Raw genomic sequence first — 56,768 nt, 5'->3', positions numbered from 1 at the left:
TAATGTCAGAAAATAGCCAAGAACGCGATATTTTCGAGCAAATTTTAGACAAAAATTTAGCCATTTTGCAAGATTGCCAAGCGCAAAATGGCTTGCAAAGTTGTAGCCAGTGCGAAAAAATCCTAGACTGCCAAACGCGCGATAAGTATGTCAAGGCCGTGTTTGAGAGCATGTCCAAAGGTAGCACTGGCGATTTTGAATTTTAAATTTTAATTTCACACTAAAAATTTAAAGGAATTTGATGAACGCCTTTATAAACGGCATTTTAATGGGCTTTGGCGTGAGTGTGCCAATCGGTCCGATTAATGTTTTGATTATGTCTTATGCGCTGCAAAGCTATACAAAAGCCCTTTGCTTGGGGCTTGGCGCGATGAGTGCGGATATGGTTTATCTAGCACTTAGCGCATTTGGGATTTCGCAACTTGCCAAAATTCCGCTTGTATTTGCGATTATTTCGGTGTTTGGGGCGTGTTTTTTGACATATATTGCCTATGGAATTTACAAAAGTGCGCGCAACACACCTGAAATCAAAAGCGTCGAGCTTGGCTCTCACGCCAAAATTTACTCAAAAGGCTTTTTTTTAAATTTGCTAAATCCTTATGTGATTATGTTTTGGCTCAGTGTCTCTGCTAGCGTAAGTAGCGAAAATTTCGCTCTCTCGCTGCTGGGGCTTTTTATAGCGATTTTATCGTGGATTACGCTTTTTCCGCTTGTGATCTATAAAAACAGAGCGCGCCTGCCAGATAGCGTGGCTAGGGCGTTTGCTTACATTTCTACGGCGATTTTGGTGTTTTATGCTGCAAAACTTCTTTGGGGAGTGGTGAAAAATTTAATCGCTTAAATTTAAGCGATTAAATTTTGAAGCGATTATCTATCTGTCTTTAAAATATCGACCAAAACGCCGTCAAATTCGTCTTGTTTATACATTTTTATCTCTTTGACGACGCTAGCGTTATCGTCTGTAATGACGCGGTTATTTACCAAAGTATCCTCGATGAGTTTGAAAACAAAGGCGTGGTTGCTGATATCTGCCATTTGGCTTTTAAAGCCCATAGATAGGCACACAGGGCCCTCTATGCGCACGCCACGCAAATCTTTGGCGACATACAAATTTGCGATTGTGCGAACCATTTTTTTCGCCATTTGCGCGTGTTCAGATGAGTTTATGACATCATTTAATCCGAAATTTTCCATTAAAAGCGGAATTTTCACCCTAGCTAGGATTCCTAATTTTTCGTCACTGCAACTTTTGCGCAAAAACGAAATTCTCACCTTGCACGGGATTTTTGTGTTTTTCTTGCGCACGGCTACTGGCGTGAAATACTGCGCGCTTTTGCTCTGCGACTTAGCAGCAGCTGTTTTCGAGCCCTCGTAAATTTCTTGCAAGGTTTTATTTTTAGACGCTAGGTTAAATTTCGGCTTGCTTTTGACCGATTTTTTTGTAGCGCTTTGCAAATCCTGCTCCATACTAGCCTCGCCAGTGATTCCAGCACTCGTGGCTGGTTTGGCTCCCTCGCGCAAAATAGATAAGAAATTTGCCTTGATTTTTTCGATTTGCTCTGGGCTTAGGCTCATTTTGTCATTGAGGCTCTCTACGCCAAATTGTCTTGGGAGGAAATTTATGATTTTTTTATCTCGCCCTACTATGCGCACGCGCCCTTTTACCGAGTCTTTGAGCGTATATTCGCTACCTTCGATTAACTCTTTTATCAACTCTTTTGGGGTTAATTTTTTGTTTTCACTCATTTTCAAACACCACTTTATTAAATTTATTTATAAAATCCAAAGGATTCACACTCACACCATTTATAGCGATCCCAAAGTGCAAATGTGGCCCACTCACGCGCCCACTAGCACCGCTTAGCCCTAGCTTATCGCCACCGCCTATTTTATCACCTACTTTTACCAAAATTTTACTTAAATGATAATACTGCGAATACACGCCAGCACCATGGTCTATCACCACAGAACCACCAGCATAATATCTGTCCTTTGCTATCACAACCACGCCATCGCCTACGCTATGCACATCTGTGCCCATAGCAGCGCGGTAATCCGTGCCTGAGTGGTAGCTTTTCAACTCGCCATTAAAGGTGCGCGCATTGCCAAATGCGGATGTAATTTTAGCATTTGAAGGTAATAAAAAAGGTTTTTGTAATAAAATTTTTGGCGTAGTTTTAGCGTAAATTTTGTTTGCTTCGGCTAGTTCGCGCTCTATGCGAGCTTTGGCCTCTTTTGGCGGTTTTACCTTAGAGGGAGCGACGGAAAATGCCTCGCTTTTGTAATCGCCTTTGATTAAATTTATAATCTCGGTTGTGGTTTTGCCATCTTGGGTGATTTTGAGTTTGATATCGTTTTTGGCTCTGTAATTTGCAGCGATGATCGCAATTTTTTCATCACTACCCAGCGAATTTACGAGGGGAATTTTTTTACCATTTGCTAAAATTTCACTCGTGTTTTTGTTAAATTTCAAAACAATTGCTTCACCATTTACTATCGATAAAGCAAAAATTTTAACTGCGCATAATGCTAAAATCGCCAAAATTTTCATTATTTTCCCAAAAATTTGTTATTTTTCATCAATTTTTTGTTAAAAATTAGCTAAAAAAAATGAAATTGCTGTTATAATAACTAAATTTCTATTTTAAAAGGATTAAACATATGAAAAAATTTTTATTAATTGCTTCATTTGTAGTTTCTAGTTTTTTGCACGCTGATGTCGTAGCAAATCAAGAAGTCATCGCAGCGACTAATGTTATGAGATCATTTGGCGCATCTAGCGGTTTCCATGTAGATCAAAAATATCTACAAGGCGCAAAAGCAGTAGCGATCCTAACAGATGTCAAACGCCTAGCAGCTGGCGCTTCTATCCAATACGGCGATGGAATTTTTAGCGTAAAAAATGCTGATGGCACATGGAGTGCTCCGATTTTCATCAAATACAAAGGCTTTGGCGTAGGTATCCAAGCAGGATACGAGACAAGCGATGTTGTGCTACTTTTCCACACAACTAAATCTTACCAAGATGTATTCACAGGTGCTGATACACTAGAAGTAAGCGCTGGTGCAGCATTTGGCGGACACGGTGCGAAAGCTGGTCGCGCTACTGATTTACCTGATATTTCAGCATGGATTGCAACCCCAGGCGAGCAAACAGGCTTGTATGCTGGCGTAACAATCGATAGCGGTCGCATCACAATCGATGATCAACTAACAAACGATTATTATGAGAGAATTTACGCTTACGAGGATATTTTAAACGACTCTCCACGCAATACAGAACACACTAAAAACCTAAAAAATGTTCTTTATAAATACCTAACAATGGGCAATGTCCGCTCAGCTAAAAATGTAGGCGCAAATTATGAGTTTGCAAAAATTGAGAAAAAATACGCTGATGGCAAACCAATCGTTTCTGACCGCCCTTACAAAAAAGGCGCAAAAGCAAGCAAAACTCAAACAAAAAAATAATTTCTCAAATTTAGGCTCTCGCTAAGGGAGCCTAAAATTTATCCATTAAATTTATCTATGAAATTGCACACTAAACAACAAATCGTTTAAATTTAATCAAATTTTCGAAAATTCTGCCAAATTTAACCTATTTTTTATATATATATGAATAAAATACGAGTTCGTGTCTCGTTAGCTCAGTTGGTAGAGCATCTGACTCTTAATCAGAGGGCCGCAGGTTCGAAGCCTGCACGGGACACCACCAAATTTTCCTTTGAGCTTTATTTCGTTTCCGATAAAATACAAAAATTTCAATTTTATAGTTGTAATCGTTTTTTGGGTCAGTATTTTGGTAAATACAAAATTTGAAAAATAATGAAAATTCCATAAATTTTGGATTTTGCACATAAAATAAATATCGCAAAAGCAAAAATCAAACAAAAATTTAAAAAGGCAGGCAATGAATAGAATTTTTATCACAGGCGATACACACGGCGGCTGGCGCGGGTTTAGCGGCGAAATGGCGCGATTTAAGAAATTTGAGAAATTCGAAAGTGCGCTTTGCAAAGATGATTTTTTAATCATCGCTGGGGATTTTGGCTTTGTTTGGAATATGTTTCAAAGCGACGCGCGCGAGGAGCAATGGCTAAAATACTTCAATGAGCGTAAATTTACCACACTTTTCATCGACGGCAACCATGAAAATTTCGACCGATTAAACGCCTATGAAATCAGCGAATTTGCTGGCGGCAAGGTGCATAAAATTTCGCAAAGCGTGTATCATTTAATGAGGGGGCAAGTCTATGAGATCGCAGGGCGCAAAATTTTCACCATGGGTGGCGCGCTTAGTATCGACCGAGATATGCGAGAACTTGGGGTTTCGTGGTGGGATGGCGAAATGATAAATGACGCCGATATCTGCGAAGCGAACGCAAACCTCGCAAAACACGGCTTTAATGTCGATATCATCATCACGCACACCTGCCCCAGATTTGTCATACCGCGCGTGATAAAACTATCAATGGCGGCGAAAATTGATGATATAAATTCGAAAATTTTGCAGGATTTTTACGACAAAATAGAGTTCAAAAAGTGGTATTTTGGGCATTTTCACGAGGATTTTAAAATCGATGATAAATTTCGGGTGATTTATCAAGAAATCGAAGAAATTCGGCTTTAAATTTAAAAAAAACTTAAATTAATAAAATTTTGTAATTTTTTTATGTTCTAGCACCTTTTTGCGATAAATTATATCTTTTTTTTTTTTAAGAATTTTTATTATTTCGCTTAAATTTTTAAGTAACTTTTTATTTAATAAATTTTAAAATCCATTTACATTTTTTTAAAGGAGAGGAAAATGAAAGTTAAGTTTTTATTACTTAGTTCAGTAGTTGTTGCTAGCTCAGTATTCGCAGCTGACGATTTGGCAAAACTTGCAAAAGATAGTGGCTTACAAGCACTACCTAAAACTGCTGCTGAAATCGCAAAACTTGCAGAGAGTGCAGCACCAGATGCAAAAGATTTCCCAACAACCGACAAAAGAGTTGAACTTGGTAAAAAATTATATTTTGACCCAAGAATTTCAAGAAGCGGCATCATCAGCTGTAATACCTGCCACAACCTAGCAATCGGCGGAACTGACGGCGTTCCAGCTTCAACAGGTCACAAATGGACTCCAAACCCACACCATATCAATGCGCCTACAACACTAAACTCAGTGTTCAACTCAGCGCAATTCTGGGATGGTCGTGCAGCTCACCTAGCTGAGCAAGCAGCAGGTCCAGCAACAGCTGCTCCTGAAATGGCTGCAACTCCTGAGAGCGTAGAAAAACTACTTAACTCAATCCCTGGCTATGTTAAAGAATTCCAAGATGCTTATGGCAAAGATACAAAAATCACTTTCGATCTATTCGCTACAACAGTAGGAATTTTCGAAAGAACACTTGTAACTCCATCAAGATATGATGAGTTCTTAAACGGCGACTCAAAAGCCCTAACTGACGCCGAAAAAGAGGGTCTAAAAACATTTATCGATAAAGGTTGTGTATCTTGCCACAATGGAATCAACCTAGGCGGCACAATGCAACCGTTCGAAGTAGCAGGCAAATACGAATTCGCTAATGTTGGCGATTTCAAAGGCGATGCTAACGGTATGGTTAAAGCACCAGTTCTAAGAAATATTGTTGATACAGCTCCATATTTCCACAATGGCGCAATCTGGTCACTAAAAGACGCTGTTAAAGCTATGGGTAGCGTTCAACTTGGTATCGAAATCAGCGATGATGAAGCAAACAAAATCGTTACTTTCTTCAACGCTCTAAGCGGAAAACTACCTGATGCAGCTCTAAAATACCCGGTATTGCCAGCTAGAACAGATGCTACTCCAAAACCAGAGTTAGATTACTAAGGTTTTATAAATTCTCGTCGGACACACAAAGCTTGCCAAATTTGGCAAGCTTTTTTTATGCCCGAATTTTCCCACTAAATTTCATAGCAAAATTCATGGCGAAATTTCACTCGCTCTCGTAAATCATTTCGGTGCCATTAAATTCAGCAAATGCGCGCGGGAATAGATACTCGCCACGAAAAAGTGGGGCATTGACGCTTTGGTATTTTGGGGTAAAATTTGGATAAATTTTAAAAATTTCACGCTCAATTAGCGTCGTGCAGTATAAATTCGGCTCGTTTTTTTCAGCCAAAACAAACTCCTCGCCCACGCGCAAATTTAGCGAATTTATCAAATTTCGCTTCTCTTGTGCGCTTAAAAAATTTATCCTTGCTACGCCAAATTTACGCGCACGAGATACAAACTCATCTAGCGAGCTTATCACGACGCTGTTTTGAGCGTATCGCTCATCGCTGATTGCGTGCAGGATTTGTGTCGGCGCAGTATCTATCACTACCCCCACATGCGAATACTTCCACTCGCTCATTTGCGCGATTAGCGCGCTATCAAACTCATCGCCTAGGCGAAAAACCAGATCGCCGGGCGCTAAATTTGGCAAATTTGTTAAATTTTGCAAATTTAGGGTTTGAAATTTTAAGCTTTTATCTTGGAAAAATTGCGGTAAATTTTGGCGGATTTGCGGGATTTGCACCGCTAAAAAAAGCGCAAATCCCAAAAAAATAAAAAGCGAAATTTTAAATTTCATAAACTATCGCCATACTACCTTCCAATCGCCTTGATGATTTTTGCGTACCCTGGCGTCAAGTTCTTCGGTAGTGCCGTCGCCAAAGGTGATTTTGACCTTCATTCTGCCAGCGTCTTTGCCGATATTTTTATCGGTGATTTCGATTGTTTTGCACCCTCCGCGCCTCATAGCGTCTCTTGTGGTGGTGCCTGACATCGAGTCTAGCTTGCTCTCTACCTTGCGCTTTGTGGCCTCATCTTTCATTTGGCTTTCGCTTAGATACACTAGGCTCGCGCCTTTTTCGATATCTCCTTTGCACCCTACCGAATCGACATAGCTTTTTACCACTTCCTCAGGACCTTCGCCACAACCCACAAAAACTAACATTATAATCGCTGAAAATAACCTTTTCATCGCTACTCCTTAAAATTTAGAAAATATTCACCTTCCACTCGCCTTTGTGATTTTTGCGCACTTTCATCATATCATCTATCGTTTTGCCGTCTTTAAAAACTATCCGCACTTTCACCGTGCCAACATCCTCGCCGAGATTTTTATCTACGATTTCAATCGATTTTAGACCGTTATGTTTTTTGGCTACTTGCATAGCCTCACCTACCAACATACCCACTTTGCCCTCTAATGCAGGCTTGACACTTTCATCTTGCATATCTTCTTTGCTAAGATAAATAAGGCTTGCGGCTGTTTTTGTATCGCCAGCATACCCTGCTTCCAAAAAGCCCTTTACCGTATCATCGACACTACCGCCACCGCAACCGATTAGAAAAAACATAGCAAAAAACGCTAAAATTAGCTTTTTCATACTCTCTCCTTAAAAACTGATTTCTTTGATATCGGCGATTTTTTTGAACGCATTGTAGATTTGACCTACATTTGCGATACGATTTGCTCGCACAGCCTTGTCATCTACATTTATCATTACTTTTTCAAAAAACATATCGATTTTATCTTTCAAGCCAAAAAGCGCATTTAGGTAAGCCTCAGGATTGTTTTGGCTCACGCTAATCGCCTTGAACGCCGAATTTAGCTCGCCCTCAGCTTCGTTTTGGAAAAGCGCTTCATCGACAGCACCGATTTTTTCATCTTTTATGATATTTGATAGGCGTTTGAAGGTGTCGAAATTATCCTTAAATTTCTCATCTTTTGAAATTTTATCCAGCGCCATAATCGCGCTACCAAGAGCCTTTATATCATCTTCGCCGCTGTTTAGGCACGCTTTTATAATAGATGGATTGACATCGTAAATAGCATAAAGTCTATCTTTGATAAAATCCAACAATTTATCGCTATCAAGCCCAGAATATTGCACCGCTACATTTTTAACCAACGCCCCCAAATCCAAATTTAGCCCCAAATTTTGCACGATTTTGATAATTCCAGCGGCCGCGCGGCGCAGTGCGTAAGGGTCTTTGTTTCCGCTTGGAATTTTATTTATGCTAAATAGACCTGCTAGGCTTTCAAATTTCGTAGCAACCCCCACGAGCGACGAAAACACGCCAGTAGGAAGCTCGCTGTCCTCGGAATTTGGCAGGTATTGCTCATAAATCGCACGAGAGATTAGCTCGTTTTTGCCCGCATGCGCAGCGTAGTAGCTTCCCATAATGCCTTGAAGCTCGCTAAATTCGCCCACCATAGTGCTAAGTAAATCCGCCTTGCTAAGCATTATCGCCTCTTCTAGCGCGCTAGTATAATCCCCGCCAAACTCGGCTCTTAGCTCTTTATCCCAAAATTTAGCAATCTCTTTTGCGACAGAGATTTCACGGACTTGCTTATCATAAATCGAGCCAAGCCCGCTTAGATACGAAACGCTTTTTAGTTTTTCTGGATTTAGCCCTGATTTTAGATCGCTTTGCCAAAAAAACATCGCATCGCTCAGTCTTGCGCGCAAAACTTTCTCATTTCCACGCACGATTAGGCTGTTATCATCGGTGATTGCATTGCTTGCGACGACGAAATGATTGCTTAGTTTGCCATTTTTGAAAACTGGGAAATAGCGTTGATTTTCCTTCATTGAAGTGATAATTACCTCTTTTGGCACAGCTAAAAACTCAGCCTCGAAACTGCCAAGTAGCGCGGTTGGGTGCTCGGTAATGGCGACAACCTCGCTTAGCAAATCCTCGTCGATTTCGATTGTAACGCCATTTGCGCTCTCGATTTCTTTAAATTCGGCTAGAATTTTTTCTTTGCGTTTTTGCGCGCTTAAAATCACGCCGTGTTTTTCCAAAAGCGCAAAGTATTCCTCTGCACTAGTAAATTTCACCTTTTCATAACCAAAACTTCTGTGCGGGAAAAACGCTAGCTCACTTTTTACGCCGTAAATTTCAAACTCCACGCTATCATTTCCTAGCAAGCAAGCCACACTTCGAAGCGGGCGGATAAACTCAAATTTGCCCTCGCCCCAGCGCATAGCTCTACCGAAATTTAAACTACCCAAAAACTCCTCAATCATCGCACCTAGCACGCTTTTGCTAGGCTCGCCTTTTTGCACGCTCTCAAAATACAGCACCTCTTTGCCATCTATTTCTTTGAATTTCAATTCACTCTCGCTAATTCCACATTTGCTAGCAAAGCTTAGCGCAGCCTTGCTCCATGCGCCGTCTTTTAGGGCGACTGATTTTGGCGCACCAGTTTGCACGATTAAGCTGTCGCTTTGTGTGCTAGCAAAATTTTCGTGGCAGATGACAAATCTGCGAGGGGTAAATTCGAAGCTAAATTCGCTTTGCAATCGGTATTTTTCCAAAACCGCACTCCATTTTGGCGCAATGTTTTTGTATTCCTTCAAAAACGGGATTGCTGGGAGTTCTTCGACTCCAATTTCAATAAGTAATTTCATTTTTTTCTTCCTTTTCTTGATTTCGTTTATTATTTTTTTCTATCATTTGTTTGTTAAACCCGATGACCAAAAACGCCATAAACAGCACAAATGCGGTCATCATAAGCAGATGTATCATTGAACTATAAACTCCTTTTGCTCATCATAAATCGTAAAATACGCATTGTTAAATTTTGCGTTTTTTTGATTTTTGATTTTGCCTTTTTTGGAATAAATTTTATATTTTCGCCCATTTACCACGATTTGCCCGTCCGTCACATCGCCCCAAATTTGCGCTACGACATCGCCAGGGGAGATTGTGTGATAGTTAATCTCTTTTAGCGTGTATTTTTCGATACTGCCGATATTTCCGTGGTTTTTGAGGATTTTTGCCTCGCTAAGCTCGAATTTTTTCCTATAAATTTTAGCTTTTTGCACGACAAGATCTAGCCTATCGCCCACGCTAACGCCACTTAGCCCATACACAAACACGCCCTTGCTACCTTGCGAAATCGCGCTTCCGTGCTTGTCAGTGTAGGTTACGACTGCGTTTTTTAGGATAAATGGGGCAGAATTTACATCGCCGTAAATTTCAGAAATTTGCGCCTCTTTTAACTCTAAATTTGGGTTTTGCACGGCTAAGCTTTTGGGTTTGTTTGGCGAAATTTTTTCACTGCTTAAAACAAAGCTAAGCGCGATATGATCGGAGCTTTGTGCCACGCTTTCGGCCTTAAACGAGCCTTTTTTATAGCCAAATTTTGCCTTGCCAAAAAAATCATCGCTAAGTAAAATATGATCTAGCAAAGCCCCGCTATCGTGGGATTTGCACGCGATTAGTTTATTTGCGAAGCAGACATTATCACTCCACAAATCGACAAATTTGCCCTCGCCCAAAATTTCGTTTAAAAGCGAATTTTTGCCAATGCCGGTGTTAAAATCACCCAAAATCACGCTATTTTTTTTGTTTTTTATGATTTTTGCTAAAAAATCAAAACTCTTTTTTCTATCCCCGATAGGATTGCGTGCAGAGAGCATGTGCAGGGCATAGACGCTAAATCTCGCCCCCTCAAACTCAAAATCCGCTCTTAATATATCACGAGTTTTGACACTACTCATGCGGTAATACTCGCTCGAAATTATCGGGATTTTTGATAGCACCGCCACGCCAGCTGGGGCTGATTTGGGGTTTGAAAATCTGTAAAATTTATAATTTGTTTTGTTGGCTAGACTTTTTAACACGCTTTCATTTTCAATCTCTTGAAGTGCGATTATATCGGCGTTTATCTCTAAAATTTCGCTCGCAATTTTATTTAATTTTTCTTTATATTTTGTCTTGTTCCATTTGCCAGATTCTAGGCGGAAATCCTCGTATTCGTTGCCGTTGTTTTCGCCGTCAAAGAGATTTTCGACATTGTAAGTGGCGATTTTCAGCTCCGCGCCAAAGAGTGCGAGTGCGACAAAAAGTAGGGCTAAAATTCGCAAATCTCGCTCCTAAAATCAAATTCGCCCAAATTTTGGCGAATCGCCTCATAAGTAATAATGCCCACGCTCGTGGCCAAATTTAGACTTCGCCCAAGCGCAGTCATGGGAATTGTTATACAATTTTCACGATTTATTCTCATTATATCAAGTGGCAAACCATGACCTTCTGCGCCAAAAAATATAAAATCATTTTTTTGAAATTTTGCCTCGTAATAGAGCTTGTTTGTCTTGGTCGTAGCGAAGAAAAATCGCTCTTTGTGCGCTTCGTTTGCCGCGTAAAATTCGTCCCAGCTCTCCCAAACTCTCAAATCCAAATTCGCCCAGTAATCAAGGCCGGCTCTACGCAAATGCTTGTCATCGATAACAAAACCAAGCGGTTTGATTAGGTGCAATCTACTGCCACAATTCACGCACATGCGCCCAATCGAGCCTGTGTTTGTGTGGATTTCGGGATTTACTAAAACGATATTAAACATCAAGCCTTCCTCATTAATTCAAATCGATAATTTTACTAAAAACTCTATAAATTTACGCTTTTTTGCGGGAATTTTCTTTGAATTTAGCGCGAAATTTAACCAAATTTTGCCTTCAAAATTTCTCTTATCTCATCTCTTTGACAGCGCCAGATTTCATTTGCGATTTCTTTGCCCTTAAATCCGTCATTTATAACAGCTTCGCTTCCTACTTTTGAAGCGAATTTGCGCTCATATAATTAATCATTATGGCGGCAAGGATATCACTCTACAATACTTTTTTATCTTTCCATCATAAATATTTCCCACAAATCTTGCGGAATAAGTTCTCCTAGCGTTTTTTCATCTGGCACATCAACATGTCCCCAACGCCCACGCCATACTTCCCAAGTTAGAATAAAGATTGTATAGGGAAATTTATATGTTTTGGGATTTTTGGAAAGGGTGATTTTATTTATATAGTTATTTCTATCTATTTCATCTATCTCTTTAATTATTTCTGGTGAGCATTGTTTTTTAACCTCTTCCGGAAAGCGGTCTTTATCTGTATATACTCGAATGCCGTATTTTGCAATCGCTTCTTTGCAAGATAATGGCGGTTCATAATTAAAATAATTTCCATGAGCCAAATAATAGCTTACAATTTTATTGATTTGTTCTTCATTTAAAAAATAAGCGGTTAGATTGCCTTCCAGCAAAATAGGTTTTTGTGGATTTTTAACATCATATAAATCGCAATCATTAATTCCGTAACCTTTAAGACAAGATAAAAAGTATTTGTCATCACCGTGATTAAAATATCTTGAATCAATTCCCATACCTTCAATAATTGGTATATTTTCTCGGTCTAATAAAACCGCTTTTTTTGGATTGGTAATATCATAAATTTTGCAATAATCAACCATATTTCCATCTTCCATAACGCAAATTTGGAAATATTGTTTGTTGTTTTTACTAAAATATTTGTAATTTTGACTGAAATAATAGCGATAGTTATCTTTATATTTGTAATCGTATGCAATCGACTGACGAATATCTTGCTTCTGACAGTCTTCCATATCGCTTTCGTTGCCAAAAGCGTAATGACAAAATAAATTTTCTAACTCTTTATTTAGTGCGGGTAGATTAGTTTGCACAAATTCGACATCATAGTCTTTTTCATGCTTATAACTTACTACTTTGGCTTCTAATGGGTTATTTGTAGAAGCATTTTCTGCCATTGCCAATATAGGGGCAGATAAACATAAAACAACGCTTAATAAGTATTTTGATTTCATATCTAAAACCTTTCCAAATTAAATGTATAGTGCGTAAGGTAATCCTTGCCCACCAAATTTTTTGCATTTATTAAATTTTATCATTTTTTATCCTTTGCTTAACCATTTTGGTAGCAAGTATGCCCACCCTACTGCGATTGTTTGCAATGACGACAAATTTACAAATTAAAACTTGCCAAATATTTTTTGATTTCATCTTTTTGACGGCGTTTGATTTCATTTGCGATTTCTTTACCTTTAAATCCGTCATTTATAACGGCTTCGCTTCCTACTTTTGAAATAAATTTTTGCTCATACACTCCAAGTTTTTTAGCGCGATTTATGCGAGTTTGGTTATACGCACCCAGCCACGAATTTATCGGCATTTGCAGTGAAATTTGCATTAGTTTTTCATCGTTAATTTTTTTATAAAACGGCTCGATTAAAATGCGCTTAAAATGCGAATTTAGCTTTAAATTTTCTAAAATTTGCTTTTTGTCTAAGTTTAGCAAATTTAAAACAGCGTATAAAAAAAACGCCTCGTCGCTTACAAATTTCCGCCCATTATCGATAAAATTTGCGATTTTTGCGCACCGCTCCCGCGAAATTTGCACACCAAAAATTTTCTCAAACAGCCCCAAATCGTGTAAAATTTTTAGCCCCAAACCCTGAAATTTAGCCCTAAAAAGCTTGATTAGCTCAGCGCAAATCCGCTCCACACTCAAATCAGAAGTATCGATTTGGCGCATTAATTCCAAACTTTTTGGCTCGATATCGAAGCCAAACCGCGCCGCAAACTGCACCCCACGATACACTCTTAGGCTATCTTCGACAAAGCTTTTTTCATCGACAACGCGCAAAATTCGAGCCCTTAAATCATTTAACCCGCCGTAAAAATCCAGCACCTCGCCACTAAAAATATTTATCATCATCGAATTTATCGTAAAATCCCTGCGCCTAGCACCGATTTTTTCGTCATTTGCAAGGGATACTTCAAAGGCTTTGTGCCCCACTCCGACCTTGTTTTCGGTGCGAGGCAGAGCAATGTCGAAATTGTGAAATTTATAGACGAAAAACTGCTTTCCAGTCCCAAGTGCGCCAAGCTTGCCCATAATTTCGCTAAATTTTTGCGGATTTATATCATAAACTTCGATGTCGATGTCGCCGCTTTCGCGCCCCAAGAAAAAATCGCGCACGAAACCGCCGACAAAATACGCTCTTTTTGTGTGTTTTTTAAGAAGATCAAAAATAGCGATAAAATCGCTATTTTGATAGATTTTCAAGTCTGTTTTCGATACTCGCAAGTAAAAATTCCATAAATTTCAAATTCAGCTCGACCCTAGCCTCGATATCTGCGCTATCGAAGGAATTTAGCCCCTCAAAAAGCACCAATATCCGCTCCCTAACCGCGCTTAAAAACGCCACCTCATCGCTATTCGCGCTAGCCTTGCTTTTAGGAGTATTAAAATTCATCTCGCTAAAATTCAAGCTATCATCATCGCCTAAATTTTGCGCAATCTCGTCGCTGTTTAAATCGGCGCTCAATTCATCATTTGAGTGCTCGATAAACTCAGCAAAACTCACCGCGCTAGCAGAATTTTGCGAATTTCCCTCGTCCGCAGAATTTCGCGCGCTAGTATTTTTCAGGCTAGCTAAATTTTCTGCGCCACTATCGCCTGCTAAAACGCCCAAATTTTGCGAATTTTGCACCTGTTTTTGCGCTTTGATTTCGCTTTTTACAGCGTTAATGATATCGTTAAATTCGTTCTCATAATCCATTTATTAGCCACCTTTTAAGCTCACGATTTTTATGCCCGCCAGGACTTAGGAAAATCTCGCTCATTTGCATATTTACACCGCTTTTTATCCTGTGATTTAATCTCACTCTGGCAAATGCCACCCTCGCGTCGCTGTCGTTTGGATCTACGCGCAAGAGCGTGCGAGCAAGTGCCAAAGCGCCGTAAAAATCATCCTCACGCTCCATTTTTAGGATTTCTTCTATCGCTTCGCCCATTTTACGCCCAGATTAAAATTTATGCGTATAATCGCTGATAATAGAGCCAATTTCGCTTGTCGAGCAGATCTCTTTGGCGTCAAATTTCGCTATATCTTTGGTGCGGTATCCATCTCGCAAGACCGATTTCACCGCGTTTTCGATACACTGCGCCGCTTCGGCCTCATTAAATGCGTATCGTAGCATCATCGCAGCGCTCATTATAGTTGCGATCGGATTTGCGATTCCTTGACCTGCGATATCAGGCGCAGAGCCGTGAATCGGCTCGTAGATTCCTACCTTGCCACCGATACTTGCACTTGGCAAAAGTCCAATCGAGCCACAAATCATACTCGCCTCATCGCTTAAAATATCGCCGAATAAATTCTCGGTTAGCAATACATCGAACTGCTTAGGATCGCGCACGAGTTGCATTGCAGCGTTATCGACATACATTTGCTCGATTGAGACTTCTGGGTATGATTTTGCCACCTCTGCAACTACTTCGCGCCAAAGTTGGCTAGTTTCTAGCACATTTGCCTTATCGACTAGGGTGATTTTTTTGCCCCGTTTCATCGCTGCTTCAAAGGCGATTTTCGATACTCGCTCGATCTCTTCGTAGCTATAAACCATAGTGTTAAATGCGCTTTTTTCGTGTTTTTCGCGTGGTTGTCCGAAGTAAATTCCGCCCGTTAGCTCGCGCACGACCAAGATATCCACGCCTTTGACGGTTTCTGGTTTAAGAGTGGAAGCGTTGATTAATTCATCAAAAATGATTGCCGGGCGCAGGTTTGCAAACGCACCAAGCTCTTTTCTAAGTTTTAAAAGTCCGCTTTCAGGGCGCAAATGTCGCGCTAAATTGTCCCATTTAGCCCCGCCAATCGCTCCAAAAAGCACAGCGTCGCTTGCTTTGGCGGCATTTAGTGTCTCATCAGGGAGTGGAACGCCGAAAATATCGACAGCGCAACCGCCCATTAAATGGTAGTCGAAATTTAACTCAAAGCCAAATTTATGGCTCACACTATCTAAAACCTTAACCGCTTCTTCCACGATTTCAGGGCCGATTCCATCGCCTTTTATGACGCAAACATTATAAGTTTTCATAAATTTCCTTAATTATTTCATTTGAGATTTCGCATAATTTATCGCGCCACCTGCATTTAGCAGTTTTTGCATAAATGGTGGAATTGCGCCGAATTTATACTGCGTATTTTGGGTCAAATTTTGGATTATTCCCTTATCCAAATCGATTTTTAGCTCATCGCCTTCGTCAATTTCATCAGTTTGGTCGCACTCTAAAATCAAAAGCCCCATATTGAAGCTGTTGCGATAAAAAATCCTAGCGAAATTTTTCGCGATTACGCACGAAATACCTGCCGCTTTTAGCGCCATTGGAGCGTGCTCTCTACTGCTGCCACAACCAAAATTTTTACCAGCTACGATGATATCGCCTTGCGAAATTTTGTTATAAAAATCCTTGTCAGCGTCCTCCATAATGTGCTTTGCAAGCACATCTGCATCAGATGTATTCAAATATCTAGCCGCGATGATGATGTCCGTGTCGATATTGTCTGCAAACTTCCATACTTTTGCCATAATTTTCACCTTTTCAGTTTTAAAATAAACTTTTAATTTTAGCAAAACTTAGATTAAATTTAAATCAATTTAGCCAAAAAACAGCGTATGAATTTTGCAAAATTTTAAAAATTCAGCCAAATTTTAAATTTTAAAATTTTGCCCTAAATTTGGGAATTTTTTATAAATTTAAGTTTTGCTTTATAAAATTTGGGTATAATTAAAGGTTATTTTTGCAGACAAGGAGATTTGATGGCAGTATCAGCAAAAGAACTTAACTCTACGCTTGAACAATTTTTTGAAGAAAACCAAAAAAGCTATATAACCTTTGAAAGATTGATTAAATTTTTCGATATAGCTCCAAAGACAGCTGTCGTAAAAAAAATCGAAACTCTTATCAAAAAATACGATGTGGAGCTTATTTCGGCTGCTGAAATTTCAAAAATCCGAAATATCGAGGACGCAAAATTAAAAGAAGCTACCCAAAAAAGGCTACTTGACGAGGGCTGGGACGATGATTTTGATATCTCAAATGATGTCGAGCTTTTGGAATGGTCGCGCTCTGATAGCCCAGTGCGTATGTATCTGCGCGAAATGGGGCAAATCCCGCTTCTGACCAAAGACGGCGAAATAGAAATCAGCAAAAAAATCGAGCTTGGTGAGGATATCATCATCGATGCGTTTTGCTCTGTGCCATACCTAATCGACTTTATTTTGGATTACAAAGAGCCTTTAATCAACCGCGAACGCCGCGTAAAAGAGCTTTTTAAAAGCTTTGATGATAGCGACGAAGAGGGAGCCGAGGACGAGGAAATCGACGATGATTTTAGCGATGATGAGAGCGAGGACGAGGAAAAAGAGGTCAAAAAAGCCCCTAAGAAAAACGACAAACGCACTCTAAAAGTCATCGAAAGCTTCAAAGCCCTAGACAAAGCCAAAAAAGAGTGGATGAGATTTGCCGAAAAAAACGCCGAACAAATCAAAGATAGCAACGACACACTATCTAAGCTAAATTTGGCATTTAAAAAGAAAATTTTAAAAGAAAAGCTTATGGATTTGGGTCCAACTAGCAAATTAATTACCGAAATCGTAAAATCAATGGAAACAGCCCTTAAAAGCGACGCAGGGTTTGACAAGGAGCTAAAACGCCTAGAATACAAGCTTCCAATGTTTAGCCAAGAACTTCGTGAAAACCACGAAAAAATCCTAAAAGACATCACAAAACTAAGCAAAGAAGATATCATCGCCCGTGTGCCAGAAGCGACCATGGTATCGACTTATGTGGATATCAAAAAGCTATTTTTGACAAAAGAGGCAAGCAAAAAAAGCTTCAACTTAGAACCAGAAAGATTAAAAGAAATTTTAGAGCAAATCAAGCGTGGCAAACGCATAAGCGACAACGCAAAAGCGCGCATGGCAAAGTCAAATTTGCGCCTTGTCGTCAGTATCGCCAAACGCTACACAAACCGCGGTTTGCCGTTTTTGGATCTAATCCAAGAGGGAAATATCGGACTTATGAAGGCTGTGGATAAATTCGAATATCGCAGAGGATACAAATTTTCTACATACGCCACATGGTGGATACGCCAAGCCATATCGCGCGCAATCGCCGATCAAGCCCGCACAATCCGTATCCCAATCCACATGATTGAAACGATTAATCGCATAAACAAAATCACACGCAAATATATCCAAGAAGGCGGCAAAGAACCAGATATCAATGTCATCGCCGAGGAAGTGGGACTTAGCGTGGATAAGGTCAAGCAAGTCATCAAAATCACAAAAGAGCCAATCAGCCTAGAAGCGCCAATCGGCAACGAAGACGACGGCAAATTCGGCGATTTTGTCGAGGATAAAAACTCAATCTCACCAATCGAGCAAATTCTAAAATCAGATTTAAAAGAGCAAATCGACGATATTTTAGAGCAGTTAAACGATCGCGAGCGCACGGTGATTCGCATGAGATTTGGGTTGTTAGACGATGAGAGCGACCGCACCTTAGAGGAAATCGGCAAAGAGCTAAATATCACAAGAGAGCGCGTGCGCCAAATCGAAAGTTCTGCGATCAAAAAGCTAAAACACCCAAAAATCGGTCGCAAACTCAAAACATACATTGAATCTTAAAATTTAAATTTCGCCCTTTTTGGGCGAAATTTTACTCCGTCTTATGAGCAAATTCGAAATTTTTAAATCCACAATACCGGTTATGTTAGGCTATATTCCGCTTGGAATCGCGTTTGGAATTTACGGCATTTCGCAGGGATTGGAGTTTTGGGTGATGATGATAACTAGCCTGCTAGTCTATGCAGGGAGCGTGGAGTTCGTGCTGGTGGCGTTTATCGTAACTGGCGCCTCGCTGATAGATACCTTTATCATCTCGTTTTTGCTAAATTTTCGCCATTTTTTCTACACAATGTCGCTCATCGACGAACTGCGCGCAATCCCACGCAAAATTTATCCCATTTATGCGCTTACTGATGAGACATTTGCCCTGCTTAAAACTCGCGTTTTTTTAAGCGATGATGAGCGCAAAAATGGCATTAGCGAGCAAAGAGCGCGCGAGCTGGGGCTGATTTATAATCTCACGGCTGTTTTTAACCACTCGTATTGGATTAGTGGTGTGGCGATTGGATCGATCCTTGGAGCTAGTTTAAATGTCGATTTTAGCGGGGTTGAATTTAGCCTTGTGGCACTTTTTGCGATGCTAAGTTACGAAATGTTTAAATCAAACCCGCAGCATAAAATTTTGATTTTTAGCCTTATTTGCGCGTTTGCGGGGCTGTTTGTATTCCCTGTGAAATACTATCTTTTTGGCACACTGCTTTGCGCAATTTTTGCGCTTTTAGCATTTCGCAAATTTTTCGAAAGGCCCTAGCAATGGAGATTTTCGCATATATCGCAATGGCTAGCATAGCTACCGTGCTAACTAGATTTTTGCCGTTTTGGCTCTTTAAAAAAAAGAGCAAAAACCCCACGCTCGTGTATCTGCAAAAAAACTCTGGGCTTGTGATTATGATAGTGCTTATGATTTATGCGCTAAAAACTATGATTCCAAAATTTAACGAAAACGGCGAAAATACCGCATTTTTCGCCACTATTTGCGGGCTTGTGTTTTGTCTGGCGCTCTCGTTTTTGGCACACGCTAAATTTAGAAATTCACTGATTACAATCGCAGTTCCGACGCTTTTATACACGATTTTTCTGCGATTTATATGAATTTTAAGATAAATTTCGCTAAATTTAAAAGTTAATTTTTTATTTTAAAGAAGGTTTAAGCTTTATGCAAATAATCACAAACTTTATCCAAAATTTTGCCAAAAAATATGCTAGTAAAACAATGCAAAATTCACTTTATAATTCCCTTAGAATCGACATTTCTGACCAAAATATAAAAAAAATCCCCGATCCAGCGAAAAACTACATGCTCTACATGCATGTGCCATTTTGCCACACATTTTGTCCGTATTGCTCTTTTCACAAATACGCCTATGACAAAGACGCCTGCAAAGCCTATTTTAGCGCGCTTAGAACAGAAATGCGTCGCACAAAAGAGGCGGGATATGATTTTAAAACACTTTATGTCGGAGGTGGCACAACCTTAATCGACGAAGACGAGCTTTTACGCACATTGGAGCTTGCAAAATCGCTTTTTAATATCGAGGAAATTTCATGCGAAAGCGACCCTAACCACATCGACCCTGCCTCGCTAGCAAGGTTTCGTGGGCTAATCGATAGATTAAGCGTGGGCGTGCAAAGCTTCGATGATGAAATTTTGCGCAAGGCTGCGAGATATGAGAAATTCGGCAGTGGCGAGGTTTTGCGCGAAAAACTAAGCAAGGCGGTTGGGGTGTTGCCGATTTTAAGCCTTGATTTGATTTTTAATTTCCCTTTTCAAACAAAAGAGAATTTACTCCACGACATCGCTATGGCAAAATCCGTAAATCCAGAGCAAATCACCATGTATCCGCTAATGAAATCACCTCTAATGCGCGATCAAATCGCGCGAAATTTAGGTATAAGCAGTGTGGATAACGAAGAGGAATTTTACAAAATAATCTGCGATGAATTTAGCTCGTGGCACAAAAACAACTCATGGGCGTTTGCGCGAAAAAGCTCAAATATCGCCGATGAGTATGTGGGCGCAAACCACGAATATTTGGGCATTGGAAGCGGTGCGTTTAGCTTTTTGGACGGCAGACTTTTGATAAACGCTTTCAACCTAAGCGATTATTCAAATCGCATCAAAGAGGGCAAAAGCACAGTGATTGCCACATGCGATTTTAGCGATAGCGAGAGGGCAAAATATATATTTTTGACCGAGCTTTTTAACGGCGAGATTGACATGGCAAAATTTCAGAGCGCAAACGGCATAAATTTACGCAAAGAGCTAGGGCGCGAAATCTCGCTACTTAGGCTTTCAAACGCAATCCGCGTAGAAGATGGCAAAATCACTACGACGCAGTTTGGAAAATATCTTTGCGTGATTTTGATGAAGGAGTTCTACACTGGCATGGATAAGGTCAGAGCGACCTTCAAAGATGACGCTAAAATCAAGCGCGCAAAGCATATCGCGATTATGGAAGAAGAAGTGCAAAATGCGCAACAAATTGCTTAAATTCGCTCAAATTTTAAACCAAATTTAACGATTAAAAAGGTAAAATGTGCGCAAAATTTTAATCCCAAAAGGTAATTTATGTTAAAAGACATATTCTTGTTCGCTGGTAGTTTATTTACTTACGACCACACTTTTATTTATCTATTTTATTTCTTTTTAGTAGTTGCTATCATTATAGCTATTGCGATTTTTTCTACTCGCTCACTTCAACTCGTCCCACACGGTATGCAAAATATCGCTGAGGCTTATGTCGGCGGTGTTTTATCTATCGGCAAGGACACAATGGGTAGCGAAGAAAGAGCTAAAAAATATCTCCCACTTGTAGCAACTCTTGGTTTGGTTGTATTTTTAAGCAATATTATCGGTCTAATTCCTGGTTTCGAATCCCCTACTTCTAGCCTAAATTTGACACTTTCTTTGACACTTTGTGTGTGGTTTTATTACCATTTCGAGGGTATTAGAGAGCACGGCGTCGTGGGATATTTCAAACACTTCATGGGTCCAGTAAAGGCTCTTGCGCCATTTATGTTTATCGTCGAGCTTATCTCGCACTTCGCGCGCGTTGTGTCGTTATCTTTCCGTCTTTTCGGAAATATCAAGGGTGATGATATGTTCCTTTTGGTTATGCTTACGCTATTCCCTGCACTCGTGCCTATGGTGCCTTATGCGCTACTAACCTTTATGGCGATTTTGCAAACTTTCATTTTTATGGTTCTTAGCTATGTTTATCTAGCTGGCGCCGTAGTAGTTGATGAGCATTAATTTTAAACGCAATTTTTTATACTTTTTGGTAGGCGCATCGTTCGGACTGATTTTCGTCGGTGCGTTTATCTTTTTTTCATATCCTGCATTTTATTTTTTAGGTCTTAAATTTCTGCTACTTTGCACAGCTCCTGGGGTCGTGTGTGTCATCATCACCTGCCTTTTAGTCGATTTGCTCGATCTAAAAGAGCAATTAGAAAACAAAAAGTAAAATTTAGCCTCAAATTTTGCCAAATTTTGGGCTGAAATTTCAAAATTTAACCGATTTCAAATTTAATTAGTAGTAAAATCACAGAATTTTGTTTTAAAGGTAAAATTTATGTTTGAAACCATAATCGGACTTGAAGTTCATTGTCAATTAAATACAAAAACCAAGATTTTTTGCTCATGCGCCACTAGCTTCGGAGATAAGGCAAACACCCATGTTTGCCCTACTTGCCTAGCCTTGCCGGGCGCACTTCCTGTGCTAAATAAAGCAGCTGTTATCAAAGCCATAAGCTTTGGCACCGCGGTCAATGCGACCATAAATCGCAAGTCGATTTTCGATAGAAAAAACTATTTCTACCCTGATTTGCCAAAAGCGTATCAAATTTCACAATTTACAATCCCTATCGTCGAAAACGGCGAGCTTTTTATCAATATCGACGGAGCGCAAAAGCGCATAGGTATCACGCGCGCGCACTTAGAAGAGGACGCGGGTAAAAACAGCCACGAAAACGGCAGAAGCCTAGTCGATCTAAACCGCACTGGCACGCCGCTACTAGAAATCGTAAGCGAGCCTGATATGCGTTCTAGCGATGAAGCTGTGGCATATCTTAAAAAACTGCACTCAATTTTGCGCTTTTTAAATATCAGCGACGCAAATATGCAAGAGGGCTCTTTCCGCTGCGATGTCAATGTCAGCATTAGACCAAAGGGCGATGATAAGCTCTACACTCGCGTTGAAATCAAAAATTTAAATTCATTTAAATTTATCCAAAAAGCCATAGAATATGAAGTTGGACGCCAAATTTCAGCTTGGGAAGATGGCAAATACGACGAGCTAGTTTATCAAGAAACTAGGCTTTTTGATACGAATAAATTTGTAACCAAATCAATGAGAAGCAAGGAAGATAGCGCAGAATATCGCTATTTCCCTGATCCTGATTTGCTAACTGTGATAGTCGATGATGAGATGATGAAAGAGGGGCAAAATATCCCTGAACTGCCTGATGAGAAAAAAATTCGCTATGTCGAAAAGCTTGGTATCAAACCAAAGGACGCAGAAGTCATCATCTCAACCTATGAAAATGCGAAGTATTTCGAGGATTTGATTAACGCAGGGCGCGAGCCAAAACTATGCGTAACATGGCTAAATGTCGAGCTAAACGGCCGCCTTAAAAACGGCGTAACTATCGAAAACAGCCCTGTTGATAGCGCGAAAATGAACGAGCTTTTATCTCGCATTGAAGACGGCACAATCAGCCAAAAAGCAGCAAAAGAGGTGCTAGATTTTTTAATGGAAAACGATGAGAGCGTTGATAGCGTCATAGAAAAACTTGGCTTAAAACAAGTTAGCGATGACGGCGCGATAATCGCTATAATAGACGCAGTTTTAAACGCAAACGCAGACAAAGTCGCAGAATACAAAAGCGGAAAAGATAAGCTTTTTGGCTTTTTTGTAGGTCAGGTTATGAAAGAAGGCAAGGGAGCGTTTAATCCGGCAAAGGTTAATGAGCTTTTGAAGGCGAAACTCTAAATTCCCAGACTTAAACGGATTAAATTAAAAATTTCACGCTTTTTCGCTCACGCACGATAAATGCACCACTCTTAAAAGCGTGAAATTTTTTAAATTGAAACCAAAGTGAGAAAATTTGGATATTAACGAACTAGAAAATTTAAGAATAAAAATTTTAAAAGAAATTCATAAATTAAAAATAAAATATTTTTTATATACATTGTTAATCCCTATTATACTTATTTCTTATAATCAGCTTGCGCTTGGGATTTTTAACTTAGCTTATAAGCAAAATCAAAAATTTGATATTACCGTTGCTATAAATCCTACAATAGATGTTATTTCTGTCATAGTTTTTGCAATATTTCTTACTTATATATATCTAAGAGATGAAAGAAAATTTATAATAATGAAGGAAATGTTTTTTTTATTTTTACCTTATATATTATTGTTTGGGTTAGCACAATATACCAAAGTAGATTTTCCATATATTACTGCGATATATCTTACTTTATTTGCTATGTTTGTATCGTATTTGGCGTTTTTTAACCTAGCAAAAAACGATAAGATAGCAGAATACAAAAAAGCATTTAAATTAAAATATTTAAAGCCTATGTTTTTAAAAGAAGGGTATGAGTATGAAACCAAAGGAAATATCAATTTAAAATTTATAAGAAATAGTCTAATTTTTGGCACGAAAGAAATTTCGGGTGGCGATGATAAAATCAGCGGGAAAGTCGATAATATAGAATTTGAACTATCCGATATAATGGTGCATAATAGTATAAATTTTTCTACTTTTGGCATATTTTTTTATGCTGAATTTAACAAAAAAGTTAAATTCACGACTTTTATAACAACAAAAAAATATAAATTGCAAGATTATGGTTTTGTAAGCGATAAAATCACTATGGACGATACAGAATTTAATAAATTCTTTGATGTATATTCAAATGATGTGCAAAATGCAATGTATATTCTAAGTCCCGCTTTTATGCAGCGACTTACACAATTAAGACAAATTTTTAATTCTCCTATCATAGTAAGTTTTTTCAAAAGCAAAATTTATATTTTTATTGACACCAAAAAAGATAGTTTTGAGCCAAATATCGATATAAGCGCCACTCAAACAGCAACAACTATAATAAAAGAATTTGCAAATTTTTTATCGATAGTAAAAATACTAAATTTAAACACCAAAATTTGGAAAATTTAGCTTTAATTATCACACACATATAAATATTACTCTCAATCTTTATTTTTCACAAAAAATCCAAATTTTGATTATTTTTTTATCAAATTTTGGGTAAATTCGCATGTTTATTTTAAATTTGGAAGTGAATTTATGAAAATAGCAATCATCGGTGCAGGTAAATGGGGAAGTGCGCTTTGTGGCGCGCTAAGCGAAAAAAACGAGTGCGTCATCACCTCACGCACACCGCGAAATTTGCCAAATTTCGTCAGTATCGAAGAAGCCTTGGATTGCGAAATGCTAGTATTTGTCATCGCCGCTCAGCACACGGCGGAGTTTTTAGCCCATAATTTCACAAACAAAAACCAAAAAATCCTAGTCGCCTCAAAGGGCATCGAGGCTAGCAGCGGCAGGTTTTTAAACGAGATTTTCGAGCGCCACACGAGCGCGCAAAACCTCGCCTACCTCTCAGGCCCCTCATTTGCGAGCGAAGTTACGCGCAAACTGCCTTGCGCCCTCGTGGTAAGCTCGGCAAACCTCGCCCTCGCCGAAGCGATTGCAGGCCTTTTCCCACCATACATGAAAACCTACGCCAGCACCGATGTCATCGGCGCAGAAATCTGTGGCGCGTATAAAAATGTCATCGCCATAGCCAGCGGGATTTGCGACGGGCTGGGGCTAGGCAACAACGCCAGAGCCAGCCTCATCGCGCGTGGAATCGTCGAAATCGCACGATTTGGCAAGTTTTTTGGCGCGCAGGACGACACATTTTTGGGTCTTAGCGGGGTTGGCGATCTGTTTTTGACCGCTTCTAGCGAGCTTTCGCGCAACTACCGCGTGGGGCTAGGCTTAGCTAAAAACAAAAGCTTGGAGCAAATTTTAAGCGAGCTTGGCGAGGTCGCAGAGGGGGTATATACTGCGCGCGCAGTCGAAAAAATCGCCAAAGAGCGTGGGATTTACACGCCGATTTCGAGCGAAGTAGGCAAAATTTTAGACGGAAAAAATGTCAAAGAGAGCCTGCAAGATTTGCTGAAAAAACACTAAAATTTAGTGAAATTTTAAATTTCGCTTCGCAAATTTTAAGATACTGCACCGAAATTTCGCTTTTAAGTGTCATTGCGAGCGAGTGAAACGAGCGTGGCAATCTACAAATTTTAAATTCACAGCCACCAAAATGGCAAAATTTTACGAAATTCCACGCTAAATTTAGCCAAATTTCACACTTTCCAAATTCTTGTATTTAAATTTAGAGTTTTTACGATAGATAAAAAGTGCGAAAGTTCGCGTTTTATGGTAAATGCAGGATTTGCGCGCAAGACGCTTTTATCGATGTCTGGCTCAAAATTATCCTTGCCCGTATCTAAAAATATGTAAATTTTATCTCCCGCAAAACTAACGCTGATTGGGAAATTTAGCCGTCTTTTTAAATCCAAAAGTCGCTTCATAAACGCAGGACTTAAAATATACATTGCATTTTGCAAATCATTTGAATAAACGCTAAATTTAGCGTTAAATTCGCTATTATCCATTGTGATTTGTTTTAGATTTTTGGTATTATCAGAATTCCTGTTTATTGGGAAAATAAAAGTTTTAGAATTTATTTTTTTATTAAATGTCGCATAGAAAAATATTCCCCAAATTTCGTATGCTTGGTCGCTTTGAAAATTTTGGTGAAATACAACATCACACATTTCAAATTCAACACCATCAAATTCGCCATAAATTCTATCATTTGAATTTATCGGCTTATTAAAGCCGAACAATTTACTATTATGTATATGAATAAAATTTAAATTTCCTTCTGGGTCATAGTTATATCCAAGCTGTTTTATATATGGATATAAAAATTTCATCTTAAAAGACCTGTTATATATTTTTGATTTTTTATCTTTAATATAACGCATAACCGCTAGATAAGAAAGAACCACAGAAATTATCGTAATAATAAAAACGGTAAAATATGGAGCATTTTTGCTACCATTTTCTATTATAAATTTTAATAAAAAAATTGTAACAAACATAGTAATAACCATTTTTAAACCACCGAATTTATTAATATCTATAAGTTTAAATAGAGAAAATAGCATAGGATAAAAACCAAAAAAGCAAGATAGAGAAGCCCAACTTTCAATATTCCTGCTAACATTTGATAAATAAAGTAAAAAAACTAGTAACGGAATTATAAAAGTCCCCAAAATAACAAAAGGCTTTAAATTATCAATTTCCTTTGAAGTATTTTTTCTTAAATTTTCTAGTTCGTAAATATCCAAATTCTTGCCTTAAATTTAAAATTTCACTAGCTCTTTATCTCGTGAGCGATACACGGCGACCCTATCCCAGCCAAATGCCCTAGCCTTGCGCGTCAGCTCATCGTATCCAAAGCCCACTTGTGCCACAGCGTGCGCATCGCAGCCAAAGCTAATATCCACACCCGCGCTCGCAAACTCAGCCAAAAGCGCGTCGCTTGGGTAAATCTCGCCTACCATTTTGCGAAGTCCAGCGGCGTTTAATTCTAGCGTGATACCGCTTTTTTTCACAGCTTTTATAGCCTCGCGCGCTAATATCCTAATATCCTTTTTAGGGGTAAATTTAAAAATTTTAATCAAATCAAAATGCCCCAAAATGTCGAATTTACCGCTATCACACAGCGCGCAAATCAGCGCAAAATACTCAGCGTAAATATCATCAATATCGCGCTCGCTCCACTGCGCGATAAATTCCTCATTATCAAAGCCCCAATTATCCAAAAAATGCACCGAACCGATTAAGTAATCGCTTCTGCGCGATAAAACTCGCTCATCTATAAGCGCACGATTTCGCATAAAATCCACTTCATAACCGGTTAAAATTTCGATTTTATCCCCAAATTTCGACCTTGCTTCATTTATCATACGCTCATATTCACTCATCTGCGAAAAGCTCATACGATACTTTTCGTCGAAATTCATCGGCGCATGATCAGCAAATCCATAAATATCAAACCCCAGCTCGCACGCTCTTTGCACATACTCGCAAACGCTCCCACTAGCGTGGTTGCAAAGGGTTGTGTGGTTGTGTAAATCGACCTTCATTTTGCTTCCTTAAAATATTTTTTTGCTAAATTGTAGTAAAATCACGCTTTAAAAAATTTTATAGGATTATTTTTGAAAAAACCAGAACTTCTAAGTCCAGCAGGAAATTTAACCAAACTAAAAATCGCCCTATCTTACGGCGCAGACGCTGTATATGCGAGCACGGGGGCGTTTTCGCTTCGCCAAAGAAGTGCAAAGGAATTTGATAAAACTAGCTTTGAAGAGGGCGTCTGTTTTACCCATAAAATGGGCAAAAAAATCTACGCCACGGTAAATGGATTTCCCACAAATGTCCAAATCGACACTCTCTCACGCCACCTTGAATACTTGCAAGATTTGCGTGTAGATGGGATTTTGGTCGCGACCCTTGGCGTAGCGCGTTTGGCAAAAAAATTCGCCCCAGATATTCCGCTACATATCTCGACCCAAGCAAATGTCCTAAACTGGCTTGACGCGCAGGTTTGGAGCGAGCTAGGGGCTACGCGCATAGTAGCGGCGCGCGAAATGACGCTAAAAGACGCTGTGCTAATCAAAGAGCATTTGCCAAATTTAGAAATCGAAATTTTCGTGCATGGCTCGATGTGCTTTGCTTACAGCGGGCGTTGCCTAATCAGCGCGGTTCAAAGCGGACGATTTAGCAACAGAGGCAGTTGCGCGAACGATTGCCGTTTCAAATACGAAATTTACGCCAAAAATAGCGACAATAACGCCCTATTTCGCCTACAAGAGTGCGAGGGAGAGGGCACTTACATAATGAACGCCAAAGATCTCAAACTAGCTAGCCACGCCGAAAAAATCCTCCAAACAGGCGCGATTGATAGCTTCAAAATCGAGGGTCGCACCAAAAGCGAATATTATGTCGCATGCGCCACGAACGCTTACAGACGCGCGATTGATGACGCAGCCAGCGGTAAATTTGAGCCTGAGATTTACGAAAGCGAGCTAGCGACGCTGAAAAATCGCGGTTTTAGCGACGGATATCTCATCAAACGCCCTTACGAGCGCAACGATACGCAAAATTTAAACACAAGTATCGAGGAAGGCACGCACCAAGTCTGCGCTATTTCAAATGACGGCGAGTTTATCAGCGTCAAAGATAAAATCGCGCTAGGCGAAATTTATGAAATTTTCGCGCCACACGGAGCGCAAATTAAGCCTTGCCAAAACGAATTTGGCGAAATTTTTGAAAACGGGGGCAAGAAATTTATCAAATTTAGCCGTTTGATTGCCAGAAATAATAAAGAATTTAGCGAAATTCACAGCGGGAATTTAAACGAAATCAAACTTCCTGCAAATTTGCCAGAATTTAGCTTTTTAAGAAAGGAAATAAAGTGAAATTTGTATCGATAATAATGGGTTCAAAAAGCGATTATGAAATCGTAAATGAGTGCGCAAAAATCCTAAAAGAATTTGGCGTGGCTTATGAAATGATAATCAGCTCCGCTCACCGCTCACCAAAACGCACCGCCGAGTATGTCGCAAACGCCGAGAAAAAGGGCGCGCAGGTCTTTATCTGTGCTGCTGGCATGGCAGCTCATTTAGCAGGAGCTGTGGCAGCAAACACAACCAAACCTGTGCTTGGAATACCACTTGGTGGAAGCGCGCTAGGAGGCATGGACGCACTATATGCCACAGTGCAAATGCCAGGCGGTATCCCAGTAGCGACCCTAGCTATCGGCAAAGCAGGAGCCAAAAACGCAGCATTTTTAGCCGTGCAGATCCTAGCCCTAAGCGATGAGAGCTTAGCTGCAAAACTGCTTGCAAACAGAGCGCAACAAGCAGAAGCATTACAAAAAGATTCGCAAAGTATCGAAATAATTTTATAAAGGAAAGCTATGACATTTTCACAAATCATCTTAACACTTCAAAACTACTGGCACGAGCAAGGTTGCTTACTTGTCCAGCCTTATGACATGCCAAGTGGAGCTGGCACATACCACCAAGCTACATTTTTGCGCGCTATCGGAAATAAGCCGTGGAATGTAGCCTATGTAGCACCGAGCCGCCGCCCAACTGACGGGCGTTATGGCGAAAACCCAAACCGCCTTGGCGCATATTATCAATTTCAAGTGATTTTAAAACCAAGCCCAGATAATATCCAAGAGCTGTATCTAAAAAGCTTGGAGCGTTTGGGACTAAATCTTAAAGAACACGATATTCGCTTCATCGAAGATAACTGGGAGAGCCCAACTCTTGGCGCTTGGGGGCTAGGCTGGGAGGTTTGGCTGGATGGCATGGAAGTTACGCAATTCACATATTTTCAACAAGTAGGCGGAATCCCTTGCGAGCTAATCAGTGGCGAGATCACTTATGGGCTCGAAAGACTTGCCATGTATCTACAAAACAAGGACAATGTCTATGACATAGCATGGGACGAAAATGTAACTTATGGCGATGTGCATAAAAGAAGCGAATTTGAGTTTTCTAAATACAATTTCGAAGTCGCAGACGCAAATAGGCTGTTTGCGCAGTTTGAAAACGCCTCAGCCGAGTGCAAATCTATCCTAGCGCAGGGACTAGCTCTACCAGCGTATGATTACTGCATGCTAGCAGCACATACCTTCAATGTCCTTGACGCTCGTGGCGCAATCAGCGTAACCCAAAGACAAGACTATATCTTAAAAATCCGTGATATGGCGAAAAACTGCGCTCTATGCTACGCAGATCCAGAGAAATACTTGCAAAATTTGGCTAAGGAAAATTCGTGAAACTTGGCGAAATTTATGAAATTCTAAATACTCTCGCGCCTTTCGAGGATAGCGAGAGCTGGGATAATAGTGGAATTTTACTAGGCGAGATGGGAAGCGAGATTAGCGATATTTATTTAAGTCTAGATGTTACAAGCGAATTAGTGGAAAAAGCCTGGCCAGGCTCACTTCTCGTCGTTCATCACCCGCTGATTTTTAAGGGATTAAAATCGCTAAATCCGCTAATTTACCCGTCAAATTTGATTTATCAACTAATCCAAAAAAACATCAGCGTCATTGCCATGCACACAAATTTCGACAAACATCTGCTAAATAAATATGTCGCGCGTGAAATTTTGGGCTATGAAATTTATGAAAGCAGAGAATTTTTGGAATTCATGCGCGTGGATATGAGCTTTTACGAGCTTGTAAGCGACATAAAAGCCAAATTTAACATGCCTATAATTAGAGCTGTAAATGCCAAAGCGCGTATCAAAACGATCGCGCTTTGCACAGGAAGCGGAAGCGAACTAAATGAAAATTTGGGCGTGGATTGCTTCATCACAGGTGATATCAAATATCATAGTGCGATACAAAATTTAGAAAACAAGGTCTGTTTGATAGATATCAATCACTTTGAAAGTGAGCGCTACTTTGGGGCTTGCCTCGCTCCACACTTGCCAAAAGATAAAATAAAAGTTATAATAAACGAACAAAAAAATCCATTTAAATATTACTAAAAGGAAAATCATGAACAAATATCTAAATCAGTTAGTCGAGCTGTGCGAACACGACAAAGAACTAGACAGCTTCAAGCCAAAAATCGAAGCAGCCCAAGCAAGACTAAATTCGAAAGTTAATCAAATCGACAAAGCCAAAAACGAAATCGATGTGCTAAACGGCGAAATCGAGGAGCTAAGTGAGCAAATTTCACTCACAAACGCTCAAATCGCAGAGCTAAACGCTAAATCAAAAAGTAGCGCGAAAAAATCAGCCTCGCTAAAAACAGAAAAAGAGATCAAAGCCCTTAGCGTCGAGGTCGATATCACAAAAGAGCAGTTAAGTGCTGCAAATGAACAAATTGATAGATTAGAAAAACATGTTGAAACCAAAAAAGCCCTAATCGCTGATTTAGAGGCGCAAAAAAGCGCATTTGAAACCGAGCTTGAAGAGATCAAAGCAGAGGTTAGCACCCAAATGGGCGAGGTCGAAGAGAGCAGATCAAAAATTTATTCAGTTCGCGAAAAACTAATCAAATCAATGGATCCAAAAACCGTATCCTTCTACGAAAAAATCCGCAAATGGGCTAGTAACACAGCTGTCGTTCCAGTGCGCAAACAAGCCTGCTATGGCTGTTTCATGAGATTAAATGACAGAGTTTATAGCGCAGTTATCAAAAGCGATGATATCGTAACCTGCCCGTATTGTGGCAGAATTTTATACAAAGAAGCAGAGTGATTTATACACTTTTTTCTTTTCTTATCTGGCTACTTGCACTGCCGTTTTTGGCGGTGCTAGCCCTCAAAAAAAAATATCACAAAAGCCTTCCTGCTAGGTTTTTACTATTTAAAAATCCGAAATTCAACCCCTGTGATGTGCATTTTCACGCTTGTAGTCTTGGCGAGGTAAATGCGCTTAAAAACCTAATCTCAAATTTTGAAAATATTGCCATTACCACGACCACAGACACAGGCTTTGCAGCAGCGAAGCAAATCACGCAAAACTCGCGCTTTTTGCCGTTTGAAAACCTGCTTCCATTTTGGCTAGAAAAGGCCAAGGTTACCGTGATTTTCGAGGCTGAGCTGTGGCTAAATTTGGTGCGAAGCGCGAAAAAAAACGGCTCGTTTGTTGTGCTTTTAAACGCCCGAATTTCAGATAAAAGCTACAAAAACTATCTGCGATTTAAATTTTACTACAATAAAATTTTTGAAAATATTGATTTGGTTTTAGCCCAAAGCGAGCGCGACAAAACCCGCCTTAGCGAGCTTGGCGCAAAAAATATAATCGTAGCTGGAAATATCAAAAGCGCAAATTCTAGCTCTCCAAGCAAAATTTTGCCAAAATTTCAAAACCGCACCACTATCACGATTGCTAGCACGCACGAGGGCGAGGAAGAGCTGATTTTAGCAGGGTTAAAAAATTTCGCGCAAAATAACAAAAATTTCAAATTTATCCTTGCCCCACGCCACCCAGCTCGTTTCGAACACTGCGCCAAAATCGCGAAAATTTGGACAGATGAGCTAAATTTGAGTTTTGAGAAATTTAGCGAAAACAAAAATTTTAAAAGCGATTTTATACTGCTTGATACAATCGGCGAGCTGATAAATTTCTACGCCATTAGCGATATTGTAATCCTTGGTGGCAGTTTCGTGCCAAATATCGGCGGACACAATCCAATCGAGCCTGCAAGCTTTGGCGCTAAAATCATCAGTGGCAGGTATTTTCACAACCAAAACGCGCTGTATAATCTAGTAAAAAATATCAAAATTTGCGAAGCTAGCGAGCTTGGTGACGCGCTAAAAAACCCGCCCCAAAAGAGCGAAATTTTGCAAATTTGCGATTTAGAACGCATTATAAAAATCATAAAGGACGAAATCAATGCAAGAAAAAGCCTATAAACTTCTAGCAATCCAAGAAAAAATTTCAAACAACGAAGCCAAGGCGCTAATAGACGCTGGGCTTGTGAGCGCGCACGGCAAAAAGCTTAGCGTCGCGCGTGAAATGATGAGCGAAAAAACCATTTTTAGCGTCGCAAAAATGGAAAAACCAAAGCTGATTTACGAGGACGAAAACATCATCGCCGTGGATAAACCTGCGTTTTTGGAGTGCGAAAATTTAGAAAAAATTTATCACGCAACTCTCTTAAATCGCCTTGATAAGGGGACAAGTGGCGTTATAATGCTAGCTAAAAACGAAGAATTTCGCCAAAAAGCGATAAATGAATTCAAAGCCATGCGCGTAAAAAAAACATATCTCGCGCTCGTAAATGGCATAGTCAGCGAAGAGATCAAAATCACCGACCCAATCCTCACAATCAAGGGCAAATCTGGCGCGATTTCGAAAATTTCGCCAAACGGCAAAGAGGCGATTACAAATGTTTTTCCGCTCATGGTAAGCGGTAAAAAATCCTTTGTCAAAATCACAATCGAAACTGGTCGCACGCACCAAATCAGGGTGCATTTAGCCAGCCTCGCTCACGGCATAATCGGCGATGAAAAATACGCCAAAAGCAAATCAAAGCGTATGTTTTTGCACTCATACCAAACCGAAATTTTAGGGTTTAAATTTATCGCCCCATTAAAGGGCGAATTTAACGAATTTGGCTTTGATATACCAAAAAATATGCAATATTAACAGCCATTTAAGTTAAATTTTGGTAATATCGTAGGTTTAATAATTTTATAAGGGAACGATAGTGTTTGAGATAATCAGTGAATCATTTAAAAATGCGGTTAATAAGCTAAAAACAATCGATGATGAAAAAGCGCTCAAAAATGCGCTTGACACCCTCAAAAAGGCACTTTTGAAGGCAGATGTTCATCACAAAGTAACCAAAGATTTCATAGCATTAGTAGAAGCCGATGTCAAAATCAACGGAATCGGTCAAAAGCAATTTTTAGATTCAATCAAAAACAACCTAACCATGATTTTAACAGCGCCAAAAGGTAGCAATCAGGGCTTTGTTTTTGCTGATACGAACCCTACAATCGTGCTTATGGCAGGTTTGCAAGGTAGTGGTAAATCAACCACGACAGTAAAACTTGCAAATTTTTTAAAACTTAGAAAAAAGAAAGTCCTAATCGCGGCTTGCGACTTGCAACGCCTCGCAGCCGTCGAGCAACTAAAACAACTTTGCGAAGCAAACGAGATTGATTTATTTGCCATAGATAATGAAACAAACCCTATCAAAGTCGCAAAAGAGGCCCTTGCAAAGGCAAAAGCTGGATTATATGATGTGCTTTTAGTCGATACTGCTGGACGCCTCGCAATCGACGAAGCGCTAATGGAGCAAATTTCAAATATCAAAAAAGAAATTAACCCGCATGAAATTTTCTATGTCGCTGATGCGATGAGCGGTCAAGACGGCGTGAAAACAGCGGCTAAATTTAACGAAGTACTTGAAATCAGCGGTGTGATTTTGAGCAAATTTGACGCCGATACAAAAGGCGGAATAGCCCTTGGAATCGCACATCAGCTAGGAATTCCACTTAGATTTATCGGAACGGGTGAAAAGGTCGCTGATTTAGAGGGTTTCATACCAGATCGTATCACTAGCCGTATCATGGGAGAGGGCGATTTAGCGACATTGGTCGAGAAAACAGCGGCTGTTTTCGATGAAAAAGAGGCAAAAAAATTAAACAAAAAAATCAAAAAAGGCGAATTTAATTTCAACGACTTTATTTCGCAGTTAGAGAGCGTCAAAAAGCTAGGAAATATGAAAAATTTAATCGGTATGATTCCTGGACTTTCTAGCATGGCAAACAAAATCCAAGATATCGACTTGGAAAATTCAAAAGAGATTAGACATATCAAGGCAATGATTGATTCTATGACGCCAAAAGAGCGCGAAAATCCAGATTTATTGAACAACTCTCGCAAACGCAGACTTGCCCAAGGCGCAGGTTTGTCGCAAGTCGAGGTCAATAGATTTTTGAAACAATTCACAAACGCGGCAAAACTTGCTAAAAAATTCTCGTCAAAAGGCGGTATGCAAGGGCTAGCCTCGATTGTGCAAAAACCGAGATAATTCTCGGTTTTAGAGCTTATCAATGCCCAAATTTTGGGCATTTACAAGTTCTAAAACTTTAAAAATTTCAAGGAGAAAAAATGGCAACAGTTGTTAGACTAACAAGATTAGGTAGAAAGAAAAAACCTTTTTATCGTATAGTTGTAACAGATAGCAGAAAAAGACGCGACGGCGGTTTTATCGAGACTATCGGTTATTATAACCCTCTAAAAGACGAAAACAATGTCAAAGTAGATAGCGAAAGACTAGCTTACTGGAAAAGCGTAGGCGCTAAACTAAGCGATAGAGTTGCTCAAATCACAAGCAAATAATCATGGTTGAAAACTTTATAAAAGAATACGCAAAGCTAATCGTAGATCACCCAGACTCGATTTCTACCGAGCTAAAATCTGGCGATAATTTCACAGAGATTATCATCTACGCTGATAAGGCCGATACTGGCAAACTTATCGGCAAAGACGGCAAAATGATTAACGCCATAAAAACGGTCATCATGGGCTATAAGGCCAAGGATCCGAGTAACTACAAAATCACGGTCAAAGCCAAAGATGCCTGAAAACCTGCTCGAAGTCGCTAAACTCGGCAAAACAGTCGGCCTAAAAGGCGCATTGCGACTTCACGATAAAAGTGATTTCCCAAAACAATTTAAAAAAGGTGCCAAATTTTACTTACAAGATGGCACCGTTTTGGAAATTTCTGCATTTTTACAATCAAATTCCACTGTGAAATTCGTGGGTTTTGAGAGCATTGAACTAGCCCAAAATTTAGTAAATAAAACCCTTTATCAAACTATCGAAAACACTAGAAAAAACTGCCCACTAAAAAAAGGCGAATTTTTCTATTTTGATATTTTGGGGCTTAGCGTTTGCGAAGATGGCGAAATTTTGGGCGAAGTAAGCGACATAATGGAGAGTGGCAGCGCGTATCTTTTCGAGGTAAAAACAGCGAGCGAGCTTGTAAATTTGGGGCTTGCTAGCACATTTTTTGTGCCATACCTAGATAATTTTGTAGTTCAAATTTCGCTTGATGAGCGCAAAATTTTAACCAAAAACGCTAAGGCGATTTTAGAAAATTCATGAAATTTACCTTCGTAAGCCTTTTTCCAAATTTAATCCAGCCATATTTTGGCGACTCGATTTTAAAACGAGCCGTTGATAAGGGCATTATCGAGCTAAATTTTTTAAATCCCAGAGAATTTACTACCAACAAATACAAAAAGGTCGATGATTATATGATAGGCGGAGGCGCAGGCCTTTTAATCGGCACTGAGCCCCTAGCTAGGACGCTTGATGAGTTTAAAAAAACTTCCCCAAACGCAAAAATCATCTACCTAACCCCAGTTGGTAAAAAATTTACCCAAAACGACGCAAAACGCCTAGCTGGGCAGAGCGAAATTTGCTTTATTTGTGGCAGATACGAAGGAATCGACGAGCGCATAATCGAAGAGTATGTCAGCGAGGTTTTTTGCATAGGGGATTTTGTCTTAACTGGTGGCGAGCTTGGTGCGCTGTGTATGAGCGACGCTATAAGCCGAAATTTAGCCGGTGTTTTGGGAAATACTGCCTCGCTTGATGAAGAGAGCTTCGAAGATGGGCTTTTAGAGGCGCCCTCTTTCACAAAACCTGATATTTTTAAAAATTTATCTATAATTTCAGAGTTTTTAAAGGGTAATCACGCTAAAATGCACAGTTTAAAAAATCAAATGGCGCTAATGAAAACTAGGTACTTTCGGGTGGATATGTACCGAAAAATCGCCAAAAAATAAAGGACATTTTATGAAAAACAAGTATATTCAAGCATTTGAAGATGCTCAAATTGCAAACAAAGTTGTGCCTGATTTTCGTGCTGGCGATACACTAAAAGTCGCTATCAGAATCAAAGAAGGCGACAAAAGCCGTGTTCAAAATTTCGAGGGCGTATGTATCGCTAGACGCGGCGAGGGCGTAAGCGAGACATTTATCATTCGCAAAATCGGTGCTAACAGCGTTGGCGTAGAGAGAATTTTCCCAATTTACAGCGAAAGTATCGAAAATATCGAAGTATTACGCCGTGGTCGTGTCCGCAGATCAAAACTATTTTATCTACGCAACAGACAAGGCAAAGCTGCTAAAATTAAAGAGCTTAGAAAATAATTTTAGCCCAAAATTCAGCGCAAATTTGCGCAAAATAGGATTTTATCTCGCTAATGAGATAAAATCTATCATTATTTTATTTTCGTTTAAAAACAATGTATAAAATCACGAAATTTAAATTTTACATAGCTTATTTTTTTAATAAATTTTGTAAAATTTCAATAAAATTTTCAAGAGTGATGAATTATGATATATCTAGGCATTGATGTTGGTTCCACGACCGTCAAAACAGTAATTTTAAATGAAAATAATGAAATTTTAGAAAAAACCTACCAAAGACATTTAGCCAAACCAAAAGAGCTAGTTTTACAACGAATTTTAGAAATCCAAAAAACATATCCAAACGAAAATTTCAGCCTCTCCATTGCAGGTTCAGCCGGTATGGGTATCGCCAAAAACTGCGAAATTCCCTTTGTCCAAGAGGTTTATGCCACTTCGCTAGGAGTTAGGCAGATGTTTCCTAAAACCGATATCGTCATCGAACTAGGTGGTGAGGACGCGAAAATTATTTTTCTCACAGGCGGGGTCGAGGAGCGTATGAACGGCTCGTGCGCGGGCGGAACTGGCGCGTTTATCGATCAAATGACAAATTTACTAAATTTAGATATCGCAGAACTAGACAAACTAAGCTTTAACGCGAGCAAAATTTACCCTATCGCCTCTCGGTGCGGTGTTTTTGCCAAAAGCGATATTCAGCCTCTTTTAAATCAAGGCGTGCGCAAAGAAGACATAAGTGCGAGCATTTACGCGGCCGTAGTCGAGCAGACAATCGCAGGCCTTGCCCAAGGGCGCGAGGTTAAGGGCAATATTTTGTTTCTAGGCGGACCACTATTTTTCTTAAAAGGCCTGCAAAAACGCTTCAAAGAGGCGCTAAATTTAAACGACGAAAACGCCACCTTCCCTGATATCGGACCGTTTTTCGTGGCGTATGGCTCAGCGATTTATGCCCAAAAAACAGGCACTGCGCTAAATTTAGACAAAACCATAGAACTTTTACAAAAAAACCCAAACAAAGAGTTATTAGAATCCGAAGCTCCACTTTTTAACTCACAAGCCGAATTTGACGAATTTATCGCCCGCCACGAAAAAGCGAGCGTCCCCAAAGCCGACATCGCCTCATACTCTGGGAATGCGTATTTGGGCGTGGATTGCGGCAGCACGACGATTAAGGTCGTTTTAATCGGCGAAAATTACGAGCTTTTATACAAATTTTACTCATCAAACAAGGGCGATCCGATAAATATCTTGCAAGAAAAACTAGCCGAAATTTACGCCCTTTGTGGCTCGCGCATAAAAATCAAAAGCTCAGGCGTTACAGGATATGGCGAGGAGCTGATCAAAACCGCATTTGGCTTTGATTACGGCATAGTTGAGACTATCGCGCATTACAGCGCGGCGCGCCACTTCAACCCCAAGGTCGATTTCATCATCGATATCGGCGGACAAGATATAAAATGCTTTTCGATAAAAGACGGCAATATCGATTCTATCGTGCTAAATGAGGCGTGCAGTTCAGGGTGCGGGTCGTTTTTGCAAACATTTTCGAATTCACTAGGTCATGAAATCAAAAATTTCGCCAAAATGGGGCTTTTCGCCTCGCACCCAGCCAAGCTTGGTAGCCGTTGCACGGTCTTTATGAACTCATCTGTAAAACAGGCCCAAAAAGACGGCGCGAGTGTGGAAGATATCAGCGCAGGACTTGCAATTAGCGTGATTAAAAACGCGATTTACAAGGTAATTCGCGTGCGAAATTCCGACGATTTGGGACAAAATATCGTGGTTCAGGGCGGGACATTTTTAAACAATGCCGTGCTAAGAGCCTTTGAAAAAGAGCTTGGCAAAAATGTCATCAGGCTCGATATCAGCGAGCTTATGGGCGCGTATGGGGCTGCGCTTTTTGCGCGTGATAATGCACCGGAGAGCTCAAATTTAATCACGAGCGAAAAACTAGCAATATTTACGCACAAAAGTGAATTTGATACCTGCAAGCTTTGCACAAACAAATGCCCGCTTACAATCACGCATTTTGAAAATTCGAAATTTATCACTGGAAATAAATGCGAAAGAGGCGCAGGTAAGGCTATCAGAAACGATATTACGAATTTATTCGAGTTTAAAAATGAGCTTTTGAAAAAATACAAAAAGCTCCCAAAAGACGGCGCGCCAAAAGTCGGAATTCCGCTTGTTTTGAATATGTATGAGATGATCCCGTTTTGGAGTGCGTTTTTTGAAAATTTAGGCATGAGCGTCGTGCTATCTCGCAAACCACGCAAAGAGACGCTGTTTTTAGCCAATCAAAGCATACCAAGCGACACAGTCTGCTACCCAGCCAAAAGCGTGCATGGCCACATCTACGACTTGCTAGCGCAAAATGTCGATTTTATATTTTATCCGTGCATGAGCTATAACCTAGACGAAAATATCAGCGAAAACTGCTACAACTGCCCTGTGGTGGCATACTACCCAGAACTAATCAAAGCAAATGTCAGCGCGCTGGACGAACGGGCGTTTTTATACCCGCACCTAGATCTAAATGTGCCTGAATTTTTTGCCAAAACTATGCGAAAAGAGCTAGCAAATTTAGGGTTTAAATTTAAGCTTGATGTCATCAAAAACGCCGTATTTCAGGGCAAAAAAGAGTTAGAAAACTACAAAAACACTATTCTAATCAAAGGCGAAGAAACCCTAAATTTAATCCGCGAGCAAAATTTGAGCGCAATCGTGCTTGCTGGCAGACCATATCATATCGACAAAAGCGTAAATCACGGGATTGATCGTTACTTAAATTCTCTCGGATTTATCGTGCTAAGCGAGGATAGCCTGCCACTAATGCAGGTTCAAACCAAATCACTAAATCAATGGACATACCACGCCAGGCTGTATAGCGCGGCTAGATTTATCTGCAAATACCATAAAATGCAACTCGTGCAACTTGTAAGCTTTGGGTGCGGGATAGACGCGATTACAGGCGATGAAGTGCGCGATCTGCTACGCGCAAATGGCAAAATTTACACTCAGCTTAAAATCGACGAAGTTACAAATCTAGGCGCAGTCAAAATCCGCCTACGCTCGCTAAAAGCGACAATGTTAGAGCGCGAAAAAGCTCAATTTATACAAAAAGGCTAATGATGTTTGCGAAATTTACAAAAGATATGAAAAGCACTCACACGATTTTAATCCCTACGATGATCGATCCGCATTTTCGCTTTATGAAAAGCGTTTTGGCCGATGAGGGGTATAAAAGCGTGCTTTTACGGGACAACCGCGCAAACATCGTCGAGGAGGGCTTGCGAAATGTCCATAACGATATGTGCTACCCTGCCCTGCTGGTAATCGGGCAGTTTATCGACGCGCTAAAAAGTGGCGAATTTGACACGCACAAGGTCGCACTTCTGATAAGCCAAACAGGTGGCGGGTGCAGGGCGAGCAACTATATAAATTTGCTTCGCAAAGCCCTAAACGAAAGCGGTTTTGGCTATGTGCCGGTGATCTCGCTAAATTTTGGCTCGCTAGATGAAAATGGATTTGCGCTGAGCAAAATGGCGCTAATCAAGCTGTTTGTGGCGATTTTTTACGGCGATTTGATGATGAATTTATACAATCAGTGCAAACCATACGAAAAAATTCCCAATCAAACAAACGAAATTTACGAAAAAATGGTCGAATTTATCGCAAATTTGACAAATCAAAAGTCATTTTTCAAACTAAATAAAAATTTTAGCCATATCTTGCAAAATTTCGCCAAAATAGAGCGTTCTAGCGAGCCAAAAATCAGAGTTGGTATCGTGGGCGAAATCTATCTGAAATACTCCCCTATCGGCAACAACGGCCTAAACGCCTACCTCATCAAAGAAAACGCAGAGCCAGTAAATACCGGACTAATGGATTTCGTGCTGACTTGCATTTATGATGCTGTGTATGACAAAAAGCTCTATGGCAAGGGTGGTGCGGCGTATTGGGGTAGCCTTGGGGTTGCAAAAATTTTAGAATTTTGCCAAAAAAAATTAATCCGCGCTATGAAAAAACACGGATTTCGTCCGCCAACGCCATTTAAAGAGGTGCGCGCAGCCGCTGAGGGATACATCAGCCACGGCGTGAAAATGGGCGAAGGGTGGCTACTCACAGCTGAAATGGTCGAGTTTATGAAGCAAGGTGTGCAAAATGTCGTCTGCGCCCAGCCATTTGGCTGTCTGCCAAATCACATCATCGCGCGCGGTATGATACGCAAAATCAAGCAAAACTACCCAGACGCCAACATCGCCGCGATTGACTACGACCCGGGCGCAAGTGCAGTAAATCAGGAAAACCGCATAAAATTAATGCTTTCAAATGCAAATAGGGAATTTTAAAATTTAAAATTTCGTGAGAATTTGGCTAAATTTAACAGCCAAATTTGGCTAAATTTCAATGAATTTAGCCAAATTTCATCTATCTTGTTCTGCGTTTTATATCTCTGTGCGCACTTCTGTGGCGTTCGCCGTTGTCATTATCAAACCCCCTAGCCTCGCGTTCGCGCCTTTTGATTTCTTTGTAACGAGAGCTTGCTTTGATAACTTCCGCTTCCCTTCTAGCCCGACGCAAGGTCATTTCGCGCTCGCCGTTGTTACCATGAATTTTGCGGATTTCGCGCTCGTGGCGGATTGATTTATTGCCCAGGCGGTGATTGTGTGGGTGCGAAGAGATAGCTGGGCGAGTGTGCGGGCGAGTATTTATATGGCCGTGGCGATTGTCCCGAACCACGACTGGGCGTCTATCTACCACGACAGGACGCCTATCCACGATAACTGGGCGTCTATCATAAATCACAGGACGACGGCGATAACCCCTATCGTAGTAATAATCGCTCTCGTAATACCCCCTATAATACGGGCTTCCACTATCATACACCACGCTACCTGAGGCTCTCGTATGCGCACAGCCTGTGAAAAACAGACCGACAATCGCGCCAAGAATTGCGAATTTTAAAATTTTCATTTTGTATCTCCTTTATGAAATCGGAGCGAATTTTACATTTGCGTGATTAAATTTTTTGTTTATGAAATTTAAATTTAAAAGCTAGGGCGAAATTTGATAAATTTTAAAATTTCGCCCCAAATTTGGCTAAATTTAGCCGTTATAACCCAAGCGTCTCATATTTGCGCAAGCGTTTTTGTATCCATAATAACAAGTTACACGGTAAAGATCAATCGCATTAAAAATATTTTTTTCGACGCCTTGACCGCGCTCAAACATATCAGCTAATTTCATGCAAGCTGGGAAATTCTGCGTGCCAGTGCATGCCATGTTATAGGCATTTGCAGCTGAGGCGAAATCGCCTTTGGCATACATTGATTCAGCAAAACTAAAACACAACGGACCATTTCCTTGCTTACAAGCATCGCTTTGAACAGCATTACCTTGCAAATTCATAGGGCGGATTCCGTCTTGGATCTCGTTGTAGCTGTATTTTCCAGCCTTTGGCGCGCTTACTGCGCTTTTTGGTGCATTGCTGACACAACCTGCTAAAAATAATCCTGCAATCATCACAGCGATTAAATTTTTCATAAGCTATCCTTATCTGCCCAAGATATAGTAAGTGTCTTTGTTCGGCACTTTTTCTAAGGCTATATTAAATTTATCCGACCAAGCCTTGATCATATCTACAACAGCCTCTTTGCGCTCTTTTGTAGCGGCCTCATTTTTGATTTTAAAATACGGATTTGTATTTGACATAGCGATGTAAGCATCATAAATTTTAAGCTTATCGTTTAGTGTAACGATGTGCTCCAACTCTGTGTCTGTGAAATCACATTTTGACAAAATACCGCGAAGTTGCGCTATCACCGCCTCGCTTGAAGTATAACCTAATGCTAGAAGAATTCCCTCTTCACTCATATTAATCCTTTCTAATGAAATTTATTGTTTGTTTGCTTGCGAAATTAAAACGCCCTCGATTAGCTTTTTTATATCGCCATCAAGTATCGCATCAGTCTGGCTAAACGCCTCGCCTGAGCGGTTGTCCTTGACCTGCTGATACGGGAAAAGCACATAAGAGCGAATCTGATGTCCCCAGCCAATATCGCTTTTTTCGATACTATCGCTTGCTTCTCGTTTTTTCATAAGTTCAAGCTCGTAAAGTCGCGATTTTAGCACCTTCATTGCCGTTTCTTTATTTTTGTGTTGGCTTCTATCGTTTTGACAATTCACCACAATCCCAGTGGCTAAGTGAGTTATGCGAACAGCGCTTTCTGTTTTGTTAATATGCTGACCACCTGCCCCGCTAGCGCGAAAAACATCTATTTTAATATCCTTATCCTCGATATTTATCTCAATATCATCGTTTAGCTCAGGGCTTACCATGACGCTTGAAAAGCTCGTGTGCCTACGCCCTGCACTATCAAATGGGCTGGTTCGCACTAGGCGGTGGATTCCGTTTTCGGCCTTTAAATATCCATAGGCATTTTCGCCACGCACGATAAAGCTTACATCTTTAATCCCCGCTTCATCGCCCTCTTGGAAATCCAAAACCTCTACCTTAAAACCCTCTCTCTCGCAAAACCTGCTATACATACGATACAGCATGCCCGCCCAGTCGCAACTCTCTGTCCCACCAGCTCCCGGGTGGATAGTGATAATCGCGTTTTTGTCATCGTCATCGCCACCGAGCATCATCGCTAACTCTAAATTTGAAATTTCCTCTTCCAGCTTGCCTGCGCCCTCGAAAAGGTCGTTTATCGTATCATCATCATTTTCGCTAAGGGCTAATTCGTAAATTTCACGCGCATCATCAAGCGCAGAATTTGCCTTTTTAAATTTAGCTAGCACTGAGCTGATTTTGGTCTTTTCGCGTCCGATCTGAGTTGCTAGCTTCACATCACTCCAAAATTTCTCGTCCGCTTCGATTTTTGAAATTTCTTCTAAGCGCGCGCTAATTTCATCTGGTTTGATAATCGAGCTAATATTATTGATTTTTATGTCAAGGTTTTTCAAAAGTTCGCTATATTCGTAATTATCCAAGTTTTGCCTTTAAATTTTTTGCGAGATTATAACAGCTTAAAGCTTTTAACCCTTTTAACCCAGAGTTAAATTTTAATTTTTTTGAGTTATAATCGCCCTTTAAATTTCAAAATTTGGAAGTAAATATGCAAATTATTCGAACAGTAGAAGAGTTACGAGCATTTCGTGCCAATGCCTGTGGTAATGTGGGATTTGTCCCTACAATGGGGGCTTTGCACGCCGGACACATAAGCCTAATCAAACAAGCCAGAAACGAAAACGACATCGTAATCGTATCGACCTTCGTAAATCCTACGCAGTTTTTACCGGGCGAGGATTACGAAAAATATCCAAAAAACGAAGAAGCAGATATTAAAATTTGCGAAAATTTAGACATAAACGCTATGTTTATCCCAGAAGTTAGCGAAATTTACACTGATAATGAACCAACAATCATAGCGGTGCGCCCAGCCTCTGAAATCTTAGAGGGCAAAACCCGCCCAGGGCACTTCGACGGCGTGTGTATGGTGCTGAATAAATTTTTTAATATTATTCGCCCAAACAATGTCTATATGGGTAAAAAAGACGCCCAACAGCTCTTTATCGTGCAAAATATGGTAAAAAGCTTTTTAATGGATATTAATATCGTGCCATGCGAAATCGTCAGAGAGAGCGACGGGCTGGCTCTGAGCTCACGCAATGCGTATTTAGACGAAGAGGAAAAAATGCTTGCGCTTAAAATTTCGCGCTCCCTCTTAAACGCTAGCAACCTAATCGCCAAAGGCGAGATTAGCACGAGCATTTTAAAGGATAAAATGCTTTCGATTTTAGAGCCATTAGAGGTCGATTATATCGCGTTTGTAAATAGAAATTTCGAAATTTTAGACCAAATCGAGCCTAAAAACACCATTATCCTTGTCGCTGCCAAAGTTGGCAAAACTCGCCTAATCGATAATATTTGGTTGTAAAAATGCCAAAACTTTATTTAGTCTCACTTGGGTGCAATAAAAATCTCGTCGATAGCGAGATTATGCTAGGTAGGTTGCAAAACTACGAAATCGTCTCCGAGCCCGAAAATGCCGATGTCATGATAGTAAATACCTGCGGATTTATCGCTTCGGCGAAGCAAGAAAGTATCCGCACGATCCTAGAACTCGCCGAATTTAAGAAAAAAAACGGCGTTTTGGTTGTAACTGGCTGTTTGATGGAGCGTTATAAAGACGAGCTTATGCGTGAGCTTCCCGAAGTCGATATTTTCAGCGGTGTCGGGGATTACGATAAAATAGATGAGATGATTTTAAAAAAACAAAATCTATTTTCGCCTAATACTTACTTGCAAACCACGCAAAAAAGGGTAATCACTGGCTCAAATTTTCACGCTTACATTAAAATCGCCGAAGGGTGCAATCAAAAATGCAGTTTTTGCGCGATTCCAAGCTTCAAAGGGCGACTAAAAAGTCGCAGTTTAGATGACATCGAAGCCGAAGTCAGGGATTTGGTCGCACAGGGATTTTATGATTTTAGCTTTATCGCGCAAGATACGAGCAGCTACGGGCGAGATAGGGGCGAAAAAGACGGGCTAATCGCGCTTATAAATCGCATCGAAAAGATTAAGGGCGTTAAATTTGCGCGAATTCTTTATCTTTATCCGACCACGACGAGCGAAAATTTGATTAAAACTATCATAAATTCGAGCGTTTTTGTGAATTATTTCGATATGCCAATCCAGCACATAAATGACGAAATGCTAAAAATTATGAAGCGCGGAAACGGCAAAAGCGAGATTTTAAATTTGCTAAATTTAATGCGCTCTGCTCCAAATTCGTTTTTGCGAACCGGCGTGATAATCGGACACCCGGGCGAGAGCGAGAGCGAATTTAACGAGCTTTGCGAGTTTTTAAGCGAGTTTAAATTTGATAGAATTTCAGCCTTTGCCTACTCCAAAGAAGAAGACACGGCAAGTTTTAATATGGAGCAAATTCCAACTCGCGTTATCACAAAACGGCTAAATAAAATCGAAAAAATCGTGGATAAGGCGATTTGTGAGAGTTTCGCTGGGCTTGTCGGCACCACGCAAAGCGTGGAAATCACGGGCATTAGCAGTGAAGGTGAGTTTTTTTATGGCGCGAAACTTGCTCTTTGGGACAAAGACATCGACGGCGAGATTTTAATCAACGAAAGCGAGATTGAAAATCTGCAAATCGGACAGCTATATAAGTGCGAGATTAGCGAATTCGTGGGCGGGAAACTCATAGGGAAAATTACAAAACAAGCTAAATAAAAATGCAAATTTTAAATATAGACCATGAGATTTTGGACTTTTTGCGTGATAGGAAAAATTTACTTGCTTTTTCGCATGGGAGCGACAGCACGGCGCTTTTTTATACGCTTTTAAATTGGGGCGTTAAATTCGACTGCGCTTTTGTGAATTACAAAACCCGCGAAAATAGCGATTTAGAAGCAATTTCAGCAAAAGAGCTTTGCGATAAATTTGGCGTTAAAATTTATATCAAAACTGCTCCGCTAAATTTAGAAAATTCAGGCGATTTCGAAAACACTGCGCGCAAAATTCGCTACGATTTTTTTGATGAAATTTGCGCTAAATTTGGCTATGAAAATCTCATCACGGCACACCAGTTAAACGATAAATTTGAGTGGTTTTTAATGCAACTTGGACGAGGTGCGGGTCTAGCAAACCTGCTGGGCTTTGAAAAAATCGAAAATCGCACAAATTACGCTATCGTGAGGCCACTTTATAATGTCAGCAAAACGCAAATTTTAGAGTTTTTAAGCGAAAATAAAATCAAATTTTTTAACGATATTTCAAACGAAAACACTAAATTTAAACGAAACGCCGTAAGGGCTGAATTTAGTGATAAATTCGTAGAAAAATACGCTTTAAATTTAGCCAAAAGTTTTGAGTTTTTATCAATCGACAAGGAAAATTTGCTAGGCGAATTTCTCTATCAAAAAAATAAATTTTTTGTGCTTGAAAATTCGCAAAAAAGCCTAAATTTAATAGATAAAGCGTGTAAAATTTTAGGTGTCGTTTTAAGTCAAAATCAACGAAAAGAAATTTTAAAAACAGACTGCGTCCTTTCTGGCAAAATTTGCGTTTGCAAAAACGAAAAATTCTACTTCGTCGCCCCTTTTGAGAAAGCTAAAATGGATAAAAAATTCAAAGAAAAATGCCGAATTTTAAAAATTCCACCACTTGTTCGCCCCTATATTTTCGCTAGAAGCGAAATTTTAGCAGAGTGCGAAGGGCTAATTTCTGGCCTCAACCATAGCGATTTTGTTGATAAAATCGGCGAAATTTAGGTTGATAAGATTTGTTTTGATATGGATTCGTGTAAAAATCACATAGCCGATCTCATTGCTGAGCGTGCCATCTGAGTAAATGAAAACATTTGTCAAAAACTCGCTGTTTTTTGACTGGTAAAAATTATCAATTTGGAAATTTAAAATCTCATAAAATAGCTCATCGCTATCGCTCATCATGCCCTTTATTTCGTCATCTATGAGAATCATATCGGCATAGAGGGCGCGTTTTTTGTTTGCCACCAAAAACGCCACGCGGTCGTTAAATTTGAGCACAAACATCGCGACACTATCGATTTCATGCTGATTTTTGTATAAAAAATAAAGCACCTTAAAAAGGCTTTCATAAGAGTTGAAGCTCGCGCCGAATTTCTCGTCGCTTTTAGTAGTCGCACTGCGCGGGAATTCCACGGTAAAATCGCTATCGACACTTTGATAAAAGCACTCGTCCGCCCTTTTAGGCTCGCTAGAAAAAATCACCCTTTGAGCAGGGTCGTCGATTAGTATATTTGCGTGCAAACTCTTGGCAATGCTTTGCCTAAATTCCGCCATTTGCGCCGCGAAATCAGTTGCATCATCGACGCTAAATTTGAGCGTCTTTTCATCTACGATTTTTTTACTAAATCCAAGTTTTCTAAAAACAAATTCGCACTCGCTATCATTTTGCGCCACGCTTAGAAAAGATTTAGCCTTGAAAAGTCCCATTTTTTCTCCTAAAAAATGCTAATTATACCAAAAATCGTTTATGCAAAACTAAAAATCGAAATTTTTATCTTTTTCGGCCTGAGCAAAAAGCAAATTTGCTATTTTCTCTTTCGCCTCTTCAAGACCTAGTCCAGCGATATCTAGTGGCTCGCTTAGGCTGTAATTTATGCGCGAAAAGGGCTTTGGCAAGACCATTTTATCCCAGCTTCTAAACTCCCAAAAACGGCTCGCTTCGTAGTTTAGCGCGTAAATTTTGAGATTTTTTTTCTGCGCGATTGTGACAGCTCCGTCTGCGACGCTGTGTCTTGGGCCTCTGGGACCATCTGGGGTGATGATGACATCTACGCCGTTTTTGATTTCGCTAAATGCGTTCATTAGCGCCCTAACTGCGCCTTTGGAGCTCGATCCTCTAATCGCGCCGATACCAAAATGCGAAATCACTCTCGTGATAATCTCGCCGTCTTTGTGGTCCGAGATGATAACCTTCACCTTTCTTTTTTCGCCATAATACCGTTTCCAGTAGCGAAGATAGGCAAAAGGCATCATTGCAAGTCTGCCGTGCCAAAACACCACCACGCAAGTTTCATCTGATAATTTTGTATCGCTAAATTTAACCCTACAAGTAAGATAAATCAAGCGTATCAAAAAAGTCCCAATATATTCTACACAAAAAAAGATAATGCGTTTTTTAAAGGGTAACTTTTCCATAAAGTGCCATTCTAGCGGCTTTTTCGATTTTTACATTTAGCGTGCGCCCAAGCAATTCCTCGCTACCATTTACGCAAACCAAAAAATTCGAAAAACTTCTGCCAGCTACTTGATTGTTTTCGCGCAGTTCCTCGAAATACACCTCGTGCCCTCTACCTACCTGCGCGCTCATAATCTCATCTAAAATTTCATTATGCAGACCCTGCAAATAGCTAAGGCGCGCACTTGCGACTTTATCGTCGATTAGCTCTAAATTCTGCGCTGGCGTGTGCGGACGCGGGCTAAATTTAAAGCTAAAAACCTGCTCAAATTTCACCTGTTTTAGCACATCAATCGTATCGGCGAAATCCGCCTCGCTCTCCGTCGGATAAGCCACGATGATATCGGTGCTAATGCTGACTTCCGGGCATAAATTTCGCAGTTTTAGCGCGCGGTCTAAAAACCACTCCTTGCTATATCCACGCCTCATATCGCGCAAAACCTTAGTCGAACCGCTTTGCAACGGCATGTGCATGGATTTGCAAATTTTAGAATTTGAGCTAAAAACTTCTAAAAATTTATCGTCCATGTGAAGCGGGTGCGGGCTCGTAAAGCGAATCCTCTCAATCCCCTCAATCTCACTTAGCCTTACTAAAAGGTCGCTAAAATCGATTTTTTCGTGCGCGTTGGAAAATCTTTTGCCATAGTTATTGACATTTTGACCAAGCAAAAATATCTCTTTTGCCCCACGCTGGGCACTTCTGCGCGCCTCATCAAGTATGATTTTTGCTGGGATTGAGAGCTCGTCGCCTCTGGTTTGTGGCACGATACAATACGAACATTTTTTGTCGCAACCAATCATAATATTTATGTATGATTTGTAAGGACTGCCCCGAAATTCGCCAAAGGCAAACTCGCTCTCATCGTAGTTTATATCGGTGCTAATAAATTTTGGCGTTTGCACAGCTTGTGAGATTTTCGATACATTTCGTGCGCCTAGGACGAAATCCACGAACGGAGCGCGCCTGAAAATTTCAGCGCCCAAGTGGCTAGCAGTGCAGCCGCAAACTCCGATTTTTGAGCCAGCCTTGCGGACTTTGTCAAATGCGCCAATCTCACTAAAAAGCTTATGCACGGGCTTTTCACGCACCGAACAGGTATTAATAAGGATTAAATCAGCAATGTTAATATCGTTTGTGAGTTCGTAATTTTGGTTTTTTAGTTCGGCGATGATGTGCTCGCTATCACGCACATTCATCGCACAACCGAGGGTTTGTATGTAGAGAAATTTTTTCAAACTATATGCACCTCATACATATATTCGTTTTCATTTAGACCATAATACACGCTTCTTTGATAGACCGAAAATCCCTTTTTTTCGAAAAATTCTATCAGCGCAATAATATCTTTATGCGAATTTTCTCTATCTAAATAGAAAATTTTTTGACCACTTTTTGCGATTTGAGCTTCCAAATCTTCGACTTTTGCACTCTTTGGCTTCGCTTCTAGGCTAGTTCTAGCGAGTTTTACTTGCATTGCTTCATCCTTTCGTATTTCAAATTTTAAACTGATGAGTTTAGCAAAATTAATATAATAATTCGTTTAAATAAAAATAAAGTCTAAATTTAATATAATACCGAACTCGAAAATTTTAAAAATCCCAAAATTTAGCAGTGTAAGAAAAGGAAAATTATGGAAAAAATCACAGACATAATCGAGTCTATCGCAAACGAAAAAGGACTTGATCCCTCAGATGTGGGCGCGCGGGTCAAAACAGCCTTTATCCAAACCGCAAAAAGGCTATTTGGCGAACAGTTTATCTACGACAGCGAGGTAGATCCCGTTACAAAAAAGGTCAAACTCTACCAAAAAGTCCAAGTCGTAGCCGATAATGACGAGCGCGCAGGACAGGATAATTTCATCGCAATTAGCGAAGCCAAAAAGCATGGGGACGCTGAGATTGGCGATGAGCTAAGCTATGATATAAATATCGAAAATCTCGGCCGCACAGCTTCGCAGGTTTTGGCAAAAGAGCTAAATTACCATATCCAACGCCTGCTTGAAGAGAAAATTTTCGAAAGCTATAAAAACAAAATCGGCACCCTAGCCCACGGCACCGTCACCAAAATCGACGCTAGCGAAACGACATTTGTCGAAATCGACGATATCAAAGCCTATATGCCACAGAAAAACCGCATTAAAGGCGAGAGTTTCAAAGTGGGCGATGTCGTCCAAGCCGTCATCAAAAACGCCTATATCGACAAAAATCAAGGCATAAAATTAGAGCTTTCGCGCACAAGTCCGAAGTTTTTGGAGGCGATTTTGCGCACGGAAGTCCCTGAAATCAAAGACGGAAGCGTCATAATCCAAGCATGCGCTAGGATTCCGGGCAAACGCACGAAAATAGCCCTTAGCTCAGTTTCGCCAAATATCGATCCAGTGGGCGCAACCGTGGGTAAAGGCGGCACTAGAATCGACGCTGTGAGTAAGTTTTTGAGTAAAAATTTAAGTGAAGAGGACAAAAAAGCTGGCGGAGAGAGCATAGACGCGTTTGAATACTCTGCCTCGCCTGAAATTTTAATCTCGCGCGCAATGGCGCCTGCGATTGTAAATTCGGTCAAAATCACAGATGAAAACAAAGCAATTGTCTATATCAACCCTGACCAAAAATCCAAAGCTATCGGCAAAAACGGCCTAAATATCCGCCTAGCCTCAATGCTAAGCGGTTATGAAATCGAGCTAATCGAAACAGGCGCATCAAGCGAAAAAGTATCAAACGAAGAGGGATTAAAAAATCTCGAAGCGCTCTTTGGTGGTCTGTGAGAATTCTTTCAAATTTGCGAATTTTTAAAATTCGCAAATTTTAAAATAATCAAAATTTAAAATTTATATGAAATTTGGGGCGTCGTTAGAAAACAGCACCAAATCCCCTGCTTTGGTATATTTAGCCAAAATTTCAACCATTTTCGATTTATCTTTTAGCACATAAACCTTGCCGGGATTTATATTGTCTTTGAGTGTTTTTAAATTTAACTCGCCAGTTATTATCACGAGATCAAAAACATCATCGATTTTTTTGGCTAAAATTTCATTATCTTCCTTGGTCGATTCGACGATTCCGGGCGTTACGATGACTTTATTTCCTTTGTAAGTTTTGCATAGTTCGTAGCTAGCAAGCATACCGGCTAGATTGCCGTTAAATGCGTCATCAATGATGATTTTGCCGCCGTTTTCGATCTTTTGGAGGCGGTGTTCGACGCTTCGGACTTTTTCAACTGCGTTGTGGATATAGACATCATTTACGCCCAAAAACCTCGCTACCATGACACATGCGCTGAGATTTTGCGCGTTAAACTCGCCCAGCACCGGCGCAGAGAGTCTGAAATTTTCGTCATTGATTTTAAGGCTAAATTTAATCCCGTCTAGTGTCGAGCTAATCACCTTTGTGCCGATATCGTAAGTGCTAATCGTGGCGCTGTTATGGCAAAGCGTGCTAGAATGCACAAATGCGTGTTTTAGACGCGGTGAATTTAGCGCTTCAAGCTTGGTAGCGCGGATATTTTCTACGCTTTTGAAATACTCCAAATGTTGCGCGCCAATCTCGCCTACAACTACGATTTGCGGGCGCAAAAACTCGGTGATTTCGGCGATATCGCCAGGCAGTCTAGCACCTGCTTCTGCGATATAGACCTGAGTGTTTTTTGGCAAATCATCGTTTATGTCCTTTACAATCCCGGCTAGCGTATTTACCGAGCGCGGGGTCTTGTAGCAGACAAAGTGCGGGCTAAGGATATCATAAAGGAAGTTTTTGATACTCGTCTTGCCGTAACTTGCCGTGATTTGGACGATGATGAGATTATTCATCGTGCCTAGCTTGGCTAGCGCGCTAGCTTTGAAGCGGTTAAAAAGCGTTTTTTCGTATCTAAAATGAAAAAACAATCCCACAAATAGCGCAATAACGGCTGGAATTTTAATATCGGTTGAAAATTTAATATCAATCAAAATTTCCGCAATCCCCACAATCACCGCAAACGAGGCTATGTATGCAAACGCCCTTTTTATGCGATCAGTAAAGACTAGCTTTTTGTCCAGCCCTCTGTGCCAAAGCGCCAAAACAGCGATATAACTAGCCGTTACCACGCCCAAGGCTGCGTAATAAAACGGGCAAAACATGGCCGCGATTTGAGCCAAAACTGGGATTATGAAAAAATACAAATGCCACATAGGCTTGGTGAAATGATGCAAAACGCGCCCCGGGCGATACGAAAACCACTGCAAACAAGTAAGCGCGTAAAATCCCAAAGCAAGGGTGAAAATAAAATTTGAAATAACTGCCGACATTTTTTCCCTCAAATTTATTTAGACTTAGATTACAAAACCTGTAATTTTATTCTAAAAAAACTTGATTGTTGCTTATTTTTGCGATAAATTTTATTATTTAGAGCTTGATTTGTGTCAATGCGAAATTTACTCTAATCTGTCATTGCGAGCCAAAAAAAGCGTCAAGACGCTTTTTGCACAGCGTGGCAATCTACGAGTAAAAAATTCATATCGCTAAATTTGCTGTCATTGCGAGATTTACGAAGTAAATCGAAGCAATCCAGAGAATTTTAAATTCAAAATTCAACCTAAATTTAGCATTGAATAATTTTGAATTTAGCCAAATTCCAAAATTTGATTAAATTCTATTTTTAGAATTTTTTTGTAAATTTTGGCTTGTAGATTGCCATAACGGCTTTGCTATAATAAAATTTTCTCAACTTTGTTTATATCAATGCCTTTTTTGAATAAAACATATTTTCTGATTTCTTCATAATCATCTTTTTTGGCACAAAAAATGCAAATTTTTATATCATCGTCAGATTTTATTATGATTGTGTCATATAAATCGACAAATTTATTATCTTTTTTAAAATGATATAAAAGCTGTGGAATAAACAAGCCAAAACAAAAAATACAAAAAATAAGTAGCAGTGGCATACCTTGATTTTCAATAACTATCGTAACAAAACAAATTCCTAAAAACCACAAAATCAAAAATATATTTACAAAATATTTCAAAAATTTATTTTCTATTTTTTCGTTATGAATTTCATACAATATTTGCATAGTTTTTTGGATTTTCTCAATTCTTGCAATGCCGATTTCTTTGATAAATTTGGGCGATTTATGCAAAATAGTCGAATTTGTAAATTTAAATTCGGCATTTTTATACTGATTTTGAGATTTTAAAGCCCATATCATAAAAGGCAAAATGACCATTTTATTTTTGCTAAAAACAATAGCAATAAGCACAAAAATAAAAACAAATAACGACCAAAAATTTGTAACTTCTTGGTTATAATCTTTAATAATCAACGGCTCTTTATCGTAATCTCTTAAATTGTTATTTTTTGAATTTTGTTCCAAATTTTTATTTTCCAAAATTTAAAATAAATTCTTTTTCGTTTTCGCATGTCATCGCTTCGCTCATTATGGAGATATTATCGGCTCCTGCGTCTAGTGTGGAGCGAAAATTACTAGAATTTATCCCGCCAAGGGCGTAAATTTCGCCACTCCAAAATTCACGCACATTGTGAATCAAATCTAGCCCCTTTGGCTCTAAATTTGCTTTGCAATCTGTCGGAAAAATATGGCTTAAACAAAGTGCGTTTGCGCCCAAATTTAGGGCAAACCTAGCTTCACTCGTGCTGTGAGCCGAAACTACGATTTTTTCAAATTTGGCTAAATTTCGATTAGATTTTTGCTCTAAAATTTGCAAAGGCAACCACACAAATTTATAATTTAACTCGTAAGCTAAATCCAAAAAATTATGCAAAAAAAGGCGAACGCCACAATGGTTGCAAATTTGCAAAACTTCGCAAAAAAGCGCGCAGTATTCGCTCACGCTCAAATTTTTCTCACGCAAAACAATTTCGCTAATCCCGGCTTCGCAAAGGCGTGAAATTTTCTCTTTCAACGCCTCTTTTCCGCCACAAAACTCTAAATTTGAAATCGCCGTGATTTTCACTTTTTTGCTCCAAATTTCGCAAATTTACAGATAAATATACTCGCTCATCAGTGGCGCTAACCCCGCACCCCTAATCGCAGCACAAACCTCAGCCACGCTTCGTCCGTCATCTATCTCAAACTGCTCGTCGCCCTTTTTTTGGCTATGTCCGCCGATACCCACACTTACTCCTGCTGAAATTTTATTCGTGGCGATTTTAATCGCTTCATCTCTAAAACCAGCCCTTTCGCGTGTCGAAATCGTGATATTCGCACTAGGGATTAGTAGGCGATATGCTGTAATCACCTGCAAAAGCTCCTTTTCATGGACATCTCGCGGGTTGATTTTATTATTATTTATTATCGGTCGCAGTCTTGGAACCGAAAAGGCGATTTCAGCGTGTGGGTATTTTTGTTGCAACAAATACGCGTGCGCGCCCGTAGCAAAGGCGTCCTTGCGAAAATCATCAAGTCCCAAAAGTGCCGCAAAGCCCACTCCACGCATACCGCCCATTATCGCCCTTTCTTGGGCATTGAAGCGATACGGGAAAATTCGCTTATTGCCTTCTAAATGCAGTTTTGCGTATTTTTCTGTGTTGTATGTCTCTTGGAAAACGGTTACAAAATCCACGCCAGAATTATGCAGGGTAGCGTATTCACCCACATTTAACGGATAAATTTCCACGCCTACGACCTTGAAATATTTTTTGGCGATTTCACACGCATGAGCGATATAGCTCACATCGCTATCAACCCTGCTTTCGCCTGTTAGCACCAAAAGCTCTTCAAGCCCGCTCTTTTTTATCGCTTCGTATTCGGCTATTAGCTCATCATCGCTAAGCTTGGCTCTTTTAATCTGATTTTTTTTGCTAAATCCGCAATACACGCAGTTATTATCGCAATAATTTGAAATGTAAATCGGCGTAAAAAGCGAGATATTATTACCAAATTTCGCCCTAGTTTCACTCATACTCGCCCTTGCTAACTCTTCTAAAAATTTAGCCCCGACCACGCTTAGAAGTGCGCCAAAATCGTCTAAATTTCTATTTTTTTTCTCTATCGCCCTTAAAACATCAGCTTCATTATAAGCGTTTGGGTCATAATTTTGCCTTAAATTTAGCACTTTTTGCATTAAGCCATCATCGATTTCTTGCATGTGTGCTAGATATTTCATGTGGTCTATTTTTTCCATTTTAGTCCCTTAAAAAGCCTGTTAGTGGCGAACTTGCCGCGGCAGTATTTCGCACTGCGCCAAATTTGGCATTATAGGCGTCTCGCCCTGCATTTATCGCATTTGCAAAGGCTTTTGCCATTTGGACTAAATCGCTAGAAGTGGCGATTGCGGTATTTACCATGACAGCCGCACAGCCCATTTCCATAGCTTCACACGCCTGAGACGGACGACCGATACCTGCATCGACGATGATTGGCAAATCCACTTCGCCGACTAAAATTTCAATCATATCTCTCATCATAAGCCCACGATTTGAGCCAATGGGCGCACCAAGCGGCATCACAGCAGCTGCTCCTGCGTTTTTGAGACTACGAGCCACATTTAAATCAGCATGCATATACGGAAGCACGATAAATCCGTCATTTGCTAGAATTTCGGTCGCTTTAATGGTTTCGTAATTATCGGGGAATAAAAATTTGCTATCTGTGATAATCTCGATTTTGACGAAGTCCCCACAGCCTAGCTCTCTTGCCAGTTTTGCGATACGCACGGCTTCATCAGCGTTTCTGGCGCCACTTGTATTTGGCAAAAGCGTAACGCTTTTTGGTATGAAATTTAAAATATTTCTGTCTTTGCTCTCGCTTACTCTACGAAGTGCGAGTGTTACGATCTCACACCCTGCATTATTTACACAGGCTTCTATCATCTCATGGTCGAATTTACCAGAACCCATTATGAAGCGAGACGAAAATTCCTTGCCACCCAAAACTAATTTATCCATTTGAAATTTCCTTTAAATTTT

The 56,768-nt window shown here is 40.1% G+C and carries 64 protein-coding genes and 1 tRNA gene (1 of these 65 only partly in view); 35 read left to right on the top strand and 30 right to left on the bottom strand.

Going from position 1 to position 56,768, the window contains the following annotated elements:
• The 3 genes in view from OFN98_RS00635 to OFN98_RS00625 are tightly spaced (at most 35 nt apart) and all read left to right on the top strand, a layout consistent with a single transcriptional unit that may run on beyond the window.
• Window positions 1-3, top strand: partial view of a class 1 fructose-bisphosphatase gene (locus tag OFN98_RS00635; RefSeq protein WP_270876559.1) — the end only. Its footprint begins 849 nt before the window's first position; 3 of the gene's 852 nt are visible here — the last part of the coding sequence; its start codon lies beyond the left edge, outside the window; its stop codon occupies window positions 1-3.
• Window positions 3-206 carry a hypothetical protein gene (locus OFN98_RS00630; protein ID WP_270876558.1) on the top strand — a complete coding sequence of 68 codons (204 nt, stop codon included), beginning with the start codon at window positions 3-5 and terminating at the stop codon, window positions 204-206. The genes OFN98_RS00635 and OFN98_RS00630 overlap by 1 nt, the downstream gene beginning before the upstream one ends.
• Before the next feature lie 35 nt (window positions 207-241).
• Complete coding sequence (locus OFN98_RS00625; RefSeq protein WP_270874109.1) at window positions 242-841, top strand: LysE family translocator; 600 nt, start codon at window positions 242-244, stop codon at window positions 839-841.
• Window positions 842-867: 26 nt separating this feature from the next.
• On the opposite strand, the gene OFN98_RS00620 is transcribed toward OFN98_RS00625, so the two are convergent.
• Complete coding sequence (locus tag OFN98_RS00620) at window positions 868-1,746, bottom strand: hypothetical protein (protein ID WP_270873544.1); 879 nt, start codon at window positions 1,744-1,746, stop codon at window positions 868-870.
• On the bottom strand, window positions 1,739-2,551 hold the full coding sequence (locus tag OFN98_RS00615) for a M23 family metallopeptidase (protein ID WP_270874110.1): 813 nt from the start codon (window positions 2,549-2,551) through the stop codon (window positions 1,739-1,741). Before OFN98_RS00615 ends, OFN98_RS00620 begins: the two co-directional genes overlap by 8 nt.
• 110 nt (window positions 2,552-2,661) lie before the next feature.
• Between OFN98_RS00615 and OFN98_RS00610 the strand changes: the two genes are divergently transcribed.
• The 4 genes from OFN98_RS00610 to OFN98_RS00595 all read left to right on the top strand — a co-directional run bounded on the left by OFN98_RS00610 (window position 2,662) and on the right by OFN98_RS00595 (window position 5,857).
• Window positions 2,662-3,471, top strand: a complete 810-nt coding sequence (locus tag OFN98_RS00610; protein WP_270862005.1) for a lipid-binding SYLF domain-containing protein — start codon at window positions 2,662-2,664, stop codon at window positions 3,469-3,471.
• Window positions 3,472-3,636: 165 nt separating this feature from the next.
• Window positions 3,637-3,712 (top strand) — tRNA-Lys (locus OFN98_RS00605).
• 198 nt (window positions 3,713-3,910) lie between these two features.
• Entirely contained in the window at window positions 3,911-4,630 is a 720-nt protein-coding gene (locus tag OFN98_RS00600) for a metallophosphoesterase family protein (protein ID WP_270874111.1), read from the top strand.
• Between the two features lie 177 nt (window positions 4,631-4,807).
• Complete coding sequence (locus OFN98_RS00595; RefSeq protein ID WP_270858218.1) at window positions 4,808-5,857, top strand: cytochrome-c peroxidase; 1,050 nt, start codon at window positions 4,808-4,810, stop codon at window positions 5,855-5,857.
• 106 nt (window positions 5,858-5,963) lie between these two features.
• Here OFN98_RS00595 and OFN98_RS00590 read toward each other — a convergent pair whose 3' ends face one another.
• The 13 genes from OFN98_RS00590 to OFN98_RS00530 all read right to left on the bottom strand — a co-directional run bounded on the left by OFN98_RS00590 (window position 5,964) and on the right by OFN98_RS00530 (window position 16,214).
• On the bottom strand, window positions 5,964-6,602 hold the full coding sequence (locus tag OFN98_RS00590) for a YiiX/YebB-like N1pC/P60 family cysteine hydrolase (protein WP_270874112.1): 639 nt from the start codon (window positions 6,600-6,602) through the stop codon (window positions 5,964-5,966).
• Window positions 6,603-6,605: 3 nt separating this feature from the next.
• Complete coding sequence (locus OFN98_RS00585; RefSeq protein WP_270868732.1) at window positions 6,606-6,995, bottom strand: DUF4878 domain-containing protein; 390 nt, start codon at window positions 6,993-6,995, stop codon at window positions 6,606-6,608.
• 16 nt (window positions 6,996-7,011) lie between these two features.
• Window positions 7,012-7,404 carry a DUF4878 domain-containing protein gene (locus tag OFN98_RS00580; protein WP_270858221.1) on the bottom strand — a complete coding sequence of 131 codons (393 nt, stop codon included), beginning with the start codon at window positions 7,402-7,404 and terminating at the stop codon, window positions 7,012-7,014.
• A gap of 9 nt (window positions 7,405-7,413) precedes the next feature.
• A complete protein-coding gene (gene glyS, locus OFN98_RS00575; protein ID WP_270874113.1) occupies window positions 7,414-9,435 on the bottom strand; it encodes a glycine--tRNA ligase subunit beta in 2,022 nt (673 codons plus the stop codon).
• Entirely contained in the window at window positions 9,419-9,553 is a 135-nt protein-coding gene (locus OFN98_RS00570) for a hypothetical protein (RefSeq protein ID WP_270858223.1), read from the bottom strand. Before OFN98_RS00570 ends, glyS begins: the two co-directional genes overlap by 17 nt.
• Window positions 9,550-10,896 carry an endonuclease/exonuclease/phosphatase family protein gene (locus OFN98_RS00565; protein ID WP_270874114.1) on the bottom strand — a complete coding sequence of 449 codons (1,347 nt, stop codon included), beginning with the start codon at window positions 10,894-10,896 and terminating at the stop codon, window positions 9,550-9,552. The genes OFN98_RS00570 and OFN98_RS00565 overlap by 4 nt, the downstream gene beginning before the upstream one ends.
• Entirely contained in the window at window positions 10,884-11,372 is a 489-nt protein-coding gene (locus OFN98_RS00560) for a tRNA (cytidine(34)-2'-O)-methyltransferase (protein WP_270869099.1), read from the bottom strand. The genes OFN98_RS00565 and OFN98_RS00560 overlap by 13 nt, the downstream gene beginning before the upstream one ends.
• A gap of 278 nt (window positions 11,373-11,650) precedes the next feature.
• Entirely contained in the window at window positions 11,651-12,646 is a 996-nt protein-coding gene (locus tag OFN98_RS00555) for a hypothetical protein (protein WP_270874115.1), read from the bottom strand.
• Between the two features lie 158 nt (window positions 12,647-12,804).
• Entirely contained in the window at window positions 12,805-13,908 is a 1,104-nt protein-coding gene (locus tag OFN98_RS00550) for a CCA tRNA nucleotidyltransferase (protein ID WP_270874116.1), read from the bottom strand.
• A complete protein-coding gene (locus OFN98_RS00545; RefSeq protein ID WP_270874117.1) occupies window positions 13,889-14,404 on the bottom strand; it encodes a CiaD-like domain-containing protein in 516 nt (171 codons plus the stop codon). The genes OFN98_RS00550 and OFN98_RS00545 overlap by 20 nt, the downstream gene beginning before the upstream one ends.
• Entirely contained in the window at window positions 14,394-14,639 is a 246-nt protein-coding gene (locus OFN98_RS00540) for a hypothetical protein (RefSeq protein WP_270874118.1), read from the bottom strand. Before OFN98_RS00540 ends, OFN98_RS00545 begins: the two co-directional genes overlap by 11 nt.
• A gap of 12 nt (window positions 14,640-14,651) precedes the next feature.
• On the bottom strand, window positions 14,652-15,722 hold the full coding sequence (gene leuB, locus OFN98_RS00535; RefSeq protein ID WP_270868739.1) for a 3-isopropylmalate dehydrogenase: 1,071 nt from the start codon (window positions 15,720-15,722) through the stop codon (window positions 14,652-14,654).
• 12 nt (window positions 15,723-15,734) lie between these two features.
• Window positions 15,735-16,214: a 3-isopropylmalate dehydratase small subunit gene (locus OFN98_RS00530; protein WP_270862018.1), complete on the bottom strand. Its 480-nt coding sequence runs from the start codon at window positions 16,212-16,214 to the stop codon at window positions 15,735-15,737.
• Window positions 16,215-16,445: 231 nt separating this feature from the next.
• On the opposite strand from OFN98_RS00530, the gene rpoD reads away from it, so the two are divergent.
• The 9 genes from rpoD to OFN98_RS00485 all read left to right on the top strand — a co-directional run bounded on the left by rpoD (window position 16,446) and on the right by OFN98_RS00485 (window position 25,523).
• Entirely contained in the window at window positions 16,446-18,317 is a 1,872-nt protein-coding gene (rpoD, locus tag OFN98_RS00525; protein ID WP_270874119.1) for an RNA polymerase sigma factor RpoD, read from the top strand.
• Between the two features lie 43 nt (window positions 18,318-18,360).
• Window positions 18,361-19,068 carry an AzlC family ABC transporter permease gene (locus tag OFN98_RS00520; protein ID WP_270869104.1) on the top strand — a complete coding sequence of 236 codons (708 nt, stop codon included), beginning with the start codon at window positions 18,361-18,363 and terminating at the stop codon, window positions 19,066-19,068.
• A gap of 2 nt (window positions 19,069-19,070) precedes the next feature.
• A complete protein-coding gene (locus tag OFN98_RS00515; RefSeq protein WP_270874120.1) occupies window positions 19,071-19,409 on the top strand; it encodes an AzlD domain-containing protein in 339 nt (112 codons plus the stop codon).
• A 64-nt stretch (window positions 19,410-19,473) separates the two neighbouring features.
• Entirely contained in the window at window positions 19,474-20,808 is a 1,335-nt protein-coding gene (locus OFN98_RS00510; protein ID WP_270874121.1) for a coproporphyrinogen III oxidase family protein, read from the top strand.
• 78 nt (window positions 20,809-20,886) lie between these two features.
• A complete protein-coding gene (locus OFN98_RS00505; protein WP_270858236.1) occupies window positions 20,887-21,570 on the top strand; it encodes a F0F1 ATP synthase subunit A in 684 nt (227 codons plus the stop codon).
• A 25-nt stretch (window positions 21,571-21,595) separates the two neighbouring features.
• Window positions 21,596-21,781 carry a hypothetical protein gene (locus OFN98_RS00500; RefSeq protein ID WP_270868743.1) on the top strand — a complete coding sequence of 62 codons (186 nt, stop codon included), beginning with the start codon at window positions 21,596-21,598 and terminating at the stop codon, window positions 21,779-21,781.
• A 108-nt stretch (window positions 21,782-21,889) separates the two neighbouring features.
• Window positions 21,890-23,308, top strand: a complete 1,419-nt coding sequence (gene gatB, locus OFN98_RS00495; protein WP_270874122.1) for an Asp-tRNA(Asn)/Glu-tRNA(Gln) amidotransferase subunit GatB — start codon at window positions 21,890-21,892, stop codon at window positions 23,306-23,308.
• Between the two features lie 115 nt (window positions 23,309-23,423).
• Entirely contained in the window at window positions 23,424-24,503 is a 1,080-nt protein-coding gene (locus OFN98_RS00490) for a DUF3137 domain-containing protein (protein ID WP_270874123.1), read from the top strand.
• 129 nt (window positions 24,504-24,632) lie between these two features.
• Complete coding sequence (locus OFN98_RS00485; protein WP_270874124.1) at window positions 24,633-25,523, top strand: NAD(P)H-dependent glycerol-3-phosphate dehydrogenase; 891 nt, start codon at window positions 24,633-24,635, stop codon at window positions 25,521-25,523.
• 173 nt (window positions 25,524-25,696) lie between these two features.
• Here OFN98_RS00485 and OFN98_RS00480 read toward each other — a convergent pair whose 3' ends face one another.
• Both OFN98_RS00480 and OFN98_RS00475 read right to left on the bottom strand, forming a co-directional pair.
• Window positions 25,697-26,749: a DUF3137 domain-containing protein gene (locus OFN98_RS00480; RefSeq protein ID WP_270874125.1), complete on the bottom strand. Its 1,053-nt coding sequence runs from the start codon at window positions 26,747-26,749 to the stop codon at window positions 25,697-25,699.
• 15 nt (window positions 26,750-26,764) lie between these two features.
• The gene (locus OFN98_RS00475; protein ID WP_270874126.1) at window positions 26,765-27,550 is read right to left on the bottom strand and encodes a histidinol-phosphatase; all 786 of its coding nucleotides are present in this window, start codon (window positions 27,548-27,550) and stop codon (window positions 26,765-26,767) included.
• Window positions 27,551-27,622: 72 nt separating this feature from the next.
• On the opposite strand from OFN98_RS00475, the gene OFN98_RS00470 reads away from it, so the two are divergent.
• From OFN98_RS00470 to OFN98_RS00400, 15 genes are all read left to right on the top strand, one after another.
• The gene (locus tag OFN98_RS00470; protein WP_270874127.1) at window positions 27,623-28,885 is read left to right on the top strand and encodes a peptidase U32 family protein; all 1,263 of its coding nucleotides are present in this window, start codon (window positions 27,623-27,625) and stop codon (window positions 28,883-28,885) included.
• Window positions 28,882-29,376, top strand: coding sequence for a 5-(carboxyamino)imidazole ribonucleotide mutase (purE, locus tag OFN98_RS00465; protein ID WP_270868750.1), 495 nt, complete (start codon window positions 28,882-28,884; stop codon window positions 29,374-29,376). The genes OFN98_RS00470 and purE overlap by 4 nt, the downstream gene beginning before the upstream one ends.
• A gap of 9 nt (window positions 29,377-29,385) precedes the next feature.
• Complete coding sequence (gene glyQ / locus OFN98_RS00460) at window positions 29,386-30,258, top strand: glycine--tRNA ligase subunit alpha (RefSeq protein WP_270858246.1); 873 nt, start codon at window positions 29,386-29,388, stop codon at window positions 30,256-30,258.
• A complete protein-coding gene (locus tag OFN98_RS00455; RefSeq protein ID WP_270874128.1) occupies window positions 30,255-30,977 on the top strand; it encodes a Nif3-like dinuclear metal center hexameric protein in 723 nt (240 codons plus the stop codon). The genes glyQ and OFN98_RS00455 overlap by 4 nt, the downstream gene beginning before the upstream one ends.
• Window positions 30,978-30,987: 10 nt before the next feature.
• Window positions 30,988-31,695, top strand: a complete 708-nt coding sequence (locus OFN98_RS00450; protein WP_270874129.1) for a zinc ribbon domain-containing protein — start codon at window positions 30,988-30,990, stop codon at window positions 31,693-31,695.
• Entirely contained in the window at window positions 31,692-32,855 is a 1,164-nt protein-coding gene (waaA, locus tag OFN98_RS00445) for a lipid IV(A) 3-deoxy-D-manno-octulosonic acid transferase (protein WP_270874130.1), read from the top strand. Before OFN98_RS00450 ends, waaA begins: the two co-directional genes overlap by 4 nt.
• Complete coding sequence (locus tag OFN98_RS00440; protein WP_270874131.1) at window positions 32,836-33,591, top strand: RluA family pseudouridine synthase; 756 nt, start codon at window positions 32,836-32,838, stop codon at window positions 33,589-33,591. Before waaA ends, OFN98_RS00440 begins: the two co-directional genes overlap by 20 nt.
• A gap of 61 nt (window positions 33,592-33,652) precedes the next feature.
• Window positions 33,653-34,984, top strand: coding sequence for a signal recognition particle protein (ffh, locus tag OFN98_RS00435; RefSeq protein WP_270874132.1), 1,332 nt, complete (start codon window positions 33,653-33,655; stop codon window positions 34,982-34,984).
• A gap of 80 nt (window positions 34,985-35,064) precedes the next feature.
• Window positions 35,065-35,295 carry a 30S ribosomal protein S16 gene (gene rpsP, locus OFN98_RS00430; RefSeq protein WP_270858252.1) on the top strand — a complete coding sequence of 77 codons (231 nt, stop codon included), beginning with the start codon at window positions 35,065-35,067 and terminating at the stop codon, window positions 35,293-35,295.
• 2 nt (window positions 35,296-35,297) lie between these two features.
• On the top strand, window positions 35,298-35,540 hold the full coding sequence (locus tag OFN98_RS00425; protein WP_270858253.1) for a KH domain-containing protein: 243 nt from the start codon (window positions 35,298-35,300) through the stop codon (window positions 35,538-35,540).
• Entirely contained in the window at window positions 35,533-36,063 is a 531-nt protein-coding gene (rimM, locus tag OFN98_RS00420) for a ribosome maturation factor RimM (protein ID WP_270858254.1), read from the top strand. The genes OFN98_RS00425 and rimM overlap by 8 nt, the downstream gene beginning before the upstream one ends.
• Window positions 36,060-36,749: a tRNA (guanosine(37)-N1)-methyltransferase TrmD gene (gene trmD / locus OFN98_RS00415; protein ID WP_270865974.1), complete on the top strand. Its 690-nt coding sequence runs from the start codon at window positions 36,060-36,062 to the stop codon at window positions 36,747-36,749. The genes rimM and trmD overlap by 4 nt, the downstream gene beginning before the upstream one ends.
• A gap of 10 nt (window positions 36,750-36,759) precedes the next feature.
• The gene (gene rplS / locus OFN98_RS00410; protein WP_270858256.1) at window positions 36,760-37,116 is read left to right on the top strand and encodes a 50S ribosomal protein L19; all 357 of its coding nucleotides are present in this window, start codon (window positions 36,760-36,762) and stop codon (window positions 37,114-37,116) included.
• A 186-nt stretch (window positions 37,117-37,302) separates the two neighbouring features.
• A complete protein-coding gene (locus OFN98_RS00405) occupies window positions 37,303-40,242 on the top strand; it encodes an acyl-CoA dehydratase activase (RefSeq protein WP_270874133.1) in 2,940 nt (979 codons plus the stop codon).
• A 2-nt stretch (window positions 40,243-40,244) separates the two neighbouring features.
• Window positions 40,245-41,465 (top strand): 2-hydroxyacyl-CoA dehydratase, encoded by a 1,221-nt coding sequence (locus tag OFN98_RS00400; RefSeq protein WP_270874134.1) that lies wholly within the window; start codon window positions 40,245-40,247, stop codon window positions 41,463-41,465.
• Between the two features lie 79 nt (window positions 41,466-41,544).
• Here OFN98_RS00400 and OFN98_RS00395 read toward each other — a convergent pair whose 3' ends face one another.
• The 4 genes from OFN98_RS00395 to prfB all read right to left on the bottom strand — a co-directional run bounded on the left by OFN98_RS00395 (window position 41,545) and on the right by prfB (window position 44,112).
• A complete protein-coding gene (locus OFN98_RS00395) occupies window positions 41,545-42,090 on the bottom strand; it encodes a hypothetical protein (RefSeq protein WP_270874135.1) in 546 nt (181 codons plus the stop codon).
• 132 nt (window positions 42,091-42,222) lie between these two features.
• The gene (locus tag OFN98_RS00390) at window positions 42,223-42,660 is read right to left on the bottom strand and encodes a hypothetical protein (RefSeq protein WP_270862039.1); all 438 of its coding nucleotides are present in this window, start codon (window positions 42,658-42,660) and stop codon (window positions 42,223-42,225) included.
• A gap of 9 nt (window positions 42,661-42,669) precedes the next feature.
• Window positions 42,670-42,990 (bottom strand): type II secretion system protein, encoded by a 321-nt coding sequence (locus OFN98_RS00385; RefSeq protein WP_270858261.1) that lies wholly within the window; start codon window positions 42,988-42,990, stop codon window positions 42,670-42,672.
• Between the two features lie 21 nt (window positions 42,991-43,011).
• Window positions 43,012-44,112 (bottom strand): peptide chain release factor 2, encoded by a 1,101-nt coding sequence (prfB, locus tag OFN98_RS00380; RefSeq protein WP_270865087.1) that lies wholly within the window; start codon window positions 44,110-44,112, stop codon window positions 43,012-43,014.
• A gap of 125 nt (window positions 44,113-44,237) precedes the next feature.
• On the opposite strand from prfB, the gene panC reads away from it, so the two are divergent.
• The 3 genes from panC to tilS are packed head-to-tail and all read left to right on the top strand — an operon-like array spanning window position 44,238 to window position 47,412.
• Complete coding sequence (gene panC, locus OFN98_RS00375; protein WP_270876557.1) at window positions 44,238-45,059, top strand: pantoate--beta-alanine ligase; 822 nt, start codon at window positions 44,238-44,240, stop codon at window positions 45,057-45,059.
• Window positions 45,060-45,061: 2 nt separating this feature from the next.
• A complete protein-coding gene (gene rimO, locus OFN98_RS00370) occupies window positions 45,062-46,372 on the top strand; it encodes a 30S ribosomal protein S12 methylthiotransferase RimO (RefSeq protein WP_270876556.1) in 1,311 nt (436 codons plus the stop codon).
• 2 nt (window positions 46,373-46,374) lie between these two features.
• A complete protein-coding gene (gene tilS / locus OFN98_RS00365; RefSeq protein ID WP_270876555.1) occupies window positions 46,375-47,412 on the top strand; it encodes a tRNA lysidine(34) synthetase TilS in 1,038 nt (345 codons plus the stop codon).
• On the opposite strand, the gene OFN98_RS00360 is transcribed toward tilS, so the two are convergent.
• Genes OFN98_RS00360 through OFN98_RS00345 form a run of 4 tightly spaced genes read right to left on the bottom strand, consistent with a single transcriptional unit; the run spans window position 47,359 to window position 50,340 of the window.
• A complete protein-coding gene (locus OFN98_RS00360) occupies window positions 47,359-48,117 on the bottom strand; it encodes a hypothetical protein (RefSeq protein ID WP_270876554.1) in 759 nt (252 codons plus the stop codon). The two genes, tilS and OFN98_RS00360, sit on opposite strands and share 54 nt — an antisense overlap.
• A 48-nt stretch (window positions 48,118-48,165) precedes the next feature.
• Window positions 48,166-48,825, bottom strand: coding sequence for a lysophospholipid acyltransferase family protein (locus OFN98_RS00355; RefSeq protein WP_270870960.1), 660 nt, complete (start codon window positions 48,823-48,825; stop codon window positions 48,166-48,168).
• Window positions 48,806-50,101, bottom strand: a complete 1,296-nt coding sequence (miaB, locus tag OFN98_RS00350; RefSeq protein ID WP_270876553.1) for a tRNA (N6-isopentenyl adenosine(37)-C2)-methylthiotransferase MiaB — start codon at window positions 50,099-50,101, stop codon at window positions 48,806-48,808. Before miaB ends, OFN98_RS00355 begins: the two co-directional genes overlap by 20 nt.
• Window positions 50,098-50,340 (bottom strand): HP0268 family nuclease, encoded by a 243-nt coding sequence (locus OFN98_RS00345; protein WP_270858271.1) that lies wholly within the window; start codon window positions 50,338-50,340, stop codon window positions 50,098-50,100. Before OFN98_RS00345 ends, miaB begins: the two co-directional genes overlap by 4 nt.
• 156 nt (window positions 50,341-50,496) lie before the next feature.
• Between OFN98_RS00345 and nusA the strand changes: the two genes are divergently transcribed.
• Window positions 50,497-51,627 (top strand): transcription termination factor NusA, encoded by a 1,131-nt coding sequence (gene nusA / locus OFN98_RS00340; RefSeq protein ID WP_270862047.1) that lies wholly within the window; start codon window positions 50,497-50,499, stop codon window positions 51,625-51,627.
• 63 nt (window positions 51,628-51,690) lie between these two features.
• Here nusA and OFN98_RS00335 read toward each other — a convergent pair whose 3' ends face one another.
• The 5 genes from OFN98_RS00335 to OFN98_RS00315 all read right to left on the bottom strand — a co-directional run bounded on the left by OFN98_RS00335 (window position 51,691) and on the right by OFN98_RS00315 (window position 56,747).
• A complete protein-coding gene (locus OFN98_RS00335; protein ID WP_270874136.1) occupies window positions 51,691-53,145 on the bottom strand; it encodes a Mur ligase family protein in 1,455 nt (484 codons plus the stop codon).
• Between the two features lie 399 nt (window positions 53,146-53,544).
• Window positions 53,545-54,213, bottom strand: a complete 669-nt coding sequence (locus OFN98_RS00330) for a hypothetical protein (RefSeq protein ID WP_270876552.1) — start codon at window positions 54,211-54,213, stop codon at window positions 53,545-53,547.
• 4 nt (window positions 54,214-54,217) lie between these two features.
• Window positions 54,218-54,814 carry a thiamine phosphate synthase gene (locus tag OFN98_RS00325; RefSeq protein ID WP_270874138.1) on the bottom strand — a complete coding sequence of 199 codons (597 nt, stop codon included), beginning with the start codon at window positions 54,812-54,814 and terminating at the stop codon, window positions 54,218-54,220.
• A gap of 24 nt (window positions 54,815-54,838) precedes the next feature.
• Window positions 54,839-55,984, bottom strand: coding sequence for a 2-iminoacetate synthase ThiH (gene thiH, locus OFN98_RS00320; RefSeq protein ID WP_270874139.1), 1,146 nt, complete (start codon window positions 55,982-55,984; stop codon window positions 54,839-54,841).
• A gap of 1 nt (window position 55,985) precedes the next feature.
• The gene (locus OFN98_RS00315; protein ID WP_270874140.1) at window positions 55,986-56,747 is read right to left on the bottom strand and encodes a thiazole synthase; all 762 of its coding nucleotides are present in this window, start codon (window positions 56,745-56,747) and stop codon (window positions 55,986-55,988) included.
• Window positions 56,748-56,768: the final 21 nt, after the last annotated feature.

It is taken from the genome of Campylobacter sp. JMF_15 NE4, assembly GCF_027737645.1.
GTDB lineage: Bacteria > Campylobacterota > Campylobacteria > Campylobacterales > Campylobacteraceae > Campylobacter_B.
This window is presented reverse-complemented; position numbering and strand designations above follow the sequence as displayed.

Excerpts from the sequence above, each read along its gene's own strand:
- OFN98_RS00630 (WP_270876558.1), top strand. The coding sequence starts at position 3 with ATGTCAGAAAATAGCCAAGAACGCGATATTTTCGAGCAAATTTTAGAC.
- OFN98_RS00625 (WP_270874109.1), top strand. The coding sequence starts at position 242 with ATGAACGCCTTTATAAACGGCATTTTAATGGGCTTTGGCGTGAGTGTG.
- OFN98_RS00620 (WP_270873544.1), bottom strand. The coding sequence starts at position 1,746 with ATGAGTGAAAACAAAAAATTAACCCCAAAAGAGTTGATAAAAGAGTTA.
- OFN98_RS00615 (WP_270874110.1), bottom strand. The coding sequence starts at position 2,551 with ATGAAAATTTTGGCGATTTTAGCATTATGCGCAGTTAAAATTTTTGCT.
- OFN98_RS00610 (WP_270862005.1), top strand. The coding sequence starts at position 2,662 with ATGAAAAAATTTTTATTAATTGCTTCATTTGTAGTTTCTAGTTTTTTG.
- OFN98_RS00600 (WP_270874111.1), top strand. The coding sequence starts at position 3,911 with ATGAATAGAATTTTTATCACAGGCGATACACACGGCGGCTGGCGCGGG.
- OFN98_RS00595 (WP_270858218.1), top strand. The coding sequence starts at position 4,808 with ATGAAAGTTAAGTTTTTATTACTTAGTTCAGTAGTTGTTGCTAGCTCA.
- OFN98_RS00590 (WP_270874112.1), bottom strand. The coding sequence starts at position 6,602 with ATGAAATTTAAAATTTCGCTTTTTATTTTTTTGGGATTTGCGCTTTTT.
- OFN98_RS00585 (WP_270868732.1), bottom strand. The coding sequence starts at position 6,995 with ATGAAAAGGTTATTTTCAGCGATTATAATGTTAGTTTTTGTGGGTTGT.
- OFN98_RS00580 (WP_270858221.1), bottom strand. The coding sequence starts at position 7,404 with ATGAAAAAGCTAATTTTAGCGTTTTTTGCTATGTTTTTTCTAATCGGT.
- glyS (WP_270874113.1), bottom strand. The coding sequence starts at position 9,435 with ATGAAATTACTTATTGAAATTGGAGTCGAAGAACTCCCAGCAATCCCG.
- OFN98_RS00570 (WP_270858223.1), bottom strand. The coding sequence starts at position 9,553 with ATGATACATCTGCTTATGATGACCGCATTTGTGCTGTTTATGGCGTTT.
- OFN98_RS00560 (WP_270869099.1), bottom strand. The coding sequence starts at position 11,372 with ATGTTTAATATCGTTTTAGTAAATCCCGAAATCCACACAAACACAGGC.
- OFN98_RS00555 (WP_270874115.1), bottom strand. The coding sequence starts at position 12,646 with ATGAAATCAAAATACTTATTAAGCGTTGTTTTATGTTTATCTGCCCCT.
- OFN98_RS00545 (WP_270874117.1), bottom strand. The coding sequence starts at position 14,404 with ATGGATTATGAGAACGAATTTAACGATATCATTAACGCTGTAAAAAGC.
- OFN98_RS00540 (WP_270874118.1), bottom strand. The coding sequence starts at position 14,639 with ATGGGCGAAGCGATAGAAGAAATCCTAAAAATGGAGCGTGAGGATGAT.
- leuB (WP_270868739.1), bottom strand. The coding sequence starts at position 15,722 with ATGAAAACTTATAATGTTTGCGTCATAAAAGGCGATGGAATCGGCCCT.
- OFN98_RS00530 (WP_270862018.1), bottom strand. The coding sequence starts at position 16,214 with ATGGCAAAAGTATGGAAGTTTGCAGACAATATCGACACGGACATCATC.
- rpoD (WP_270874119.1), top strand. The coding sequence starts at position 16,446 with ATGGCAGTATCAGCAAAAGAACTTAACTCTACGCTTGAACAATTTTTT.
- OFN98_RS00520 (WP_270869104.1), top strand. The coding sequence starts at position 18,361 with ATGAGCAAATTCGAAATTTTTAAATCCACAATACCGGTTATGTTAGGC.
- OFN98_RS00515 (WP_270874120.1), top strand. The coding sequence starts at position 19,071 with ATGGAGATTTTCGCATATATCGCAATGGCTAGCATAGCTACCGTGCTA.
- OFN98_RS00510 (WP_270874121.1), top strand. The coding sequence starts at position 19,474 with ATGCAAATAATCACAAACTTTATCCAAAATTTTGCCAAAAAATATGCT.
- OFN98_RS00505 (WP_270858236.1), top strand. The coding sequence starts at position 20,887 with ATGTTAAAAGACATATTCTTGTTCGCTGGTAGTTTATTTACTTACGAC.
- gatB (WP_270874122.1), top strand. The coding sequence starts at position 21,890 with ATGTTTGAAACCATAATCGGACTTGAAGTTCATTGTCAATTAAATACA.
- OFN98_RS00485 (WP_270874124.1), top strand. The coding sequence starts at position 24,633 with ATGAAAATAGCAATCATCGGTGCAGGTAAATGGGGAAGTGCGCTTTGT.
- OFN98_RS00475 (WP_270874126.1), bottom strand. The coding sequence starts at position 27,550 with ATGAAGGTCGATTTACACAACCACACAACCCTTTGCAACCACGCTAGT.
- glyQ (WP_270858246.1), top strand. The coding sequence starts at position 29,386 with ATGACATTTTCACAAATCATCTTAACACTTCAAAACTACTGGCACGAG.
- OFN98_RS00450 (WP_270874129.1), top strand. The coding sequence starts at position 30,988 with ATGAACAAATATCTAAATCAGTTAGTCGAGCTGTGCGAACACGACAAA.
- OFN98_RS00440 (WP_270874131.1), top strand. The coding sequence starts at position 32,836 with ATGCAAGAAAAAGCCTATAAACTTCTAGCAATCCAAGAAAAAATTTCA.
- rpsP (WP_270858252.1), top strand. The coding sequence starts at position 35,065 with ATGGCAACAGTTGTTAGACTAACAAGATTAGGTAGAAAGAAAAAACCT.
- OFN98_RS00425 (WP_270858253.1), top strand. The coding sequence starts at position 35,298 with ATGGTTGAAAACTTTATAAAAGAATACGCAAAGCTAATCGTAGATCAC.
- rimM (WP_270858254.1), top strand. The coding sequence starts at position 35,533 with ATGCCTGAAAACCTGCTCGAAGTCGCTAAACTCGGCAAAACAGTCGGC.
- trmD (WP_270865974.1), top strand. The coding sequence starts at position 36,060 with ATGAAATTTACCTTCGTAAGCCTTTTTCCAAATTTAATCCAGCCATAT.
- rplS (WP_270858256.1), top strand. The coding sequence starts at position 36,760 with ATGAAAAACAAGTATATTCAAGCATTTGAAGATGCTCAAATTGCAAAC.
- OFN98_RS00405 (WP_270874133.1), top strand. The coding sequence starts at position 37,303 with ATGATATATCTAGGCATTGATGTTGGTTCCACGACCGTCAAAACAGTA.
- OFN98_RS00400 (WP_270874134.1), top strand. The coding sequence starts at position 40,245 with ATGTTTGCGAAATTTACAAAAGATATGAAAAGCACTCACACGATTTTA.
- OFN98_RS00395 (WP_270874135.1), bottom strand. The coding sequence starts at position 42,090 with ATGAAAATTTTAAAATTCGCAATTCTTGGCGCGATTGTCGGTCTGTTT.
- OFN98_RS00390 (WP_270862039.1), bottom strand. The coding sequence starts at position 42,660 with ATGAAAAATTTAATCGCTGTGATGATTGCAGGATTATTTTTAGCAGGT.
- OFN98_RS00385 (WP_270858261.1), bottom strand. The coding sequence starts at position 42,990 with ATGAGTGAAGAGGGAATTCTTCTAGCATTAGGTTATACTTCAAGCGAG.
- panC (WP_270876557.1), top strand. The coding sequence starts at position 44,238 with ATGCAAATTATTCGAACAGTAGAAGAGTTACGAGCATTTCGTGCCAAT.
- rimO (WP_270876556.1), top strand. The coding sequence starts at position 45,062 with ATGCCAAAACTTTATTTAGTCTCACTTGGGTGCAATAAAAATCTCGTC.
- tilS (WP_270876555.1), top strand. The coding sequence starts at position 46,375 with ATGCAAATTTTAAATATAGACCATGAGATTTTGGACTTTTTGCGTGAT.
- OFN98_RS00360 (WP_270876554.1), bottom strand. The coding sequence starts at position 48,117 with ATGGGACTTTTCAAGGCTAAATCTTTTCTAAGCGTGGCGCAAAATGAT.
- OFN98_RS00355 (WP_270870960.1), bottom strand. The coding sequence starts at position 48,825 with ATGGAAAAGTTACCCTTTAAAAAACGCATTATCTTTTTTTGTGTAGAA.
- OFN98_RS00345 (WP_270858271.1), bottom strand. The coding sequence starts at position 50,340 with ATGCAAGTAAAACTCGCTAGAACTAGCCTAGAAGCGAAGCCAAAGAGT.
- nusA (WP_270862047.1), top strand. The coding sequence starts at position 50,497 with ATGGAAAAAATCACAGACATAATCGAGTCTATCGCAAACGAAAAAGGA.
- OFN98_RS00335 (WP_270874136.1), bottom strand. The coding sequence starts at position 53,145 with ATGTCGGCAGTTATTTCAAATTTTATTTTCACCCTTGCTTTGGGATTT.
- thiH (WP_270874139.1), bottom strand. The coding sequence starts at position 55,984 with ATGGAAAAAATAGACCACATGAAATATCTAGCACACATGCAAGAAATC.
- OFN98_RS00315 (WP_270874140.1), bottom strand. The coding sequence starts at position 56,747 with ATGGATAAATTAGTTTTGGGTGGCAAGGAATTTTCGTCTCGCTTCATA.